Source organism: Vitreimonas sp. (genome assembly GCF_036392335.1).
Lineage (GTDB): Bacteria > Pseudomonadota > Alphaproteobacteria > Caulobacterales > Aquidulcibacteraceae > Vitreimonas.
The window spans coordinates 112,164-169,834 of the sequence record NZ_DASVYD010000074.1 but is presented as its reverse complement, the minus strand read 5'-3'; the positions used below and the strand labels follow the sequence as shown (position 1 = coordinate 169,834).

Annotated in this window: 51 protein-coding genes (2 of these 51 cut by a window edge); 28 read left to right on the top strand and 23 right to left on the bottom strand. The window is 63.8% G+C overall.

The window, feature by feature from the left end; genetic code table 11:
* The 12 genes from VF769_RS18295 to VF769_RS18240 all read left to right on the top strand — a co-directional run.
* Positions 1-1,413, top strand: the 3' portion of a protein-coding gene (locus tag VF769_RS18295) for a chemotaxis protein CheA (protein ID WP_331009873.1). It extends 798 nt beyond the left edge of the window; the window shows 1,413 of its 2,211 coding nt (coding positions 799-2,211); the start codon falls outside the window, past its left edge; the stop codon is at positions 1,411-1,413.
* 1 nt (position 1,414) lies between these two features.
* Positions 1,415-1,885 carry a chemotaxis protein CheW gene (locus VF769_RS18290; RefSeq protein ID WP_331009872.1) on the top strand — a complete coding sequence of 157 codons (471 nt, stop codon included), beginning with the start codon at positions 1,415-1,417 and terminating at the stop codon, positions 1,883-1,885.
* A complete protein-coding gene (locus tag VF769_RS18285) occupies positions 1,882-2,751 on the top strand; it encodes a protein-glutamate O-methyltransferase (protein ID WP_331009871.1) in 870 nt (289 codons plus the stop codon). Before VF769_RS18290 ends, VF769_RS18285 begins: the two co-directional genes overlap by 4 nt.
* Positions 2,751-3,788 (top strand): chemotaxis response regulator protein-glutamate methylesterase, encoded by a 1,038-nt coding sequence (locus VF769_RS18280; RefSeq protein ID WP_331009870.1) that lies wholly within the window; start codon positions 2,751-2,753, stop codon positions 3,786-3,788. The genes VF769_RS18285 and VF769_RS18280 overlap by 1 nt, the downstream gene beginning before the upstream one ends.
* Positions 3,788-4,177, top strand: a complete 390-nt coding sequence (locus VF769_RS18275) for a response regulator (RefSeq protein ID WP_331009869.1) — start codon at positions 3,788-3,790, stop codon at positions 4,175-4,177. Before VF769_RS18280 ends, VF769_RS18275 begins: the two co-directional genes overlap by 1 nt.
* On the top strand, positions 4,174-4,740 hold the full coding sequence (locus tag VF769_RS18270; protein WP_331009868.1) for a chemotaxis protein CheD: 567 nt from the start codon (positions 4,174-4,176) through the stop codon (positions 4,738-4,740). Before VF769_RS18275 ends, VF769_RS18270 begins: the two co-directional genes overlap by 4 nt.
* Positions 4,741-4,748: 8 nt before the next feature.
* Complete coding sequence (locus tag VF769_RS18265; protein WP_331009867.1) at positions 4,749-5,132, top strand: hypothetical protein; 384 nt, start codon at positions 4,749-4,751, stop codon at positions 5,130-5,132.
* A 3-nt stretch (positions 5,133-5,135) separates the two neighbouring features.
* A complete protein-coding gene (locus tag VF769_RS18260; protein WP_331009866.1) occupies positions 5,136-5,744 on the top strand; it encodes a response regulator in 609 nt (202 codons plus the stop codon).
* Positions 5,741-6,223 (top strand): hypothetical protein, encoded by a 483-nt coding sequence (locus VF769_RS18255; RefSeq protein ID WP_331009865.1) that lies wholly within the window; start codon positions 5,741-5,743, stop codon positions 6,221-6,223. The genes VF769_RS18260 and VF769_RS18255 overlap by 4 nt, the downstream gene beginning before the upstream one ends.
* Before the next feature lie 52 nt (positions 6,224-6,275).
* The gene (locus VF769_RS18250; protein ID WP_331009864.1) at positions 6,276-7,934 is read left to right on the top strand and encodes an amidohydrolase; all 1,659 of its coding nucleotides are present in this window, start codon (positions 6,276-6,278) and stop codon (positions 7,932-7,934) included.
* A gap of 223 nt (positions 7,935-8,157) precedes the next feature.
* Positions 8,158-11,001, top strand: coding sequence for a TonB-dependent receptor (locus VF769_RS18245; protein ID WP_331009863.1), 2,844 nt, complete (start codon positions 8,158-8,160; stop codon positions 10,999-11,001).
* A 62-nt stretch (positions 11,002-11,063) separates the two neighbouring features.
* Positions 11,064-12,701 (top strand): family 43 glycosylhydrolase, encoded by a 1,638-nt coding sequence (locus VF769_RS18240; RefSeq protein WP_331009862.1) that lies wholly within the window; start codon positions 11,064-11,066, stop codon positions 12,699-12,701.
* Here the strand turns inward: VF769_RS18240 and VF769_RS18235 are convergent, their stop codons facing one another.
* The 3 genes from VF769_RS18235 to ctrA form a co-directional block, all read right to left on the bottom strand.
* A complete protein-coding gene (locus VF769_RS18235; protein WP_331009861.1) occupies positions 12,702-14,006 on the bottom strand; it encodes a pectate lyase in 1,305 nt (434 codons plus the stop codon).
* 44 nt (positions 14,007-14,050) lie between these two features.
* The gene (locus VF769_RS18230) at positions 14,051-15,532 is read right to left on the bottom strand and encodes a DUF885 domain-containing protein (protein ID WP_331009860.1); all 1,482 of its coding nucleotides are present in this window, start codon (positions 15,530-15,532) and stop codon (positions 14,051-14,053) included.
* A gap of 81 nt (positions 15,533-15,613) precedes the next feature.
* Positions 15,614-16,336 carry a response regulator transcription factor CtrA gene (gene ctrA / locus VF769_RS18225; RefSeq protein WP_331009859.1) on the bottom strand — a complete coding sequence of 241 codons (723 nt, stop codon included), beginning with the start codon at positions 16,334-16,336 and terminating at the stop codon, positions 15,614-15,616.
* Positions 16,337-16,654: 318 nt separating this feature from the next.
* Between ctrA and fliI the strand changes: the two genes are divergently transcribed.
* Positions 16,655-17,974, top strand: a complete 1,320-nt coding sequence (gene fliI, locus VF769_RS18220; protein WP_331009858.1) for a flagellar protein export ATPase FliI — start codon at positions 16,655-16,657, stop codon at positions 17,972-17,974.
* Entirely contained in the window at positions 17,971-18,390 is a 420-nt protein-coding gene (locus VF769_RS18215; protein WP_331009857.1) for a hypothetical protein, read from the top strand. Before fliI ends, VF769_RS18215 begins: the two co-directional genes overlap by 4 nt.
* A gap of 62 nt (positions 18,391-18,452) precedes the next feature.
* On the opposite strand, the gene VF769_RS18210 is transcribed toward VF769_RS18215, so the two are convergent.
* The 11 genes from VF769_RS18210 to VF769_RS18160 form a co-directional block, all read right to left on the bottom strand.
* Positions 18,453-19,262 carry an AAA family ATPase gene (locus VF769_RS18210; protein WP_331009856.1) on the bottom strand — a complete coding sequence of 270 codons (810 nt, stop codon included), beginning with the start codon at positions 19,260-19,262 and terminating at the stop codon, positions 18,453-18,455.
* Between the two features lie 90 nt (positions 19,263-19,352).
* The gene (gene flhA / locus VF769_RS18205) at positions 19,353-21,452 is read right to left on the bottom strand and encodes a flagellar biosynthesis protein FlhA (protein WP_331009855.1); all 2,100 of its coding nucleotides are present in this window, start codon (positions 21,450-21,452) and stop codon (positions 19,353-19,355) included.
* A 16-nt stretch (positions 21,453-21,468) separates the two neighbouring features.
* On the bottom strand, positions 21,469-22,821 hold the full coding sequence (locus VF769_RS18200; protein WP_331009854.1) for a sigma-54 dependent transcriptional regulator: 1,353 nt from the start codon (positions 22,819-22,821) through the stop codon (positions 21,469-21,471).
* Between the two features lie 26 nt (positions 22,822-22,847).
* Positions 22,848-23,183 carry a flagellar motor switch protein FliN gene (gene fliN / locus VF769_RS18195; RefSeq protein WP_349258168.1) on the bottom strand — a complete coding sequence of 112 codons (336 nt, stop codon included), beginning with the start codon at positions 23,181-23,183 and terminating at the stop codon, positions 22,848-22,850.
* Entirely contained in the window at positions 23,176-23,784 is a 609-nt protein-coding gene (locus tag VF769_RS18190; protein ID WP_331009852.1) for a FliH/SctL family protein, read from the bottom strand. The genes fliN and VF769_RS18190 overlap by 8 nt, the downstream gene beginning before the upstream one ends.
* A complete protein-coding gene (gene fliG / locus VF769_RS18185) occupies positions 23,784-24,839 on the bottom strand; it encodes a flagellar motor switch protein FliG (protein WP_331009851.1) in 1,056 nt (351 codons plus the stop codon). The genes VF769_RS18190 and fliG overlap by 1 nt, the downstream gene beginning before the upstream one ends.
* Before the next feature lie 3 nt (positions 24,840-24,842).
* Complete coding sequence (gene fliF, locus VF769_RS18180) at positions 24,843-26,447, bottom strand: flagellar basal-body MS-ring/collar protein FliF (protein WP_331009850.1); 1,605 nt, start codon at positions 26,445-26,447, stop codon at positions 24,843-24,845.
* A 193-nt stretch (positions 26,448-26,640) separates the two neighbouring features.
* Positions 26,641-26,925, bottom strand: coding sequence for a DUF1153 domain-containing protein (locus VF769_RS18175; protein ID WP_331009849.1), 285 nt, complete (start codon positions 26,923-26,925; stop codon positions 26,641-26,643).
* A gap of 146 nt (positions 26,926-27,071) precedes the next feature.
* On the bottom strand, positions 27,072-28,373 hold the full coding sequence (gene flgE, locus VF769_RS18170) for a flagellar hook protein FlgE (RefSeq protein ID WP_331009848.1): 1,302 nt from the start codon (positions 28,371-28,373) through the stop codon (positions 27,072-27,074).
* A 109-nt stretch (positions 28,374-28,482) separates the two neighbouring features.
* Positions 28,483-29,163, bottom strand: coding sequence for a flagellar hook assembly protein FlgD (locus VF769_RS18165; RefSeq protein WP_331009847.1), 681 nt, complete (start codon positions 29,161-29,163; stop codon positions 28,483-28,485).
* 10 nt (positions 29,164-29,173) lie between these two features.
* Entirely contained in the window at positions 29,174-30,730 is a 1,557-nt protein-coding gene (locus VF769_RS18160; RefSeq protein WP_331009846.1) for a flagellar hook-length control protein FliK, read from the bottom strand.
* A 360-nt stretch (positions 30,731-31,090) separates the two neighbouring features.
* Here VF769_RS18160 and flgK point away from each other — a divergent pair, with 360 nt between their 5' ends.
* Genes flgK through VF769_RS18140 form a run of 4 tightly spaced genes read left to right on the top strand, consistent with a single transcriptional unit; the run spans position 31,091 to position 36,283 of the window.
* Positions 31,091-33,247, top strand: a complete 2,157-nt coding sequence (gene flgK / locus VF769_RS18155; protein ID WP_331009845.1) for a flagellar hook-associated protein FlgK — start codon at positions 31,091-31,093, stop codon at positions 33,245-33,247.
* A gap of 15 nt (positions 33,248-33,262) precedes the next feature.
* Complete coding sequence (locus VF769_RS18150) at positions 33,263-34,183, top strand: flagellin (RefSeq protein WP_331009844.1); 921 nt, start codon at positions 33,263-33,265, stop codon at positions 34,181-34,183.
* Between the two features lie 40 nt (positions 34,184-34,223).
* Positions 34,224-35,519: a tRNA 2-thiouridine(34) synthase MnmA gene (gene mnmA / locus VF769_RS18145; protein ID WP_331009843.1), complete on the top strand. Its 1,296-nt coding sequence runs from the start codon at positions 34,224-34,226 to the stop codon at positions 35,517-35,519.
* On the top strand, positions 35,516-36,283 hold the full coding sequence (locus VF769_RS18140; RefSeq protein WP_331009842.1) for an alpha/beta fold hydrolase: 768 nt from the start codon (positions 35,516-35,518) through the stop codon (positions 36,281-36,283). The genes mnmA and VF769_RS18140 overlap by 4 nt, the downstream gene beginning before the upstream one ends.
* Here VF769_RS18140 and VF769_RS18135 read toward each other — a convergent pair.
* The gene (locus VF769_RS18135) at positions 36,280-36,738 is read right to left on the bottom strand and encodes a MarR family winged helix-turn-helix transcriptional regulator (protein ID WP_331009841.1); all 459 of its coding nucleotides are present in this window, start codon (positions 36,736-36,738) and stop codon (positions 36,280-36,282) included. The genes VF769_RS18140 and VF769_RS18135 overlap by 4 nt on opposite strands.
* 65 nt (positions 36,739-36,803) lie before the next feature.
* On the opposite strand from VF769_RS18135, the gene VF769_RS18130 reads away from it, so the two are divergent.
* Positions 36,804-37,292 (top strand): PaaI family thioesterase, encoded by a 489-nt coding sequence (locus tag VF769_RS18130; RefSeq protein ID WP_331009840.1) that lies wholly within the window; start codon positions 36,804-36,806, stop codon positions 37,290-37,292.
* A gap of 26 nt (positions 37,293-37,318) precedes the next feature.
* Entirely contained in the window at positions 37,319-38,479 is a 1,161-nt protein-coding gene (locus VF769_RS18125) for a thiolase family protein (protein ID WP_331009839.1), read from the top strand.
* 23 nt (positions 38,480-38,502) lie between these two features.
* Here the strand turns inward: VF769_RS18125 and VF769_RS18120 are convergent, their stop codons facing one another.
* A complete protein-coding gene (locus VF769_RS18120; protein WP_331009838.1) occupies positions 38,503-38,946 on the bottom strand; it encodes a PaaI family thioesterase in 444 nt (147 codons plus the stop codon).
* An 80-nt stretch (positions 38,947-39,026) separates the two neighbouring features.
* Here VF769_RS18120 and VF769_RS18115 point away from each other — a divergent pair, with 80 nt between their 5' ends.
* The 4 genes from VF769_RS18115 (at position 39,027) to VF769_RS18100 (ending at position 41,578) form a co-directional block, all read left to right on the top strand.
* On the top strand, positions 39,027-39,791 hold the full coding sequence (locus VF769_RS18115; RefSeq protein ID WP_331009837.1) for a hypothetical protein: 765 nt from the start codon (positions 39,027-39,029) through the stop codon (positions 39,789-39,791).
* Positions 39,788-40,846 (top strand): DUF2332 domain-containing protein, encoded by a 1,059-nt coding sequence (locus VF769_RS18110; protein WP_331009836.1) that lies wholly within the window; start codon positions 39,788-39,790, stop codon positions 40,844-40,846. Before VF769_RS18115 ends, VF769_RS18110 begins: the two co-directional genes overlap by 4 nt.
* Positions 40,847-40,969: 123 nt before the next feature.
* On the top strand, positions 40,970-41,293 hold the full coding sequence (locus tag VF769_RS18105) for a hypothetical protein (protein ID WP_331009835.1): 324 nt from the start codon (positions 40,970-40,972) through the stop codon (positions 41,291-41,293).
* 21 nt (positions 41,294-41,314) lie between these two features.
* On the top strand, positions 41,315-41,578 hold the full coding sequence (locus VF769_RS18100) for a hypothetical protein (RefSeq protein ID WP_331009834.1): 264 nt from the start codon (positions 41,315-41,317) through the stop codon (positions 41,576-41,578).
* A gap of 86 nt (positions 41,579-41,664) precedes the next feature.
* Here VF769_RS18100 and VF769_RS18095 read toward each other — a convergent pair whose 3' ends face one another.
* Positions 41,665-42,447 (bottom strand): helix-turn-helix transcriptional regulator, encoded by a 783-nt coding sequence (locus tag VF769_RS18095; RefSeq protein WP_331009833.1) that lies wholly within the window; start codon positions 42,445-42,447, stop codon positions 41,665-41,667.
* A gap of 131 nt (positions 42,448-42,578) precedes the next feature.
* On the opposite strand from VF769_RS18095, the gene VF769_RS18090 reads away from it, so the two are divergent.
* Positions 42,579-43,766, top strand: coding sequence for an acyl-CoA dehydrogenase family protein (locus tag VF769_RS18090; RefSeq protein WP_331009832.1), 1,188 nt, complete (start codon positions 42,579-42,581; stop codon positions 43,764-43,766).
* A 79-nt stretch (positions 43,767-43,845) separates the two neighbouring features.
* Here VF769_RS18090 and VF769_RS18085 read toward each other — a convergent pair whose 3' ends face one another.
* Positions 43,846-46,380 (bottom strand): TonB-dependent receptor, encoded by a 2,535-nt coding sequence (locus VF769_RS18085; RefSeq protein WP_331009831.1) that lies wholly within the window; start codon positions 46,378-46,380, stop codon positions 43,846-43,848.
* A gap of 226 nt (positions 46,381-46,606) precedes the next feature.
* Between VF769_RS18085 and lepA the strand changes: the two genes are divergently transcribed.
* Both lepA and VF769_RS18075 read left to right on the top strand, forming a co-directional pair.
* Positions 46,607-48,412: a translation elongation factor 4 gene (gene lepA, locus VF769_RS18080; RefSeq protein WP_331009830.1), complete on the top strand. Its 1,806-nt coding sequence runs from the start codon at positions 46,607-46,609 to the stop codon at positions 48,410-48,412.
* A gap of 203 nt (positions 48,413-48,615) precedes the next feature.
* A complete protein-coding gene (locus VF769_RS18075) occupies positions 48,616-50,922 on the top strand; it encodes a S8 family peptidase (RefSeq protein WP_331009829.1) in 2,307 nt (768 codons plus the stop codon).
* Here the strand turns inward: VF769_RS18075 and VF769_RS18070 are convergent.
* Positions 50,919-51,986: a mannose-1-phosphate guanylyltransferase gene (locus VF769_RS18070; RefSeq protein ID WP_331009828.1), complete on the bottom strand. Its 1,068-nt coding sequence runs from the start codon at positions 51,984-51,986 to the stop codon at positions 50,919-50,921. The genes VF769_RS18075 and VF769_RS18070 overlap by 4 nt on opposite strands.
* 90 nt (positions 51,987-52,076) lie before the next feature.
* On the opposite strand from VF769_RS18070, the gene VF769_RS18065 reads away from it, so the two are divergent.
* Positions 52,077-53,225 carry an AGE family epimerase/isomerase gene (locus VF769_RS18065; RefSeq protein ID WP_331009827.1) on the top strand — a complete coding sequence of 383 codons (1,149 nt, stop codon included), beginning with the start codon at positions 52,077-52,079 and terminating at the stop codon, positions 53,223-53,225.
* Here the strand turns inward: VF769_RS18065 and cysC are convergent.
* From cysC to VF769_RS18045, 4 genes are all read right to left on the bottom strand, one after another.
* Complete coding sequence (gene cysC / locus VF769_RS18060; protein ID WP_331009826.1) at positions 53,197-55,053, bottom strand: adenylyl-sulfate kinase; 1,857 nt, start codon at positions 55,051-55,053, stop codon at positions 53,197-53,199. The two genes, VF769_RS18065 and cysC, sit on opposite strands and share 29 nt — an antisense overlap.
* Positions 55,053-55,958 carry a sulfate adenylyltransferase subunit CysD gene (gene cysD, locus VF769_RS18055; protein ID WP_349258166.1) on the bottom strand — a complete coding sequence of 302 codons (906 nt, stop codon included), beginning with the start codon at positions 55,956-55,958 and terminating at the stop codon, positions 55,053-55,055. The genes cysC and cysD overlap by 1 nt, the downstream gene beginning before the upstream one ends.
* Positions 55,948-56,958 (bottom strand): NAD-dependent epimerase, encoded by a 1,011-nt coding sequence (locus tag VF769_RS18050; protein WP_331009825.1) that lies wholly within the window; start codon positions 56,956-56,958, stop codon positions 55,948-55,950. Before VF769_RS18050 ends, cysD begins: the two co-directional genes overlap by 11 nt.
* 64 nt (positions 56,959-57,022) lie before the next feature.
* A protein-coding gene (locus VF769_RS18045; RefSeq protein WP_331009824.1) for an O-antigen ligase family protein crosses the window boundary here: on the bottom strand, positions 57,023-57,671 show its 3' portion. Its footprint extends 383 nt past the window's final position; 649 of the gene's 1,032 nt are visible here — the last part of the coding sequence; its start codon lies off the right edge, out of view — the gene reads right to left on this strand; its stop codon occupies positions 57,023-57,025.

Sequence of the window (57,671 nt, the reverse complement as noted above, 5' to 3'; positions counted from 1 at the left end):
GAGCGCGTCAGCGCACAGGCGCCTGCGCCGATCGCGGCCCCCATGCCTGTGATCGAACCTGTCGCGCCTCCGCCCGTCGTTGCGGCGGCGCCTGCACCGGCGCCGACGCCCAAGCCGTCGGCTGCGCCAGCGCCCACGCCCGCCGCCAAGGCCGCGCCCGCCGCCGTAGCGGCTGCGGATGCTGAGTCCAAGGGCGGCGCGCCTGCAGCCAACGCCACGATCCGCGTCGATTTGGAGCGCGTCGATCGCCTCATCGACCTCGTTGGTGAGCTTGTGATCAATCAGGCCATGCTGGCGCAGCGTGTCGCCGAAACCGGCGTCGCGCGCTCATCCAATGTCGCCATGGGTCTCGACGAACTCGAACAGCTCACGCGCGAGCTGCAGGACAGCGTTATGGCGATCCGCGCGCAGCCGGTGAAATCGGTGTTCCAGCGCATGCCGCGTCTGGTGCGCGAGATCGCCACCGCCACCAACAAGCAGGTGCGCCTGGTCATGGACGGCGAGGGTACCGAGGTGGACAAGACCGTCATCGAACGCCTCTCCGATCCGATCACGCACATGCTGCGCAACGCGGTCGATCATGGTCTTGAAACCACCCAAGAGCGGATCGACGCCGGCAAGCCGGCGGAAGGCACGATCCGCCTCGCGGCGCTGCACCGCTCGGGCCGCATCGTCATTGAGGTTGCCGACGACGGACGCGGCATCAATCGTGAGCGGGTCAAAGCCAAGGCGATCGAGAAGGGCCTCATTCCGCCCGACCTCAACATGACCGACGAAGAGATCGACAACATCATCTTCCTGCCGGGCTTCTCTACCGCATCCACCATCTCCGACATTTCCGGCCGTGGCGTCGGCATGGATGTGGTGAAGCGCTCGATCCAAGCGCTCGGCGGCCGCATCTCCATCACATCCAACCCTGGCAAAGGCTCCACCTTCACGCTTTCGCTGCCGCTCACGCTCGCCGTGCTTGACGGCATGGTCGTCAGCGCCGCGCAGCAAACGCTGATCGCGCCGCTCACGACCATCATCGAGACGCTGCAGCCGAAACCCGGGGAAGTGCGCCGCCTTGGCCCCAATCGCACCGTCATCGCCGTGCGCGACGCGTTCGTGCCGCTGGTGGACGTCGGTGTCGCGCTGGGTTTCCGCAAGGAATCCGCGCAACCCGATAGCGGGGTGGTGTTGCTGGTCGAAAGCGAAGGCGGCGGCCGTGCGGCGCTGCTGGTGGACGATATCCAAGGTCAGCGCCAAGTCGTGATCAAGAGCTTGGAAGCGAATTACCAGCGCGTCGAAGGCGTCGCTGCCGCCACCATCCTCGGCGACGGCCGCGTCGCGCTCATCCTCGACGTCGACGGATTGATCGCACAGCGCGTCAGCGAAACGCGCAATGAAACCCAATTGGCAAAGGCAGGCTGATATGACCAACGACGATATCGAATTCGCCCAGAATCGCCTGGAGCTGATCTCCTTCCGGATCGGCGAGCAGGAATATTGCGTGGACATCATGGCCGTCCGCGAAATCCGCGGCTGGGCCGCCGCGACTCCGCTGCCGCAATCGCCGCCTTATGTGCGCGGCGTGATCAACTTGCGCGGCGCGGTGCTGCCGATCATCGATTTGGCGAACCGTTTGGGCTTTGGCGTCACCGAGCCGAACGCGCGCCACGTCATCATCGTCGTGCGTATCGGCAGCCGTGTCGTCGGCCTGCTGGTCGACGCTGTGTCCGAGATCCTCACCACGACGGCTGATGCGATCCAGCCGACGCCGGATGTCGCCTGCGATGCGGTGAAGCGTTTCGTGAAGGGCATCCTCGCCGTCGAAGGGCGCATGATCTCTTGGATCGTGCTCGATCAAATCCTTCCCGACCAATCGCTTGAGGAAGCGGCATGACGAACCCGGCCCGGCGTGCGCGCGAAGACGAAGCGCTCGTACAAGGCGAATACCATTTCACGGAGGCCGACTTCAAAGCGGTCGCCGCGATGCTACACGCGGACGCCGGCATTCACCTGCCGCCGGCGAAGGCGACGCTGGTATATTCGCGCTTGGCCAAGCGCATTCGTGCGTTGCGCCTGCCGGACTTCGCGGCCTACGTCGCGCTCGTGGCGACCCCGGAGGGGGCCGATGAGCGCATCAATATGCTCGCTGCGCTCACCACCAACGTGACGCGCTTCTTTCGCGAGCCGCACCATTTCGATCTGCTTCGCACGCAAATTCTGGAACCGCTGGCCGCATCAGTGAAGGCGGGCGGACGCATGCGCCTGTGGTCGGCCGGCTGCTCAACAGGGCAGGAGCCATACTCGATGGCCATGACGGTGCTCTCCGTCATCCCCGAGGCCACGCGTCTTGATGTTAAGATTCTCGCCACCGACATCGATCCGAACGTAGTCCAGACCGGCCGGCGTGGCGTCTACACAGAAGACCACGTGTCGCCGGTGCCGAGAGAGCTGCGCGATCGCTATCTGAAGCGGGATCGCGACTCTGGCGACTGGATGGTGTCGCCGGAATTGCGGTCCCTCATCACGTTCAATGAACTCAATCTGATCGGCGACTGGCCGATCAAAGGCAAGTTCGACGCCATCTTTTGCCGCAACGTCGTTATCTACTTCGAAGAGCCGACGCAGGAACGCATCTGGGGCCGTTATCGCCAGCACATGCATCCGCACGCACGTCTCTATATCGGCCATTCCGAGCGCGTGAACGATCCGAACTTCGAAACTGACGGCCTCACAACCTACAAATTAAAGCGGGGAGCGTGATGAGCATCCGCGTACTCATCGTCGATGATTCGCCCACGATGCGGGCGATGATCGCGAGCGTCTTGAAGTCCGAGCAGGACATTGAGGTCGTTGGCTCCGCCTGCGATCCGCTCGAGGCGCGCGAAGCGATCAAGGCGCTCAATCCGGATGTCGTCACGCTCGACGTCGAAATGCCGAACATGAACGGCATTGAATTCCTTGAACGCTTGATGCGCCTGCGGCCGACGCCCGTCATTATGATCTCGACGCTGACCCAGGAGGGCGCCGACGCCACGCTGCAGGCGCTGGAGCTTGGCGCCTTTGACTGCATCGGCAAACCACGCGACGGCGACATCCGGGCCGCGTTCCGACCGCTCGCGGACATGATCCGCGCCGCCGCCAATTCTCGGGTTCGCTCGCGCGCCGCCGCCGCGCCGCAAGCTGCGCCCACCTCAAGCTTCAAGCCCAATCGCAACCTTGTCGCCATCGGCTCGTCCACCGGCGGCGTCGAGGCGCTGCAAACGGTGCTGCAAACCTATCCGGCGAATTGCCCACCGACCGTGATCACGCAGCACATGCCGCCCGTGTTCACGCGCAATTTCGCCCAACGCCTGGACCGCACGTGCGCGCCAACAGTGCACGAGGCTGAAGACGGCATGCCGATCCAAATCGGCCACGTCTATCTCGCGCCAGGCGGAGACATGCACTTGAAGGTCGAAGGCAGCGGCTCGAACCTGCGCTGTCGCTTGTTCGAGGCCGCTACCGTCAACGGCCACCGCCCGTCCGTCGATGTCCTGTTCGACAGCGTGGCCGCGAGCGTCGGCGCGCGGTCTGTCGGCGTCATCCTCACCGGCATGGGCCGCGACGGCGCCGCCGGTCTGAAGCGGATGCGCGACGCGGGCGCCCGCACGCTGGGTCAGGATGAAACCAGCTGCGTCGTCTATGGCATGCCGCGCGCCGCGCACGAACTCGGCGCTGTCGAAAGACAATTGCCGCTATCGCGGATTTGCTCGGCGGTGCTTGACCTTTGCACCGATGCTATGAAGGGAGCCGCTTAATGCCCGCCGCGTCCAGCATTCGGGTGCTCGTCGTCGATGATCAATTGACGATGCGCGCCCTTGTCCGGTCCGCGTTGCAGCAGATCGGCTTCACCGACGTCAACGAAGCGCCAGACGGCGAGGAGGGGCTCAAGACCCTCGTCACCAAAGGCGCGCACCTCGTGATCTCGGATTACAATATGCCGAAAATGGACGGGCTGGATTTCCTGCGCGCCATCCGCTCGCACGAGCCGACGAAGAAGACCGCTTTCATCATGCTCACCGGTCGGTCCGACAAAGAGCTGGTGCAGCGCGCCATCCAGTTCGGCGTCAACAATTACCTGACGAAGCCGTTCACCACGGCGTCGCTCAAGCAGAAGATCGAAGCGGTGTTCGGCGCACTGACGTGAACCCAGCCGTCGCCCCCGCAGCAGCGCCGCGCGAGCGTCTGGTTCATGTCGTCCAAGGACAGTTCCAGATCAGCGACGACCCCAACGTGGTTCTCACCACGGTGTTGGGTTCGTGCGTGGCCGCCTGCGTGCGCGATCCCGTATTGGGTCTGGGCGGCATGAACCACTTCCTGCTGCCCGGCAGCACCGACGGCCGCAACGACAGCATGAAGTACGGCGTCTATTCGATGGAATTGTTGATCAACGGCCTGCTGCAGAAGGGCGCGTCCAAAGGGCGCCTAGTCGCAAAATTGTTTGGCGGCGCGCGCGTCGTCGAAGGTCTGTCGGACATCGGCCGCCAAAATGCGGAGTTCGCGGAGAAGTTCCTCGCCGCGGAAGGCATTCCCTGTCTCGGCAAGAGCCTTGGCGGCGACAAGCCGCGGCGCATTCGCTTTTGGCCGAACTCGGGCCGCATGGCCCAACTCATTCTGGATTCCGCCGACACCGAAGTCTTCAAGGCGGAGCGCAAGCGCGCCGTCGTTGCGCCAGCGCCAGCGGAAGCCGGCGCCATCGAATTGTTCTGAGGTCACCCATGCGCGCCACTGCGGAAAACCAAACACCAACCACCGAGGACGAGGGCCAGCAGCCGCTCGGCGAGGTGCTTGCCGCCGCGGCGACGGAGCTGCAACACGCCTATGAGCGTGGACTCCTCCTTGAGACCGCTATCCTGGATCTGATCAAGAACAGCCCGAACGCGGCGCCGGCCACCGGCGAACTTCAACACCTCGATCTCGTGCTGCAGCACGTTCACGCCGTCAGCGATTTCCTGGGCGAACTGGCGCGCGCGGGCGGCAATCTTGGCGCGGTGTCGGTGACGGAGGCGCTTGACCGCGTGAAGCTCGCCGACGTACGCGATCGCTTGGCCGGCACGGCGAGCGAACCGAAGGATATCGACGACGACATCCTTTGGGGCTAGGCCATGAGCGTCGAGTTCGACCTCAGCCCCAGTACACCGATCAATTTGTCCAAAGCCATCGTGCTCGTGGTCGAAACCACCACGCACGCCGCCGACATTCTCGGTCAAATCCTCAAGGGCTTCGGCATCGCGGAATCGCATCGCACGACCTCGATCCGCGAGGCGGCGGAGCTGGTGAAGCATAAAACCTTCGACCTCATCTTGATCGACCCCGACGTCGAAGATGGCGCCGGCTATAATTTCGTACGCACTCTCCGCACCGGGATGGTGGAGCCGAATTGCTTTGCACCGGTCATCCTGATGTCCGGCCACCCGCGCGTGTCGCGGGTGAAGCGCGCACGCGACACCGGCGCCAATTACTTCATCAGCAAGCCACTCGCCCCCAATGTCCTGCTGCAGCGTATTCTCTGGGTGGCGCGAGACAAGCGGCCCTTCGTCGAAGCTGGCGGTTATGTGGGGCCCGATCGCCGTTTCAAGTTCGAGGGGCTCCCGCCCGGGAGTGACGGCCGGCGTTCCTCAGACATCAAGGATCCGCTCGGCGAGGCAAGCGAACCCAACATGTCGCAAGACGACATCGATAATTTCATGAAGCCGCAACGGGTGAGTTTATGAGCGTTGTGCGCCGGTTTCGACCCGAGAACCGCTTGGCCAAGATGCTGCAGGCGCCTGGCGGCGTTAGCATTGGCGTCGCCCTGCACAATGCTTCGGCGGCGCTGGAGAGCATCCGCGAGTCGTGCATGCAGGCGCTTGATCAAAAGCTCGCCGTGCTCGCCAACATGGCGGCGCGTCCCGAAAACGCCAGCCGTGACGAGGCGATGTATCTCATCGCCAACGAGATATTCAGCGAGAGCGGTAGTTTTGGGCTTAGCGAGCTGAGCGCCGCCGCCTATTCGCTCTGCACTCTGCTTGATTCCGGCGACCGCACGCCAACGCGTGCGGCCACCATTCGTGTGCACATCGATTCCATGCGCGCGCTGCGTCACCCCGACATGGCGGGCGATCAATCAGCGCGCGCCGCGGTGCTCGAAGGCCTACGCGACCTTACCGCGCGCCTTGTCGAGCCGCTTTTGACCGAAGAATCGACGACCTGATCTTGCGCGTCGGACGCTGAGGGCTACCCCTGTCAGAAAAGGGGAGATCAGCATGCGCATGTGCAACCGTAGAGAACTCGGCGGCGTTGCGCTTGCTGCGCTAGCGGCCGGCTGCGCCAGCGCCGAGCCGTCGCCAGATCTCATCCTGCATGGCGGTCCGATCTATACCGGCGTGGCCGCGACCCCGCGCGTCGAGGCCGTGCGTATTCGCAACGGCCGCTTCGCAGCGCTCGGCGCGCTGTCGGACGTGAGCGCTCGGGCCCGCGGCGCGCGCCTGATCGACTTGGCCGGTGCGGCGGCGTTTCCAGGCTTCAAGGATGGTCATTGTCACCTTGGCGGCGTCGGCATGGCCGCGATGGTGCTCGATCTCGTTGGCGTTGGCTCAGTCGCTGGCCTACGCGAGCGTTTGCACGCCTATGCCGCCACACATCCGGAGGGCGCCATATATGGCCGCGGCTGGATCGAAACCCATTGGCCCGAGCGGCGCTTCCCCAACCGCGCCGATCTTGACGACATCGTCGGCGATCGTCCGGTGTTTCTGGAGCGCGTCGACGGTCATGCTGCAGTCGTGAACGGCGCGGCCTTGGCGCTCGCTGGCGTCGACAGCACTACGGCCAATCCCGCCGGCGGCAGTATAGAGCGTCACGCTGACGGACGCGCCACCGGCATGTTGATCGACAACGCTATGGGCTTGGTGCAAAGCCGCTTGCCCGCGCCGACGGCTGCGATGCAACGCCAGGCGCTTGCGCAGGCGCTCAGCCTTTACGCCGCGCGTGGCTGGACCGGCGCGACCAATATGAGCACCAGCCTCGCGGAAGCGATGCTGTTGCAGGAATTCGCCGCCGCTGGCGAAGCGCCGATCCACACTGACATCTATCTCACGCCGGAAGATTCCCAGATCGTATTCCGGCGTGGCGCATTTGCGGTGGGCAACGCGCATGTGCGTGGCGTCAAACTCTACATGGACGGCGCGCTTGGCTCACGCGGCGCCGCGCTCCTCGCTCCCTATGCTGACGCGCACGGCGACGGATTGCTCGTCACGCCGCCGGACGAGTTGCGCGCGTTTCTCGCGCGCGCGAGAGCGCAAAATGTCCAGATCGCCACCCACGCGATCGGCGACCGCGGCAATCGCTTGGTGCTCGACGCGTACCGCGACGCGTTCGGCGACGACAGCGGCGCATCTCGGGCCGCGCGCTGGCGCATTGAACACGCGCAAGTCCTCGCCGCTGACGATATTCCCCGTTTCGCCGCACTCGGGATCGTCGCATCGATGCAGCCCTCGCACGCCATCAGCGATCTGCATTTCGCGCCGTCGCGTCTGGGCCGGGAGCGACTCGCCGGCGCTTACGCGTGGCGTTCGCTTCTTGATAGCGGCGCTGTTATCGCCGGCGGGAGCGACGCGCCGGTGGAGAGGGGCGATCCGCTGATCGAGTTCTACGCCGCCGCTTACCGGCACGACCTCACAGGCTTCGCTGGCGCCGATTGGCGGCTTGACCAGGCCGTCACACGCGCCGAGGCGCTGCGCATGCTCACCTGGGCGCCGGCTTATGCCGCGTTCGCGGAGCGCGAGCGCGGGACAATCGAAGTCGGCAAGCGCGCCGACGTCAGTGTGTTCTCCGTCGACCTGATGACCGTCGAACCTTCCGCGATTCCAACGGCCCAAGCCCGCCTTACGCTGGTCGATGGCCGTATCGCCCACGAGGCGAATTAGGGCCTCGTCGCCAAGCCGAGGTGGCGCGAAAACGCAACAGCTGAATGATCGTTCTTGCCGGAAAGGAAGGATAGCGCTTGCCAAGCGGGCATTTCATGTCCTATTCGTGAAATAGACACCGGTGGCAAAGACCAAGAAAGCGGTGTCATGGGATCGAAACGCGACTGGGGGCAGGGGTTTTCAAACAACCCGCCGTCCCCCAGCCTGTCGGGGAGGGAGCGTGATGGCGGTAAAGTCGTCTAAGAAGCATCGTTGGACTCTGTGTGGCGCATCGCTTGCGGCGCTCAGCATGGCCGTGGGCATGGGCGCGGGCAGCATTGCCTTCGCGCAGGATGAGGCCGACGATGAAGAGATCGTCGTCACCGGCTTCCGCGGCTCGCTCGCCGCCTCGATCGACATTAAGCGCGAAGCCACCACGATCGTGGACTCCATCAGCGCCGAGGACATCGGCGATTTTCCAGACCTGAACCTCGCTGAATCGCTCCAGCGCGTCCCGGGCGTGCAAATCGACCGCGACGGCGGCGAAGGTCGCTCCATCAATGTCCGTGGTCTGAGCTCGGATTTCGTCCGCGTGCAGCTGAACGGCATGGAAGCTTTGGCCACCACCGGCGGCCGCGACGGCCGCGCCAACCGCAACCGCCAATTCGATTTCAGCGTCTTCGCCTCTGAACTCTTCAACAACGTCACCGTGTCCAAGTCACAGGAAGCCGCCGCCGACGAAGGTTCGCTCGGCGCGACCGTCGGCCTGCGCACGGCCCGTCCGTTCGATTTCGACGGCTTCGAATTGGCCTTCGGCGGTCAGGCTTCGCACAATGATCTGTCGGAAGAGACCGACCCGCGCGCCACGTTCCTGATCAGCAATCGCTGGATGGATGGTGATCTCGGCGCGCTCTTTTCGGTCGCTTACGCCAATCGCAACACGTTCGAGGAAGGCTCCAGCTCGGGTCGCTTCCGGGTGCCTGCCGACGACGGCTGCGTTGCGCCATATGTGAACCTCACACGCTGCTACCAATCTGTCGGCACCATCACCGACGCGGACGGCAATGTGCTCGTTGGCGCCGCGGCCGCAGAGGCTGCCGCCAACGCCTCGCACCCGCGTATCCCGCGCTATGGCCGCATTGGCTACGACCGTGAGCGCCTCGGTTCGACCCTGTCGCTGCAATGGGATCCCGCGAACTCCACGCGCATCTCACTTGATACGCTCTACGCCATGTTTGAGCAGGAGCGCACCGAAGAATTCCTCGAAGTTATCAGCTTTGCGCGCGAAACCGGCGTGCAAGGTCACCGCGCGGTCGATCTTGTAAGCGGCGTCATCGACGACAATCGCAACTTGGTATCAGGTACGTTCAACGACGTGGACATTCGCTCCGAGCAGCGCATCGATTTGCTCGAGACCGAATTCATCCAGAGCTCGCTTGAGATCGAGCACGATTTCAATGACCGCTTCAGCATGCGTCTGTTGGGCGGCATCTCGCGCGCCATGGGTCGCAACCCGCAGCAGACCACGCTCTCGTTCGAGCGTTATGATGTGGACGGCTATTCCTACGATTATTCGGACCCGAACCTCCCCCAATTCAATTACGGGTTCGACGTCACCGATCCGGCGAGCTGGGTCTACAGCGCCTCGACGGCATTGGGTGACGCGTCTCTCATTCGCTTGCGTCCGAACAAGACGTTGAACACCTACGAAACCTTCCGCGTGGATTTCGACTACGAGATCAACGACGTGTTCTCGCTGCGCTTCGGTGGTTCGACGAAGGAATTCGGATTCGACGTCCAAGAATGGCGGCGCGCCAGCGAAGCGCTGCCCGCCAGCGTGCTGACCGAACTCGCAAACAACGGCTACGTGCTCGCTGACTTTGCGACGACCATCTCCGGCTTTGGCAGCGGCATGGACCTTCCGGCTGGCACGCCGACGACGTGGGTGGTGCCGGATGTCAACGCGCTGATGGATATCATCGACTACGACTGCAATTGCGTGAACGCCTACGGCGACTTCCGACTGCGCCGGCAGGACGGGGAGACCCGCTCGGCCTATGAGCGCTCCAATGGCGTGTTCGCGCAACTCGACTGGAACACCGAACTGGCGGGTATGCCGTTCCGCGGCAATGTCGGCGTGCGCTACGTGGAAACGCAGCTCACCTCCACCGGTATCCTAAGCGGGAGCCCGATCACGGTGGAGCATTCCTATGAGGACACGCTGCCGTCCTTGAACATGGTGCTTGAGCCGATCGACAATCTGCTGGTTCGCTTCGCCGCCGCCGAAGTGATGGCGCGTCCATCGCTCGACGCGCTGACGCCTGGCGGTTCGGTGGACGCAAGTCCGCCCGGTCTCTCGCTGAACACCGGCAACCCGTTCCTTGATCCGATCCGGTCGCAGAATTTCGATCTCAGCATCGAATATTATCCTTACGATGAAGCGCTCTTCTCGATCGCTTTCTTCAGCAAGGAGATCGATACGTTCGTACAGCGTCTGCGCCGTGACGTCCCGTATGCGGATACGGGCTTCCCGCTCGACCTCTTGCCCCCGGGCGTAACCGGCGCGGATATCTTCCAGGTCACGTCCTGGGTGAACACGCCCGGCGGTGATCTGACCGGTTACGAGATCACGTTCCAAACGCCATTCTCGTTCCTGCCGGCGCCGTTCAACGATTTCGGCGGCGTGTTCAACTACACCAGCATCGAGTCTGAGTTCGAATACATCACCAATCCGAACACGGGCGACACAGTGGTCGAATCGCTCGTCGGCCAATCGCCGACCTCGTACTCCGCCACGCTCTATTACGAGCGCGGCCCGTTCGAAGCGCGTGTCTCAGGCACGTATCGCGACGAATATCTCACGCTGGTGCCAGCGCAGAATGGCAATGACGTCGAAGGCAAGGCCGAGCAGCTCAATGTCGACTTCTCGGCGTCCTACGATCTCAATGAGCATCTGACCTTCTCGTTCGAGGCGCTGAACCTCACCGATCAGTATGACGAACGCTGGATCAGCACCGAGCGCCACAACAGTTTGAACTACGAGCATACGGGCCGCGAGTTCGTCGTCGGCTTCCGCTACAATTACTAAGCACGCGAAGGCCGCGTCATCGCCAAGGCGACGCGGCCTTTTCATGTCTGGAGCTTGCCGCCATGACCACACGTCGCGTGTTCATCGCCGGGGCAGGGGCGGGCTCTTTCGGTTTGCTGTCGGGCTGCGCTAGCGCCATCGCCGCGCCAGCCGCCGCGCGTCGTGAAGGCGAACTCACCAGCGCCGGACTCGAGTGGTCACATCTCGAATGGCGCCGCGGCTTTGAAGGCCAACGCCGCGCCGATCTCGGCAATGGTCGCTATCTCAATCCCATCTTCTCCGGCGATCGTCCGGACCCATCCATCATCAAGGATGGCGACACCTATTACATGACCTTCTCGTCGTTCGACGCGTACCCAGGTCTCTTGATCTGGGCGTCGCTGGACCTGGTGAACTGGCGCCCGCTGCAAGCCGCGCTGCGTACACCGATCGGCTCTGTCTGGGCGCCCGATCTCTGCAAGCATAACGGCCGCTATTATCTCTACATCCCCGCGCGCACGCCGCAGCACCGCTCGATCTATGTGATCCACGCGGAGAACATCGAAGGCCCTTGGAGCGAGCCGATCGATCTCGGCCTGCCGCGCCACATCGATCCCTGTCACGCGGTTTCAGAAGACGGCCGCCGTTTCCTTTTCTTAAGCGGCGGCGATCGCGTCGAACTCAGCGCCGATGGTCTCTCGCTCGCCGGCGCTGTCGAGCACGTCTACGATCCATGGCGCTATCCCGAAGATTGGACCGTCGAAAGCTTCTCGCCCGAAGGTCCGAAGATCACCCGCCGCGGCGAGTATTATTACATGATCACCGCCGTCGGCGGCACGGCCGGTCCGCCAACCGGCCACATGGTCATCGCCGCGCGCGCGCGTTCGCTGCATGGGCCATGGGAGGACTGCCCGCACAATCCGATCCTGCGCACCTGGTCGGCGCGCGAGAAATGGTGGTCGCGCGGTCATGCAACTTTGATCGACGGCCCCGATGGCGGCTGGCATCTCGTCTATCACGGCTACGAAAACGGCTTCTGGACACTCGGGCGCCAAACCTTACTCGAGCCGGCGGAATGGACCGACGACAACTGGTTCCGCCCGCTCGGCGGCGATCTCTCGCGCCCGTTGCGCAAACCCTTGCCGCATCTCAGCGCCGATCACGGCGCGCCGCTCAGCGATGATTTCAGCACCGATCGCCTCGGTATTCAGTGGGCCTTCTACGATCCAGGCCCCAACGAATCGCAACGTCTGCGCCGTGGCGATTTCGGCCTTGGCATGCGCGCGAAGGGGACGAACCCCGGCGATTGCTCGCCACTCGCCTTCATCTGCGGCGATCTCGGCTACGAGATCGAAACTGAGATCGAGGTCGATGAGGGCGCTGAAGCCGGCGTACTTCTGTTCTACAATCGTCGCCTCTATGCCGGCCTCGGTTTCGATTCACGCGGCGTCGTCATGCATCGCTACGGTCTACAACGTCGCGGCGCAGCGCCCGTCGGCGACAACCCCCGACGCTTATTCCTGCGCCTACGCAACGACCGCAACATCGTCACCATCCATCATTCACGCGATGGCGTGACTTGGACGCGCCACGGCGTGCAGATGGAAGTCTCCGGCTATCACCACAACACGATGGGCGATTTCCTAAGCTTGCGTCCGGCGATTTACGCCGCTGGCGCCGGAGAAGCGCGCTTCAAGCGCGTCACCTACCGCGCGCTCTAGCTAGCGCGGCACGCCGTTTTCCAAATCCCAACGCGCCGGATCAAAGGGCGCCCGCACCTCGGCGTATGTCGGATAGCCGCCAACGTCGTTCTGGCTATCGATCACACGCCCGCGCCCCGCTTCGACATCCGCGATCAAGCGCGCATCGATCGCATCACGCGCCCAAGGCCGCGCGCCCGCATTGCGCAACACCGATGCCGCCACATCGCGCGCCGTCAGCGCCCGCAAGTCCTGCGGCCACGGCGCTTGGGCCGCGACCTCGATCAATTGCGCCGATCCATCGCCAAAGCGTCCGAACGGGGTAGGGGCCGTCGCGCCCGCCGCTGCGCTGACGAGATTGTCGCGCGCATGCAGCTCAAGCGGCCCTTGCCCGCCCAACGCAATCGCAATCGAGTCCGCCGGCGTTGACGGCCCCGCGCGAAACTCATTGCCGACAATGGCGAGGCTGCCCGTCTGATGCGGCTGACCTTCCCATTCGGTGGCGTGCAGATTGTAGTGCAGAAAGCGCCGACCCGGATTGTAGATCAGATTGTTGACCACCGCGCCCGAGGCGCCGCCCTTGAACAGCGGATTACGCTCACGATTGTTCATGTAAAGATTGCCGGCGATCAGCACGTCCTGAACATTGTCATGGATCAGGCTGCCTTTGGAATGCTCGCCCTTCGAATGCGTCGCGTTCGACAAGCCTTCGGCGACAATGTTGTTGGTGAAGCTGATCCGGTGCGAAGTGGTCTCGCGCCATTCCGCCACCGACGCGCCTTCGAAGCGCGGCCCCGACGCCGAGAGATTCTCATCTGTCGCCCACGTGATCGAGCAATGATCGACGATCACATCATAGGCGCCAGCTTCCGTCACCACGCCATCCACTTCCCAGCCGCTTTGCGGCGCCCGTTCCGCATCGCCCGGGCGCACATGCAGGTGGCGCACCAGCACATTGTGCGTGCGAATGCGCACGCCGCCGCGAATGAGCGTGATGCCCGGTCCCGGTGCGGTCTCGCCGGCAATGGTCACGAACGGCTCGCGCACGCCCAGAATTTCGCCGCCCAGATCGATAACGCCGCCGACCTCAAACACGATGATGCGTGGCCCTTCCTCGCGCAGCGCCGCATCCAATGAGCCCGGCCCTTCGGCTGCAAGCGACGTGACGCGCACGATCCGCCCGCCCGCGCCGCCATAAGGCCGACGCACCCAGCCATGGAGCGCCGACGCTGGCGAGGCCGGTGCGGTCGCGCACGCGGCGCTTGGAAAGGCGGCGACGCTGGCGCTCAGCGCAAGCAAGGTGCGGCGTGAAATCGGGCTGTGCATCCTGGTGTAATGACACCGGTAACAATGCTGAATCAAGTGGGGTTTTAGTGAGCACCCGCAGCACGCGCGGCTTGCGCCAAACCTGGCGGGGAGAGGGGGCCGTGGCGCAGCATCGCCGCATGAAAATCGCGCGCGCTTAAGCGCCGGCGCGTCTCATCGCGCAGCTCCGCGATCCGCATCGCCGCCAACCCCTGCGCCGCCGCCGCCCCCGGCTGCGCGCACATGCGCAGCACGTCTTCCTCGATGCTGACGAACGCGATGCTGTCGCCCTGCAGTTCACGCAGCTCCTGGATCGCGCGTTCGCGACTCCAGCGCATCACATGAATGCCGGTGTCCGCGACGATGCGGCCGAAGCGAAACAGCATCCATTGCAGATAGCCAAGGCGGCTCGCCGGATCGTCGGCATACGCGCCGGTCTCATCCGCCAAGCGCTCTGCATAAATCGCCCAACCTTCGCTGTAGCCGCTGGCGTAACGCGTCTGCAGCGCCGGCGCCTGCGCGGCGCGCTCGAACGGCGCCTGCAAAATATGCCCCGGCACAAGCTCATGATAGGCGACAGTCGCCAGCGTCCACTTTGGCCGCGCGCGGATCGCGCCGAAATCGACGTGATACACGCCGCCCTCGCGCCGCCCCGCCATGCCGCCCGCTTCCGCCTCCGGCGGCACAAGCCGCACTTCGGCTGGCGTGTCGGCGCCGTCCAAAACGTCGCGCAGCAAAGGCCGCACTCGCGCCAGCGCCGCGTTCATGTCGGCCACAGCCTGCGCTTTGCCTTCAGCGCTGTTCGCATAAAGCTGCCGCTCATCTGCCGAGAACGCGCGCAGACGTTCTCCCACCGACCCGCGCGTCAGCCCTTGCGCACGCAACACCACATCCGCTTCGCGCTGCAATGACCGGCAATACCCGAGCGCGCGCCGGTGCGCGTCGCGCGGCGTAACTTCTTCGCCGAGCTGAAACTGCAGCGCCAATGCATAGAAATCCGCGCCGCCCGGTAACGCCCAAACGCCCGCGTCGATCCGAGATCGCGCGCGCAACTCGGCCAATGCAGCGCTTTGCCGCCGCATCGCGTCGGCCGCCGCGCCGCTCGCGCGCGCCGCCGCCGCATCGATTGCCGCGATCGCCGCATCGAGCACAGCTAAAGGCGCTACGATCCCCGCATCCGCGTCGGTGTTGAGCTGCGCAGTCTCCGCATCGATCGCCGCCGCATCCGCATTCGCGCGCCGATACGCGCCGTAACGGTGACTCACTGCGTAGGGCGTGCCGTTGCGTCCCCACGGAAACGACGCGAGCAAACCATCGGCCCCCGAACCTTGCGCAATCCCGTCGTAGAGAATGCGACCGCTGGCGCTCAGCCGGCGCGGATCGAACACGGCAATATCGACCGCGCGCTCGCGCCGATCGGCGGTCGCCCATCCGTCCACCAGCGCGCGGAAATCGCCATCGCTCATCGGTTCGCCAGGGGGCGCGGCCGTCGCACAAGCCGAAAGCGCGCCGGCGCCAGCCAGCAAAAGAGAGCGGCGATCCATCATGCGCCCAAGCCTAAACGAACAACGGCCCACGCGCATCCGCATGAGCCGTTGTGGCGATTCAATTGTAAGCGAAGAGGGGCTTTACGCCGCCGCGACGCCCGACGTCACCGAAGCGGTCGCGCCAGCTTCCTGCGGGTCGCGCAACACGTAACCGCGGCCCCACACCGTCTCGATGTAGTGCTCGCCGCCCGTGGCCGCCGCCAGCTTCTTGCGCAGCTTGCAGATGAACACGTCGATGATCTTGAGTTCCGGCTCGTCCATGCCGCCATAGAGATGGTTCAGGAACATCTCTTTCGTCAGCGTCGTGCCTTTGCGGAGCGAGAGCAGCTCCAGCATTTGGTATTCTTTGCCCGTCAGGTGGACGCGCTGACCGGTGACTTCGACCGTCTTGGCGTCGAGGTTCACGGTGATGTCGCCCGTTCTGATGACGGAATGAGCGTGCCCCTTCGAGCGGCGGACGATCGCGTTGATGCGGGCGATCAGTTCGTCCTTGTTGAAGGGCTTGGTCATGTAATCGTCGGCGCCGTAGCCGAGGCCGCGGACCTTCGTGTCGATGTCGGCCGTGCCCGAAAGGATCAGGATCGGGGTGTTCACCCGCGCCACGCGCAGCTGCTTCAGCACCTCGTACCCGTGCATGTCGGGCAGCGTCAGGTCGAGCACGATGATGTCGTAATCATAGAGCTTGCCGAGGTCGATGCCTTCCTCGCCAAGATCCGTTGAGTAGATGTTGAAGCCTTCGGACTTGAGCATCAGCTCAATGCCCTGCGCCGTCGCGCTATCGTCTTCAATCAACAAGACTCGCATTACATGCTCCCCGTCGGCGCAACATCTCGGCAACGTTAATCCACAGAATCGTTCCGACCCGTGATTAAAGTGTTAACGGCGGTAAGATTTCTTACCTGCGCGCTTGCCTTGTTTGTTTACGCCTGCCCTCAGCGATTTCCGTTAATACGTGTGAATCAGTGTTCGCGCGTGCGAGCAAGAGTCACAAACGGACTAGAACACATTTTTAACCGCGACGTTTTGAATCGGCTCGCGAACGAGCCGCGCCGCGCAAGCGCAGCGCGTTAGGTTTTGGTTCACCATAAAAATGCAGAAGGTGTGAGGAAACTTACGGGCGCGATGCCAACACTTCTCTCTCGCATCACTGCAGACATCGACGCGCTCGATCCGCGCCGCTTCGAAGGGCGCGTGACAGGCTTGTCAGGCTTCCTGGTCGAAGCCACCGGGCCGCAAGAAGCGCTTGCACTCGGCGCGCGCGCGACGATTCACGGATCACAAGTTACGCGCGGCGAAATCGTCGGCTTCCGTGGCGATCGCGCTTTGCTCGCGCCGTACGATTCGATCGAAGCCATTCGCCCGGGCGCGCGCGTCACGCTTGAAGGCTCGGCGCCGATGGTGCGCCCGTCGCGCGCTTGGCTCGGACGCGTCATCGATTGCTTCGGTCAGCCTGTGGATGGGGCGGGGCCATTACCGCAAGGCCTGAAGCCGCGCCTCGTCCGCGCCGCGCCGCCATCCGCCCATGATCGCGCCCGCGTTGGCGACCGGCTCGACGTCGGCGTGCGTGCGCTCAATATGTTCGCCGCCCTTTGCCGGGGGCAGCGCATGGGCGTGTTCGCGGGCTCCGGCGTCGGCAAATCGGTGCTGATGTCGATGCTGGCGCGCGGCGCCAAAGCGGACGTCATCGTCATCGGCCTGGTCGGCGAGCGCGGCCGCGAAGTGAAGGAATTCATCGAGGACACGCTGGGCGAGGAGGGACGCGCGCGCTCCGTCGTCGTTGTTGCGACCTCGGACGAAGCCGCCGCCCGCCGTCGCTTGGCGCCGCACATGGCCTGCGCCGTCGCCGAACATTTCCGCGATGAAGGCCTGGACGTGTTGCTGCTTGTCGATTCCGTGACGCGTCTCGCCATGGCCCAGCGCGAGATTGGCCTCTCCGTCGGCGAGCCGCCGACGACCAAAGGCTACACGCCGTCTGTCTTCGCCGAATTGCCCAAACTGCTCGAACGCGCCGGCCCCGGCCACGAAGGGGAGAGCGGCTCGATCACCGCGCTCTTCACTGTGCTGGTCGATGGCGACGATCACAACGAACCGATCGCTGACGCCGTGCGCGGCATTCTCGATGGCCACATCGTCATGGAGCGCTCGATCGCCGAGCGCGGCCGGTATCCGGCGATCAATGTACTGAAGAGCATCTCGCGCCTCATGCCGATGTGCCACACCGACGAGGAGAACGCGCTGCTGGCGCGCGCGCGCGCCTCGCTGTCGCTCTACGAAGAAATGGAAGAACTGATCCGCATCGGGGCCTACAAGCCCGGCGCGGACGCTGACGTCGATGAAGCGGTGCGCGTGCGCCCGGCGCTGGAGCGTTTGCTTAGCCAAGGCCGTCACGAGCAAACCAGCTTTGACGAGAGTTTCGCGATGCTAGCTGAGGCGCTGCAATGAAGGCTTTCCGCACCCTCCTGAAGCTCGCGCAGCGCGATCTCGACACATTGCAGCGCGCGCTCGCCGATCAGATGTCGCGGCTGCGCGATTGCGAAGAGCGCATGCTTGGTCACGAGCAGACTTTACGCGCCGAACAACAGCTCGCCATGCTCGATTACGATTCCGCGCGCGCTTACAGCGGTTTCGCCGTGCTCGCCGCTCAGCGCCGCCGTGCGCTCGAAGCCGAGCGCGTCGTCATCAACGAAGAAATCGAGCGTCTGCGCACATTGATTGCCGAAGCGCACGTCGAAGCCCGAAAATTCGAACGCCTGATCGAGCTCGAAGAGAAGCGCCAAAAGCTCACGCAGGAGAAGCGCGAGTCCGCGGAGCTGGATGAGTTTGCGACAATGCGGGCGGCGCGCGGTGAACGGCAGTAAGGGAGTAGGGTGGTACGGCGGTAAGCAACCCTATTGCCCTACTGCCTTACTCCCATATTGTCTTACCCAGCGTTCAGCGTCTCAACCACGCGGATCACATCTTCATACGCCTGGCTTTGTGGATGGCGGATCGGCAGCGGCGTTTGAGCGCGGATCGAATCTGGCACGCGCGGATCGCGGGTGATCGCGCCCGCGAATTTCGGCTTGAAGCCCAGATATTCGTTACAAGCCAGAGCGAACTGGTCGAAGACCTTCTTGCCCTTCATCCGGTTCTCGGCCTGGTTCACCACAACCCACGGCACGATCTGCGAGCCTTGCAGGCGCATCACTTTGATCATGGCGTAGGCGTCCGTCAGCGCCGTCGGCTCTTCGTTCGTCACCAGGATCATCTTGTCCGCGGCGCGCGCGAAGCGCAGCACGGTCGGGTCGATGCCGGCGGCGAGATCGAGAATGATGCGGTCATAATGCGCCGAGATATCGTGCAGCTTCAGCGCATTGGCGATGCGCGCGACTTCCTCAATCTTGGTTGCGCCCAATTCGCCTGTGCCCGAGCGGCCGGCGATCAGATCGAAGCCGCCATTGCGGCCCGGCCCGCCCAAAACCGGCGTCACCGCCGCGTTGAGCTCATGGAAACCGCGAATGACGGAAGCGAGGTCGTGCTGCGCGCGAATGCCGAGCTGCACGTCGACATTGGCCAAGCCCAAATCGCAATCGACCAGCAGCGAGCGATGCCCCGCGCGGCCAAAAGCGATCGAGAGCATGGTCGACAGCCACGTCTTGCCGACGCCGCCCTTACCCGAAGCGACGGCGTAAATCGGCGCTGCGCGCGTGCGCGGCAGCGGCGTTTCGGACATGGCGGTTGCGCCGGTCATGCCTCGATATGAGCCGATAAGAGTTCACTTACCGTTAGCGCGGCCAGTCCTTTTGGTTAACGCGCGCTTAATTGCGAGTAATACAGCAGCTCAGACTTGGCCCATCGCCTTCAAGCGCACCTTGGCGTGCACTTCACCTTGGCCGAGCACCGCCGTCGACGGGCGAAAGCGTTCGATCAGCGAGCGCACGAACGGGCGAATGCTGGGGGAGGTGAGCAGCACCGGTGTTTCGCCGGCCTTGGCCGCACGTTCGAACGCCGAGCGCACATCGGCCACGAAATCGTGCAGCTTCGAGGGCGGCAGCGCGAGCTGACGGCTCTGGCCTTCGCCCACCACAGATTCCGAAAAGGTCTGCTCCCAGGTCGGCGACAGTGAAATGATCGGCAACGAGCCGTCCGCATTGCGGTGCTGGTAGCAAATCTGGCGCGCGAGGCGGCCCCGCACGTGCTCGGTGATGAGCACCAGGTCGTGCATCGCCGGCGCCGCCTCGGCGATCGCTTCCACGATGGCGCCGAGATCGCGGATGGAGACGCGCTCCTTCAACAGGTTTTGCAGAATGCGCTGCACGCCCGACCACGAGATGTGCGCCGGCGCGACATCGTCGAGCAATTGCTGGGTGTCTTTCGGCAGGTCCTTGATCAGCTTTTTCACTTCCGAGAAGGTCAGCAGCTCGCTCATGTGCTCCTTGATGATCTCGGTCAGGTGGGTCGCGAGCACGGTCGCTGGATCGACCACGGTGTAGCCGCGGAAGCTGGCTTCCTCCCGCGCGCGCTCATCGATCCATACCGCGTCCAGGCCGAACGCCGGTTCCTTCACCTTGTCGCCAGGAATGGCGATTCCGGCGCCAGTCGGATCCATCGCCAACAAGCCGCCCATCTTGAGCTTGCCTTCGCCCGCGTCCATTTCGCGAATGCGGATCTGATAGCGATCCGCCGCGAGCTGCACATTATCCAAGATGCGCACGCTCGGCATCACGAAGCCGTATTCCTGCGCCAGCGTCTTGCGCAACGCCTTGATCTGATCGGTGAGACGGCGGCCCTGCACGTCATTGATCAGCGGCAGCAGGGAGAATCCGAGCTCGATGCGCACGTCATCCATCGCCAGCGACGCTTGCGGCGTTTCTTCAACCGGCGCGGCGTCCGCCGGCGACGCGGCCGCCACAGCTGCGGCCTCCGCGGTCACCCGACTGGCTTCGCGCAAGCGCCACGCCAACAAGCCAGATGCGAACGCGAGGACCCAGAATGGAATGATGGGCATGCCGGGCAGCACGCCCATCGCGAACGCGCACGCCGAAACTACGCCCAGCACGACCGGGTAGGAGGCGAGTTGCTTCACCAGCGCCTTGTCCGCCGCGCCATCGACGCCGGCCTTGGTCACCAGCAAGCCTGCCGCAACCGAGATGATCAGCGCCGGGATTTGCGACACCAAGCCGTCGCCTACGGTCAACAATGTGTAGGTGCGGCCGGCTTCGGCGAAATCCATGCCATGCGACACGACGCCGATAATGATGCCGCCGATGATGTTGATGAACACGATCAGCAAGCCCGCGATCGCGTCGCCGCGTACGAACTTCGAGGCGCCGTCCATGGCCCCGAAGAATGCGCTTTCGTCTTCCAGCGCCTTGCGTCGTTCGCGCGCCTGCTGATCATTGATCAAGCCGGCGGAGAGGTCGGCGTCGATCGCCATCTGCTTGCCGGGCATCGCGTCCAAGGTGAAGCGCGCCGCAACCTCGGCGATCCGCGTCGAACCCTTGGTGATGACAACGAAGTTTACGATCACGAGGATCGCAAACACGATGACGCCGATCACGAACTCGCCGCCCATGACGAAGCTCGCGAAGGCCGCGATCACTTCGCCCGCCGCGTGCTCACCCGTCTGGCCATTGCCGAGAATGAGACGCGTGGTCGCCACATTGAGCGCAAGTCGCAGCAATGTCGTCAGCAGCAGCACGGCCGGAAAGGCGGTGAACTCAAGCGGCTTCTTGATCATCAGCGCCGTCATCAGCACGAGGATCGACGTCGTAATCGAGATCGCCAACAGGAAGTCGAGCAGGAGCGGCGGCAGCGGCACCAGCATGATCGCCAGAATGCCGAGCACGCCCACGGCAAGCGCGATCTCGCCGCGCAAGACGAAGCCGCGCAGAACGTCGAATGAGAGTGCCTGTCCCTGGGGCTGCGCCGCGTCAGTCATTTAATTGTGTTTCTCTTTAAGCAGCTTGACCGGTCGGCGGCGGCGGGATGCGTACGCCTTCGTCCGAATATTGCTTCAGTTTGTTGCGCAGCGTGCGGATCGAAATCCCCAGGATGTGCGCCGCGTGTGTGCGATTGCCGAGGCAGTGCGTCAGCGTCTCCAGGATCAAATCCTGCTCCACTTCCGCCACCGTGCGGCCCACCAAATGTCGCGCCGCTTCCTGCGCCGCCTCGATTGCCGCGCCGGTCGCATCGCGGGCGCCCACGGGCGCGCCATCCGGGGCGCGGATCGCATCGGCGCCGACATCCTCGCTGTTCGCCAACAGCACGGCGCGGTGCATCGCGTTTTCCAGCTCCCGCACATTGCCAGGCCACGAATGCGCCTGCACCTGCGCGAGCGCCTCCTTGGACAAGCGCCGGGCAGGGCGGCCATTCGCGCGCGCATATTTGTCGATGAAGAATTGCGACAGCGCCGCCGCATCGTCCTTACGCTCGCGGAGCGGTGGAATGCGCAGGTTCACGACGTTTAGGCGATAGAGCAGGTCTTCGCGGAATTCGCCGCTGCGCACCATTTGACCCATGTCGCGGTTCGACGTCGCCAACACACGAATATTCACCGGCACCGGCTTGGAGCCGCCGACGCGGTCAATCACGCGCTCCTGCAGCGCGCGCAGCAGCTTCGATTGCAGCCGCAAATCCATTTCCGAGATTTCGTCCAGCAGCAGCGTCCCGCCATCTGCTTCCTCGAATTTGCCGATGCGCCGGGCCACCGCCCCCGTGAACGCGCCCTTCTCGTGTCCGAACAATTCGCTTTCCAGCAATTGCTCGGGAATCGCGGCGCAATTCACTGCGATGAACGGCTTGTCCTTGCGCTTCGACTTCTTGTGGACGTAACGCGCAATCACTTCCTTGCCGACGCCGCTTTCGCCGGTGATCATGATCGAGGCGTCCGAGCCCGCGATCTGATCGGCAAGCGCAATCACCTGCTTCATCGCCGCGTCTTCGACGATCATCGGCTTATCATCGTCGCACACCGCCGCAAGCACCGCCGCGATCAGCTCCGCGTCGGGCGGAAGCGAGATATATTCGCGCGCGCCTTGGCGAATTGCGCGCGCCGCCATCATCGGATCGACGCCGACGCCTGCCGCCACCACCGGCACAACGATGTGCTCTGCCTCGTTCGCCGCGATCAGTGCCGCAATGTCGAGCCGCGCATCGACCATCAACAGATCGGCGCCTTTGCCCGCGCGCAAGGCATTCGTCGCTTGCTCGATCGTATCGACGTGCGCGACCTTGGCGCCATGCTTCATGGCGATCTGTGTGGCGGCGGAGATTTGTCCTCCGAGCGGGCCAACGATCAGCAAACGCATACTCATTCTCCTCGAGACGCCGCGCTCTAGGCGGCGTCGCCGTCCTTGATGATTTCCGTCATGGTCACGCCGAGGCGATCATCGACGACGACAACTTCGCCGCGCGCCACGAGGCGATTGTTGACGTAAATGTCGATGGCTTCGCCGACCTTGCGGTCGAGTTCGATAACCGAGCCGCGCGCCAGCCGGAGCAGGGAAGCGACTTCCATGTTTGCGCGCCCGAGCACGGCTTGGACATTCACGGGCACGTCATATACGGCGGCCAAATCCGAGGCGGTGCGCTCGCCGCCTTCCACGGCCGTCTCCATCGGCGTCGGCGTGAACTCATCGAGCTTCAGGTCACTCATGTTTTCCTCACGAATGCGTCGTCGGCGCCGCGAGCGCGGCTTCGATCAGATCTTCAATGCGCTTGGCGGCGTCTTCCGGATTCATGCTGATGATGCCGTCGGACCAATCGATGCTCACCTCGCCGGCGCGCATGCCGGGCTGGGCGCGCACCAGGATCACGCCGCCATAGCCGTGCTGATCCGCCATCGCTTCGATCCGCGCCTTCAGCGTTTCGCACGCCTCCGGCGCCAGTTTCACCACGAGCCGGGGATGATGACGCAGCGTGTCCATCACGGCTTCCACCGCCACGGCGGCGCGCTCCACGCCATAGGCGTCCAGCGCTGCGCCGGCGATCTTGCGCGCCGCCGCCAAGGCAACGCGCGCCGCTTCCTCGCGCATCGCGCGGCTTTCGGCTTCGAGCTGGGTGATGAGTGTGCTGGCTTTCTCCGCCAGCGCCTGCAACGCGGCGGCGCTTTGCCGTTCCGCCGCCGCCAAGGCATCGTCGGCGCCGCGCTTATAGGCGGCCTTGCGCTCGGCCTCGACCTCATCGAGTTCGAACTTCTTCGGCGCCGTGTTGACGATGCCGCCGTCCGGCGTGAATTCGGTCTCGAAGGCGTATTTGCGGATGTTGCTCATCAATAGATCAACTCGTCTTCGGCCTTGCCGTCGGACAGGACGATCTCGCCGCGCGCCGCGAGGTCCTTGGCGATCGCCACCATGCGGGTTTGCGCGGCGTCGACGTCCTTCAAGCGCACGGGCCCCATGCCGGCCATTTCTTCTTTCAGAATCTTGCCGCCGCGTTCGGACATGTTCGAGAAGAAGAGGCTCCGTAGCGAGTCCGAGGCGCCCTTCAGCGCAAGCGCCAAATCGCTCTTGTCGACGGTGCGCAGCAGCGTCTGCACGCCGCCCGAATCCAGTTTGCTCAAATCTTCGAACACGAACATCAGCGCGCGGATGCGGTCGGCGGACTCGCGGTTTTTTTCCTCCAGGGAGCCAATGAACCGCGCTTCCGTGGCGCGATCGAAATTGTTGAAAATCTCGGCCATCATCTCGTGGCTGTCGCGCTTGGAGGTGCGCGCCAGGTTCGACATGAATTCTGTTCGCAGCGTGAGTTCGATCTTCTCCAGAATTTCGCGCTGCACCGGCTCCATCGCCAACATGCGCTGCACGCATTCCGAAGCAAAATCCTCCGGCAATTCCGCCAAGACCTTGGCGGCGTGGTCTGGCCGCACCTTCGCCAGGACGACCGCGACCGTTTGCGGATATTCGTTCTTCAAGTACGCAGCCAGAACCGTCTCGTTGACGTTGGCGAGCTTGTCCCAAATGTTGCGGCCGGCGGGGCCGCGAATTTCCTCCATCAGCGCATCGACTTTTTCCTTCGGCAAGAAAGCCTGAAGCATGCGCTGCGTCTGCTCATACGAGCCCATCAGAGCGCCCGAGCCGGACATCTTGGTCACGAACTCGACAACCAGCGCTTCCACTGTCGCAGCCGGCACCAAGCCCAGCGACGACATTGCCTGCGAGACCTCCTTGATCTCGTCCTCTTCGAGCATCTCCCACAGCGGCTTGGCGGCTTCGCCAAGGCACATCAGCACGATCGCGGCCTTCTCCGCGCCACTATAGCGGGAGATGTCCGACTTCTCGGAAGCTTTGGCGGCGTCGGCCGCGCTCGGTTTCGCCACAGCGTTCATCGGTTACAACGCATTGTTCAGCCAGCCGCGGATGATCTGAACGGATTCATCAGGGTGCTTCTCGACCACGTCCGCCACCTTCTTGACGGAGGAAGCGCGGACGCGACCTTGGATTTGCGCGATATCGATAGCGTCGTCGAATTCCTCCGCCGGCGGCGCGGGCAGGGCCGCCGCCGCGCCGGCCGGCCCTGGCAGGGAGGGAATAGCGCCAGCCGGCGCCGCCGCCGCGTTTTGGCCGCCGCGCATCAGCCCGGTGATGAGCGGACGCAACACGAAGAAGACGAAGGCGAGCGAGGCCATCAGAGCCGCGCCGAGCTCGACAATGCGCATCGTGTCGAAATTGTCGAAGAAGCCCGGCTCGGCGTTTTCGCCGCCTATCGGCATGCGCGCAAACTGCGTATTGACGACCTCCACCACGTCGCCGCGCTCGGCGTTGAAGCCCACGGCCGAGCGCACCAAGGCCTGCAAACGTTGCATCTCTTCTTCCGAGCGCGGCGCGTAGGCCGGCTCGGCCCCGTCCGCGCCCGGCGTCGTCACGCCGTCCACCGCCACTGCTACCGAAAGGCGGCGAATGCGGCCGCCTTCGCTCACTTCCGTGCGCGTCGTGCGCGAGATCTCATAGTTGACCGTTTCCTGGCTTGACGAGCTTGTATCCTCGGAGCCGCCGCCATTGCCGGCATTGTTCGGGTCCGGCACGTTGGCGCCTGCGGTCGCGGCTTGGGCACGCGCGCCGTTCGCCGAGGTTTCTTCTGTCGTGGAGGTCGAGCGCACCACCCGGCCTTCCGGGTCGAACCGCTCCGACGTCTCACTGACGCGGTTGAAGTCCATTTCCGCGGTGACCTGCACGCGTGCATTGCCTTGACCGACAACGCCTTCAACGATGTCCGTCACGGTGCGGCGGATGCGCTCTTCCATCGCCGTCTGCCGAGAATCGATGCCTTCGGCGACTGCGCCTTCTTCGGTCTGGGCCGCGGCGAGCAGGCGGCCCGTCTCATCCACAATGGTGACGCGACTGGTCGTCAGGCCAGGCGTTGCGCTCGCCACCAAATTACGGATCGCGCGCACTTGGTTCGGCGTCAGCTCATCGCGACGCAGGCGCAGGACAATCGAAGCCGAAGGCTGCTCAGCATCGCGCGAGAACAATTGGCGCTCGGGCAGCACCAGGTGGACGCGCGCCGAGGCGATGCCGTCGAGCGAGCCAATTGTGCGGGCGAGCTCGCCTTCGAGCGCGCGCAGGCGATTGATGTTTTGCTGGAACTGGGTCTGGCCCAGCGCGTCCGGTTCGTCGAAAATCTCGTACCCGATCGATCCCTGGGAGGGCAGACCCTCGGCCGAGAGCATCATCCGCGCTTCCAGCACGCGCGAGCGCGCCACGAAGATCGATGAGCCGTCGCCGCGCAACTCGTAAGGAATCTCGGCGGCTTCCAGGCGTTGCGTGATCTCGGCCGCTTCGCGCATTTCCACGCCCGAGAACAAGAGCGCCTTTTCCTCGCCGCCCATGCGCACCACGAGCGTGAAGATCAAGGCGGCGGCCACGGCCGTGATGCCGAGCGCCGCGATCAAGCGCGTCGGTCCTGCCTTTAGAATCAGATCGAGTAATCCGTTCACGCCCCAGCCTCGTCCCGCAAACACGCGCGAAATGGCCCCCAAATCAGGTGGGCAAATCTCGCCGGTCGGCAGAAATTGCCCATCGGGACGTGAAGCAATCGTTAACCACGATGTTGACGCGCAAAGGCCCCCGCCGGTGAGGGTGGGGGCCTTGTAAAAGCGTAGCTTTGAGCGGCGCCGAAGGCGCGGCGCGTTATTGAGACGGCGCGCCGCGATAGTGCTGGATGCGCGTCGTCCGCAGGCCAGGCAGGCCGTGCTTCTCGATCGACTTGCGCCAGCCGTCGAACTCTTCTTCCGAAAGGCCGTAGCGCGCGCACGCGTCCTCAAGCGTCAACAGACCGCCGCGCACGGCGGCGACCACTTCAGCCTTGCGACGGATCACCCAACGCGTGGTGCCCGGCGGCGGCAGGTCGTCCAAAGTGAGCGGGTTCCCATCAGGACCCATCACCATCCCATCATAGCGGCGTTGCTTCTGCATAGCGCCTTTCTCCTTGTTTCTTCCGCACCACCATAGATCGGATGGGCTAAGAAACGACTAAGACCAGACGTAAAATCTGATAAGGCGCGTGTCCTAAATTAGTACACGGATTCTCTTACTCGTTTCTTACCTCCAATCCTTCAGTTTTAGCGCTTCACCATCAGGAGTTCTTCAAGCATTTGGTCGGCCGTGGTGATGATGCGCGACGCTGCTGAATAAGCGCGCTGCGTGGTGATCAGGTTCGTGAATTCCTGCGCGAGGTCGACGTTGGACGCCTCCAACGCGCCCGACACGATGCGGCCCGCGCCGCCCGCGTTCGCGGCGTTGATATTGTAAAGACCAGAATCCAGCGTGGTGCGGAACGCGCCGCCTTGATCCGGCGCCAGGCCGTTCGGATTGACGAACGTGGCAAGGGGGATCTGATAGAGCGCGCGCGCCCGCCCGTTCGAGAATTGCGCCGTCAGGAAGCCGTCGCCTTCGAGAATGAGGCCGACCAGATCGCCCGGCGGCACGCCGTCGACGTTCACCGAGGTGATGCCGAAACTCTTGGCGTTTTGCGCTACGCCATCGAGGTCGAGCGTCAGGTCTTGCGGCGCGGCGCCGGTCGTGGCGGCCCAGTTGATGGTAAAGTTCTGCAAGCCGGCCGACACCGTGTTCACCGTGCCGTCGGTATTATAAGTCACGGTGCCGGAGCCGAGCAGACCGCCGGTGGCCGCGCCGCCCGTGATGTTCGTGTCAGGGCGGGCATAAACTTCGCACTGCCACGTATTCGGACCTGTCTTCAGAAAGCCGAACGAAATGGTGCGCGGCGCGCCGAGCGAGTCATAGACTTCAAGCGAGCTTTCAAAATGCGCCGTCACGTTGCCGAGCGCGAGATCGCCCGCAACATAGGCGCCGCCATAAGCAGTCTGATCCGAATTCAAGTTGGCGCTAACGCGCACGTTCGCGGACGCTTCCGCCAATCCGCCAACGCCGGAGATGTTGATCGGCTCGATCGCAGAGAGCGAGGTGGGCGAGGAGACCACGGTGCCGTCGCTATTCACGGGCCAGCCCTGCAGATAGAGGCCCTGCGCGTTGACCATGTAGCCGTCGGCGTCGATCGTGAACGAACCGGCGCGCGTGAACAGCACCGAGCCGCCGTTGGAGAGTTGGCTCGAGTTCGGCGAGACGATGAAAAATCCGTCGCCCGAGATCGCCAAGTCCGTGGTCGAGCGTGATTGTTCGAGCGAACCCTGCAGCGAAATCTGTTGGCGCGTCAGCGGCAGAACGCCGCCGGCGTTGTAGGTGGTGTTCGAGTTTTGCGCGTTCACCAGCGCGGAAAAATCCACGCCTGAACGCTTGTAGCCAACCGTATTCACGTTGGCGATGTTGTCGGAGATCGCGGCGAGCGCGCTTGAATTGGCGGTGAGGCCAGAGACGCCCGCGCGCAAGGCGGTATAGATAGACATAGTCCAGCTCCATCGCCGGGCGTTGCTCGCGCCGCGGCATCAAAGTTGTCGAATGGAGCGCTTCTGCGCGTGTTGTGAGCGCCGGCGTTCGGCTAGCGCTTTGGTTCAATCACCCGAGTACGGATCTGATCTTGTCGAAGGTCCGAATGCCCGATGGTGTGATGATCGAAGGTGATGTGCCCGAGAAATCTACGCCCATGATGGTTTCACGAACGCGAACAAGCGTGTCGACATCTTCGCCATCCATGCGTGCTTCGATGTCGAGCGTGTAGACGCCGTCCGCGGCGGTCTCGCCGTTGGTCTTCACGCCGTTCCAGGTAAACAGGTGTTCGCCTTCGGTGATGGGCAAATCTTCGGTCGTGTAAACAGCGCGCCCGGCGCTATCGCGCACCGTGATCTTCACGCTGTCGGCGCCGCCGTCCGGCAGCACATACGCCCAATTCGCTTCGCCGCCCGCGAGGTAGGTCTCATCGGCTTCGACGATCGCATCCTTGCCCAGATAGGAGAGCGCCGCGCTGGCGGATGCCGCCTGAAATTGTCCGACCAGCGATTCCATTTGCTGGTTGGTGCGGATCTGCTGCTCAACCTGGCTGAACTGCACCAATTGCTGCGTGAATTGCGTCGAATCCATCGGCGCGAGCGGGTCCTGGTTTTGCAGCTGCGCCGTCAACAGCGTCAGGAACGTATCGAAATTGTTCGCAAGCGACGCCGTGTCGGATGCGCTTTGCGAAGCTGTCGTCGTCGCGCCGCCGACGCCGTTATTCGCATTGATCGTGCTGAAGTCGACCATCGCTCAATCCTTACGCCATCACGTCGACGCGGACGCCGCGCCAACGCTCGAGGCCAATGGGCCGCGCCAATGGGGCGGCGGGTTCAAGGGGTTCGTCGTCGCTGCTTGAGTGGCGCGCGCTCTCGCCGTTCGCATCTTGCGCGTCTTCGCGGCTCTGGCGCAGATCGAACGAAAGCCCATTATCGGTCAGTTCGAGCCCGGCCGATTGTAGGCTCTGCTCGAGCTCCCGCGCGTGCCGCGCCAATTCCGTCAACGCCTGCGGACTGTCGGCGGCCACAACCGCCGTGACCTTGTGATCGCGCGTCACCTCAAGCCGCACCTCGACGCGGCCAAGCTCCGGCGGATCAAGCCGCAGTTCAAACTTGGTGCTGCCGCCGTCAAAGCGGCGGATGATTTCCTGCGCCACCTGCGTCGAGGCGGGTGCGGCGCGCGACACGTGATCGGCGTTCATCGCCTGCGTTTGCGCCGCTGCGTGCGCGGTCGCCGCGCTCAGCGCGTTGACCGGCGCTGTCGCGCTCATGCTCTCTGGCGCGGCGCTCGCGGCGAGCGCGGGGGCGACGTCGGCTGCGACGGGCTGCGTCGCCGGCGCGCGCTCCACGTTCGCTTTCGCTTCGCCGCGCGGCGCGGATTTCTCAAGGGCCGCCGCGAATCGTTCTTGCACCGACGCATCGTCTGGCGCCGCGTGCGGCGCCACGCGCTCAACCGGCGCATCCGTTGCGAGCGGGCGCGGTGCGGCGTTCGGTGCGGGTGCGGCCGGCTGCGCCGCCTCGCCATCAATCACGATTGGCGCGACCTCAGCGGCGTCGCTCGTCTCCGTGTTCGCCTTGGCGTGGCTTGGCTGCGGCGCCGCGACTGGCGCCGTGACCACGTTGGGCGGCGGCGTCACACTGGCTGGCGCGGCGCGCGCCACGTCAGTTACCGGCGGCGGCGTCTCGGTCGGCGCCGCGTCAGCCGCTTTCGCCGCCGCTTCCACGGCCATATGCGGCGTGGCGCTCTTGTCCTGTGGCTTCGTCTCGGGCGTCGGCGCGTCCGCCTTCACATGATTTTGCGGCTTGGTGTGCGACGCGGGCGGCGTGTTGGCGTCAGCAACAGACGCATCAGCCTCCGGCGCCGCATTCTGAGCGGGCGGCGTAATCGGCGTCGGCGGCAGCTCCGGCGCCGCGTCAGGCGCCGGAGCTTGCACCGGCGCGGCGCTCTCCGCCGTGTTCTCTACCGGCAGCGCATCGTTCGCGATCAATTGCACCAACACCGGCGACGCAATCGGCGTCGGCGTGGGCGCGGGGTGTTGGACGGGTTGCGGCGCTGCATCGGCGTTTTGCTCGGAGGAGGGCGCGTCCGTCGCCGCCTCTGCCGGCGCCACGTTGCTCTCTTCCGATGGTTCCGCGCCAGCTGTGGGCGCGTTCGACGAGGCGACCGGCGGCGCGACAGGCTCTTCGGTCTCCGCCGCCAGATGATCGCCAAAGCTCGGCTCATCGCCACGCGCGGCTTGTGGTGCGGGTGCGCTCTTCGCGGCCGCCGGTTTCGACGGCGGCGGTGCGCTCACAAGAGCCTCGGCGGCGTAGCTCATAAATCCCCCAAGCCGCACGCAACGCGGCTCGTGGTTCAGAGCAAACCTCGGGCCACAGCGTTTACCATAAGAAAATCCAGCAAAAACAGTTCACTAGGTGACGGCGCGCCGCCTGGCCGCGTCGTCCCTAGGCAGAAACGACCTGGACCAGCCGGCAAGTCCTGCCGGCCCTTAACCCTGGCCCCATCCTTGCGATGAGTCTCTGGAACCACCGCGCACGGGCGCTGCCCGCGCGTCGGCGATGACGGAGAAAAGCGTGTTACATCAACCGCTTGCCAGCGCCTCAGCAGCGCTCTTGGGGCCATCGGCCGGTCGGCAAAATCGACCGGGCGCCGGGCGCTTTCTGCCGGGCGCGCCGTCATGAGCCTGTCCGCCATTCTCACGACCGGCCTTTCCGGTCTGCGCGCCTCGCAAACGGCGATGGGCGTGGTTTCGCAGAACATCGCCAACGTCAACACGCCCGGCTACGTCCGCGCCGAAGTCAATTACACGCCGCTTGTCATTCCTGGCGGCAATGGCGGCGTGCAGGTCGAGTCCGTCACCCGTGCGGCCGATCAGTTTCTTTCAACCGCGAGCTATATCGCCGCCGCCAGTCAGGCGAGCGCAGCCGCGCGCGCTGACCTATTGGGCCGCGCGCAGGAAGCATGGGGCGACCCGAACGGCGAAGCCTCGATGTTCGCGCAGCTCGACAATTTCTGGGCGGCGCTCGACCAGCTCGGTCTCGATTCGTCATCAGCCCTGCGCCGCGGCGACGCCATCTCGTCGCTGCAGGCGATGTTCTCGGAAGTGAACCGCATCGGCGAGACGATTCAGTCGCTTATCGTCGAAGCGGATCAGCGCATCGCCGATGGCGTCGATGAAGCGCAGAATCTGATGAACCGCATCGCCGAACTCAATCAGGAGATCAGGCTCAACAAAACCACCGGCGCCGATGTCACCGCCGCCGAGAACGCGCAATCGTCGCTGATCGACAATTTGTCCAAATTGATGGAAGTCCGGGTCACGCAGCAGGACAATGGCGGCGTTATTGTCCGCACGAGCGGCGGCGCATTGCTGGTCGGCGCGGAGGCCGCGACGCTGCAATATCAACCAAACGACGCCAATTTCGCCACCCACGGCGTCATCATTATCAATCCGCAGCTCGGTTCGAACACCAATCTGGAACCGATGCTGATGGGCGGCGAAATCCGCGGTCTGATCCAAGCGCGCGACATTGATCTGCCGGCGCTCGCCGAAGCGCTTGGCGGTTTCGCCGCCGAGTTGGGGGATGCGCTGAACGAAGCGCATAACGACAACACGTCCGCGCCGGCGCCTTCAAGTCTCGTCGGCCGCCAGACTGGACTGATCGGCACGGATTCGCTCGGCTTTACCGGCAACGCCATCATCGGCATCACCGATCCGCAAGGTTATCTCTCGCAGCGCCTGACGATCGACTTCGACACGGGCATGATCACAGGTGAAAATCCGGCGGCCGGCTACAGTTTCGCCGCTGGCGACGTCAACGCTTTCGCCACGGCGCTGAACAACGCGCTCGCCGCCGCGACCCCTGCCGGGTCGGCCAGCTTCAGCGGCGGCGTGCTGCGCATGAACGTCAACAATGGCGGCGGCGTCTCGATCCAGCAGGACCCTGCCGATCCAGCCGACCGCGCCGGCCGCGGCTTTTCCCACTTCTTCGGCCTGAACGACCTCGTCTCGCGTTCGACGCCAATGTTCTTCGAACATGGCATCCCGGGCGGGGACACGCACGGCTTTGGCGCCGGCGGCGAGATCACTTATCAGGTGCGCGATGCGCTCGGCCGCATCACCGGCACGCGCACGATTGCCATCGCCGGTCCGCTCGCCGCGCCCGGCGCGACGTGGAACGATCTCGTATCCGAACTCAACGCCGCGGGCGCCGCCGGCCTCGGCGACTACGGCGCCTTCAGCCAAGATCCCGCCACGGGAAAAATCTCTTTCTCGTCGAACGAAGGCTACACTGTCGAATTGCTCAACGATTCTACGCAGCGCGGCGACACCGGCATGTCGTTCACGGCGCTGAATGGGCTTTCCGGCGCCTCCACTATGTCGCGTGGCATCGACATCCAGGTGTCGCAGCGCATCGCCACCAACCCGATCTTGCTCGCGGTCGGCAAGCCGGACATGACTGTCGATGTCGGCAACCGTCTCATCGAAGCCAGCGACAATCGCGGCGCCGCGTCTCTGCTGGCTATGCGCGACACGCCGCGCAGCTTCGGCGCCAACGGCGTGCTCACCGCGCAAACCACGACGCTTGCGAACTTCGCTGCGCGCCTGGGCGGTGAGGCTGGACGCATGTCCTCCGACGCGGACCGGGCCTACACGGCCGCCACGGCCGTGTTCAACGCCGCCAACGATCGCCGCGGTCAGGTCGAAGGCGTCAACATGGATGACGAGCTCATGAAGATGACCGTCTATCAGAATTCCTACGCCGCATCCGCGCGCGTGATCCAAGCCGCGACTGAAATGCTCGACGTCTTGATCGCGCTGGGCGCACGCTAACGGAAGAGAAGGCTCATGAGCGCCGTTACTCTCGCATTCATCAACCAGTCCATGTCGGACCTACGTCGCCTGACGGACCAGTTGACTGACTTGAACCGGCAGATGTCGACCGGCGCCAAGCATCACGACCTGAAGGGCTATGGAGGCGCGTCCAGCCGTTTGCTCTCCGCGCGCACCTTGCTCACGCAATCAGATTCCCGCGCCTCCACGCTGGAACAGATGCAAGCGCGCTTCGGCGTGCAGGGCTCAGCGCTCGGCCAAGTCGCCGACGCCGCCACCTTGCTCTCGCAATCGATCCGAGAGGCGATCAGCGCCAATGACGGGCGCGGCATCATCACCGAGCTCGAACTATCCTTCGCCAGTGTCGTGCAGGCGTTGAATGAAACCTGGAACGGCCAGCCCATGTTCGCTGGCGAACGCCAAGGCCTTGGCCCGATTAAGATCCAAACCCTTGAGCAATTGAAGACGGCGATTACGCCTGCGGCGCTGTTCGACGAAGCCGCCCGACATCAGGTCATTGATCTCGGCACCGGTTCGCCGATCATCGTCTCGGCCAAGGCGTCGGAGCTCTCTCAGCCCTTGTTCGACACGCTGCGCGAGCTGAAAAACCTGCTCGACGATCACGGCGGCACGATCGGCCAGCCGATTTCCCTGGAGCAGCAAAACGCGTTGCAGCAGATTGCCGAAGGCCTCACCGCCCACGCCTCGCAATTCACCAACGAGCAAGCGCGCAACGGCCAAATCCAGAAGCGCTTCGAAGTGGAGACCATCCGCCTTCAAGAGCGCTCCGATCTCATCAAAAAGGAGATTGGCGAGCAGGCCGACGCCGATGGCGGCGAGGTCGCGATGCGGCTCTCGACCCTCAGTCTACAATACGAAGCTGCAGCAAAAACCTTCGCGGAGCTTTCAAGGCTCTCGCTCTTGGATTATCTCTAAGCCTTCGCTCCGGGCCTTGAACCCGGTGGGGAAGGGTAAAATGAATAACACCGTATCGGACCGCCGGCTTCCAGCCGGCCCAACGCCTGCTGGCGTCCCTCTGAATTCCCTGGGCTTCGCCAAGCCGCCGTCGCAAACCCGCGTCGTCGCCGCCATGTCCGGCGGCGTGGACTCGTCCGTGGTTGCAGCAATGCTGAAGCGTGAAGGCTACGACGTCATCGGCGTCACGCTCCAGCTCTACGATCATGGCGCCGCCATCAACAAAGCCGGCTCCTGCTGCGCAGGGCAGGACATCCACGACGCCCGCCGCGTCGCAGATGCCATCGGCATCCCGCATTACGTGCTCGATTATGAAAGCCGTTTCCGCAATGCGGTGATGGAAGATTTCGCCGACACCTATCTCGCGGGCGCCACCCCGATCCCCTGCGTGCGCTGCAATCAAACCGTGAAGTTCGCGGACTTAAAGCGCGTCGCCGAAGACCTCGGCGCCGATTGCTTGGCCACCGGCCATTATGTGCAACGCATTGACGGCCAAGCCGGCCCAGAACTGCATCGCGCCGCCGACGCCAGCCGCGATCAAACCTATTTCCTGTTCGCCACCACGCGCGCGCAGCTCGATTATCTGCGCTTTCCGCTCGGCGGCCTGCCGAAAACACAAGTACGCGAACTCGCCGCCGAGCTTGGGCTCCGCGTTGCCGAAAAGCCGGACAGTCAAGACATCTGCTTCGTGCCCAACGGCAAGTACCAAGCCGTGGTCGAAAAGCTGCGTCCTGGCGCGATCGAACCCGGCGAGATCGTCCACGTCGACGGGCGCGTGATGGGCACGCATAACGGCGTGATCAATTTCACTGTCGGCCAACGCCGAGGCCTGGGCGTCGCCACTGGCGAGCCGCTCTTCGTCGTCAAGCTCGACGCGCCCAACAAGCGCGTCATCGTCGGCCCACGCGAAGCGCTCGGCGTCACCCGCATCGCGTTGAAAGAAGTGAATTGGATCGGCGAGCATGTCGCGTCCGATGAAGAATTGAACGGTCGCGAAATCCTAGTCCGTGTCCGCTCCACCCGCGAACCCATGCCAGCAACGCTCCGCATATCTTCCCGCGCGCGCGGGGGAAGTGTCATGACCCCGGACTCGATCCGGGGGATTGACGAAGGGGGGCCCCGCAAAACGACTTTGATCTCAACCGTGGCGCCGCAAGAAACCTCCGCGCCGCGTTGGCACGTTGACCTAGCGACGCCCGAAGAGGGCGTTGCGCCGGGCCAAGCCGCCGTGTTCTATGATCCACAAACCTCGCGCGTCCTCGGCGGCGGCTGGATCATGGCGACGGAGACCAAGTGAGCCTCGACGACGAAGCCCGTGCGCTCCTCACCGAAGTGATGACGCCCAAACGCCGCGCGCGCGTGCGTCTCGCTGAACCACTGCGCGAGGCGCAAAGCTTTGAGATCGATACGCCCGCCGGCAAGATCGCCGCGTGGCGCCTGGGCGAGGGACCGGCTGTGCTCTGCGTGCATGGCTGGCAAGACGACAACGCGCTCTGGTCGCCGCTCATTCAAGCGCTCAACGAACTCGGCATCGCCACGGTCGCGCTCGATCTCCCCGGTCACGGTCATTCGCAAGGCGATCAATGCACGCCGATCGGCGCCGCCGCCGCGATCCAAGCCATCGCCGCGCAACTCGGCCCCATCGATAGCGTGGTCACGCATTCGTTCGGCGGCCCCGCCACCTCGATCGCCATCAGCAACGGTCTCAACGTGCGTCGCGCCGTGCTGATCGCTTCGCCGCGCGGGCGTAACAAGCGCTGGTTTCACATCGCCGAAGAGCGCGGCATCTCCGAAGACGTGGTCGAACGCGCGCGCGAACTCTACGCCGCCGATGTCGGCGAAGCCCAAGCCAAATTCGATCTCGCCGAAATCGCCAAAGGCTTCAAAGCCGAAGCGCTCATCCTGCACTCGCTCGATGACGACGCCGTCGAATGGGACAACGCCCAAGCCATCGCCGATGCCTGGCCCGGCTCCGAACTCGTCCTCTGCGACGGCCTAGGCCACCGCATGATCGCCCAAGACCGCGCCATCATCGACCGCGTCGTTCAGTTCGTGGCCTAAACTGGCAGCGTCTCCGTCGCCCGCAACACCCGCTCCACATCGCGCGGCGACACAATCTCCGCCGCCTCCGCCTGCGCGCGTTTCCAGCACGCAAACGCAGCCTTCACCTTCGCGCGGCCCTCACGCGTCAAGCGCACGCGCTTTACGCGGCCATTCTCCGCGTCCGGAAAAATCTCCAACCAGCCCAGCTCTTCCAGCGGCCGCAACGTGCGCGACAACGTCGACAGCGAAAGCTCACGCTTCTCCGCCAGCCGCGACATCGTCAGTTCCGGCTCTTCCGCGCTCGCCACCAGCATGCCGAATTGCGACATGGTCACGCCACTCTCGGCCATGCGCGCCTCGTAGAGCGCCAACAGCCGCTTCGTCGCCATACGCATGCGCAGATAAAGGCATGGCGCGGCCTCATCAGCGCTGATGCGTGGTGTCAGCAATGGTTCGGCCTGTCGTTTCGGCATCTTGACGATCGCGTGTCCCGGTTCTAAGTCCACAATACTTGTATATACAACCAAGGCAAGTCCAGATGGCCGATACGGAACAATTCGACCCGCAGGCCGCCGCTCAGCGGCTCATGAGCATGACCGGCCTTGAGGCCATGCAGCTCCTCGTCAAAGGCCAACACGGCGCGCCCTCCATCGCCAAGACGCTCGGTTTCACGCTCGCAGAAGTGGAAGAGGGCAAGGCCGTTTTCATCGGCGAACCGAGCGACCGCGTCTTGAACCCGCTCGGCATCGTCCACGGCGGCTTCGCGCTCACCTTGATCGATAGCTGCACCGGCTGCGCCGCGCACACGACGCTGCCGGCGGGCGTCGGCTACACCACGATCGAAACCAAAGTGAATTTCGTCCGGGCCATCACGCCTGCCACCGGTCCCGTTCGCGCCGAAGGTCGCGTTGTGGCGCGTGGTCGCACCATTATCACCGCCGAGGGAACGCTGACGGATTCCAAAGGCAAATTGTTGGCGCACGGCACCTCGACGCTTATGGTGCTGCGTCCAGAAGCGCGCGGCTGAACGCCCGCGACGGAAAAGAGGAAATCATGAGCGAAGATATCGTCATCGTTGGTATGGCCCGCACGCCGATGGGCGGGCTCTTGGGCGATCTCGCCAATCTCGCCGCACCCGACCTAGGCGCGATCGCCGTGAAAGCCGCCATCGCCGAAGCCGGCACGAACGGCGCCGATCAAATCTTCATGGGCAATGTGCTCAGCGCAGGCCTTGGCCAAGCGCCGGCGCGCCAAGCCGCGCTCAAAGCCGGTCTCGCGCAAAGCACCGAAGCCGTCACGCTCAACAAGATGTGCGGCTCGGGCCTGCAAGCTGTCGCCATGGCGCGCCAAGCGCTGCTCGCGGGTGAAGCCAATTCCGTCATCGCTGGCGGTATGGAAAGTATGACGCGCGCGCCGTTCCTGATGGCCAAACACCGCGGCGGCCAAAAGTATGGCCACGACAAACTCTTCGACCACATGGCGCTCGACGGCCTCGAGGACGCGTACGAAGGCCTCGCCATGGGCGTCTATGCCGACGCGACCGCCAAGGACTACCAATTTTCCCGTGAATCGCAGGATGCCTACGCGCTCGAAACGCTGCGTCGCGCGCAAAGCGCCACCGCCGAGGGCCGCTTCAAGCGCGAAATCGCGCCGATCGAATTGAAGAGCGGCAATATCGATGCCGACGAACTCCCGCGCAAAGCCCGCCCGGATAAAATCCCGTCGCTCAAACCCGCCTTCACGCCGGACGGCACCGTCACGGCCGCCAACGCCTCGGCCATCTCCGACGGCGCCGCGGCCCTCGTGCTGATGCGCAAATCCGACGCCGAGAAGCAGGGTAAGAAAATCATCGCTCGCATCGTCGCGCAAAGCTCGCACGCGCACGAGCCGGCCAAGTTCACCACCGCGCCTGTGCCCGCGATCCAAAAAGCACTCGCCCGCGCCGGCTGGAAAACCAGCGACGTCGATCTCTGGGAAATCAACGAAGCCTTCGCCATCGTGCCTATGATCGCGATGAAAGAGCTCGGCATCAGCCACGACATTATCAACGTCAACGGCGGCGCCTGCGCCTTGGGCCACCCGATCGGCGCGTCCGGCGCGCGCATCCTCGTCACCCTGCTCGCCGCGATGGAAGCGCAAAACGCCAAACGTGGCGTCGCCTCGCTCTGCATCGGCGGCGGCGAAGGCATCGCCCTCGCGGTGGAGCGTAACTAAGCCGAACGCGGCGCGGGCAGGGCTTACGAAGCCAGAGTCCGCGCCGCGATCACGGCCATGGACGCCAGCCCAATCGCGCAAAGTTTCTCCGCGCCGTCCTTGACGACAAAACAGCGCGCCTCGACCACCGTGATCGTCGAGCCCGCCTTCACCACTTCGGCGCGGCACAGCAAGCGCGCGCCCAAAGCCGGCGCCACGAAATTCACTTTATACTCCGCCGTCAGCAGCGATTGCCCTTCACGCAACGTCGTGCCCGCCGCGGCCGCCGTCGCATTGTCGATCAGAAATCCAACCGAGCCGCCGTGAAAGAAGCCATGCTGCTGCGCGACTTCCTTGCGAAAATCCATCGCCAACGTCACGCGCCCGGCCTCGACCTCAAGGATTTCACACCCCATATGCGCAAAGAGTCCTTGCGCATGGAGTTCGCGCGTAATCAGCGTGCGCGCGAGTTCAGGCAGCTCCGCCATGTTCGTCTCCTAAAATGCGGCGACGAGGTCTGGCGAAGCGCCGCCGCGTAAGTCAATATTGCCGCTAGGAGGGGCCGATCATGCCTCAATGGTTTGCGGTGGTTTTTGTCTGTGCTCTGGCGTTCGCCAATCCCTACGCCGTAGCGGAGGCGCAAACGCCGGAACAGCAGATTGAACTGAGCCGTGTCGAACGCGTCGGCCACGACATCTACGAACACGATCGCGCCGCTTGGCTCGGCACTGACGCGTTGCGGGAGGAATTGGGCGACGAAGTCGGTCTCAGATTGCGCGGGTGGATCACAGAGCGCGACGGCGACGCGGTGATTGTTACGTTCGTGAGTGGGCCCGATTCGGGGCCCCGCGCCCTCTATCGCGCCACGCTGCGCGGCGACGTCTTGACTGCCAGCGGAGTTGCTGACGCACCACTCACCGACGCTCAAACGCGACTTTTTCACGCCAGGCAAACGGCTATGGCGTCTCCATTCGCGCCCTGCTCGCCAAACTACAATACCGTGGTCATCCCCGCCGTCGGCGGTGAGTTCGCCGACGTCTACTTACTCCCTGGTACAACGGATGCGAATGTTGTCCCCGTCGGGGGCGCCTATAGAGTGCGCGTGAACCTGGCGACAACGGAGATCATCGAGACGCAAGCGTTCAGCCGCTCGTGCCTCGTTTTGCCGTTCGAGCGCGCCGCCGTCGGCATGTTCATGACACACCTCGCGACCCCGCTGCCGACCGAAACGCATGTGTTCATAAATCTCTCTTTCGGGAAGGCGCTCTTTATTGGTATTGGCGCTGAAGTGTGGAGCATTGAAAACGGGCGAATTCGGCTGGTGCGGCCATGAACGACGAACGCGTCCCCGCTCACTTCCGCGAACAAGCTGGCTTCTGCCTCGAATATGGCTCGCCGTTCACCAGCGATCTCATCCATCGCATGGCCGATGATTACGAAGCCAACGGCCCGACCGCACGCATCATCGGCGAGTGGCCCACCAACCCGCGCGCCGATGCGCTCGCACTGCGTCTCACCGGTGCGCTACACTCAGTCTCGCTCACCCAGCGCGATCCCGCGCTCCACGCACTCTACCCCGCGCAAAACCCCGCTTGGCGCATGGACGAGATTTGGCCTGTCGCGCGCACGTTCTTCGAACGCGAACGCGCCTGGGTGCAGGATTTTATAAAATCGGCGCCGCAGACCAACGAAACCCGCCGCGCCATCGCGCTGCTCGCCGGCTTCCTCGCCTTCGCGCAACATTGGAAAGGCCCGATCGACACGCTCGAAATCGGCGCCAGCGCCGGCCTCAATCTCAATTGGGATCGCTTCGCCTATCGCACGCAATCCTGGTCCTGGGGGCAGGGCAGCCCGGTCGTCATCGACACCGATTGGAACGGCGCCCCGCCGCCGCTCTCGCCAATCACAATACGCAATCGCGCCGCCTGCGATCTCAATCCGCTCGACATTCGCGATGAAGCCGCGCGGCTCCAACTCAAATCCTACATCTGGCCCGATCAAGCCGATCGCCTCGCGCGCTTCGATGGCGCTGTTGCACTCGCGCTCGAACACGACACGCGCGTCGATCGCGCCGACGCCGCCCAATGGCTCGCGCAAAAGCTCGCCACGCGCGCGCACGACGCCGCCACGATCGTCTATCATTCCGTCTTTCTACAATACCCGCCGCGCGAGGCGCGCGAAGCCATCATCAACGCCATCACCGAAGCCGGCGCGCGCGCCACATCGTCGGCGCCCATCGCCTGGGTCCGCCTCGAACCCGAAGCCGTCACCGACGGCGTGCATAACGGCCTCCGCTTCGTCGTCGACCTGCACACGTGGCCGGGCGGCCAACGCCAAATCCTCGCTTACACCGACGGCCACGTCCGCAACATCTGGAGCGCCAACTAAAGAACCCTCTCCCCGAGAGGGGAGAGGGCAGGGTGAGGGGGGAGCGCAGGTGGTCCGAAGGATTTCCGCTCTTGGCCCACAAGCGACATTGACGACGTTCACACGAGAGCCGATTTTCCAGCTATGCGACCACCGAAGACGCGCATCATGTATGTCGAGAGCAAGTCGGGCACGTTGAACGGCCCGGCGCGGATCGGTCGCGTCACATTCTCAAAGACGGGAAAGTCCATCACCTACCGGGGCCGCACGTTCCAAAGCCTCAAAGGTCGTGGGTTCAAGGCCAACTATTTCGACGTGGAGACAGGCGAAGAGTTTTGGATTTCGGGGCCGCGCAAAGACGGCCAAGATCGACTTTACCCGGAGAGCACGCAGGCGGTGGAAGTGGACGCCGACGTCGCGGAAGAATACTGGCAGGACATTCGCGGTCTGCAGCGCGCTCCCGCCTAAGGTCATGTTCTGGAGAAGCTGATGTGGTGGAAGCTCGCAGCATTGACCCTGCTTGCGGTCGGGTTCGTTGTGCTCTTGGTGATGCCAATCGGCCCGGTTGACATAGTCGTTGAAATGCCCCGCGCTCGCGCCAACGGCTCCCTCAGCACCACAGAGGTAGAGGGCGGCATCGCATTAGTGGCGACGGTCATCACTTATGGGTTGGTGGCTGCGGTGCTCGCGCTGATCGGTTGGCTCATGTGGCGTGTTATCCGTCACCATCGCAGCTTGAAGGACCGCGTTTGATGACCGTTGTCGGCGAATAGCAGACGATGCCGGCTCCGCGCAAAACCGTGCCGAGCGCAACTCCGCACGGCACAGCGCCGCGCCCCTCAATTATGCGTCGGCCCCATGCCGACATAGCCCAAGGTCGCCGCGCGATAGATTGCTTGCGAGCGGCCGACGACATCAAGTTTGCGCGCCGCGTTGGTCATGTGAAAGCGCACCGTCGGCACTGAGATGCTCATGATCGTGCTGATCTCGGAATCGGTCTTGCCCGCCGCCGCCCACTTCAAGCACTGGATTTCGCGGCGCGTCAGTTGCGGCGGCGCGATCGCCGCGCCGTGCATCGCGCGTTCGTGCTCCGTCGCGACGAATTGCAGCGCCAACACGTGCAACTCGCCCGCATGCGCGTTGAACACGCGCTCGACATCGAACTCAGGATCGGCCGTCGCCCACACCACCGCGCCGATCACGCCAGCCGGCAAATAGGCCGGCACGATGATCGCCGCGCCAACGCCAAAACGTTCGGTCGGTCCTTGCGCGTTCACGCCGTCCAGAGCGTGCGTCGACCGCCACGTGCCCAGCTTGCCGTGATGATAGAAGATCGGCTCCGAGCACACCCGCACCGCGTGAATGAAATAGGAGCGCAACGCGAAGCCGCGGTCTTCCCAATAGCGCAAGCCGGGATCGACCCATTTGAACAACGTGCCGGCGAAGGGTTTGCCGTTAGAATCGCGGATCGGCGCGGGGCTGCCGATGTCGGCGCTTGCTGCGATGCAAGGTAAGCCGATCTCACGCCCTTTCGCTTCCACGCGCAGCGCAAGCGCATCTACCGCGAGCGCAATTTTGCGCTCATTTTCGTCCCTCTCAGTTCCGCTAGCTTGTTGTATCATGCCATAATTGGAAATCTGCTTAAGTGGATCAGCCCCGCGCGAACTTGACTCGTGCGTCGTCTTTTACACGAAAGCATGAGTGTGGCTGCAAGGACAGTTGAAAAGTCTGACAGTCGAAGGGCGGGGCAGGCATGAACCTCGAGCTTGAAGACGACGAAATTCAGTTTCGGGACGAGGTACGCGCTTTCCTTAGGGACAATCTAACGCCGGAGCTCGCCGCCGGCGGCCGTTCGGCGACGAGCGTGTTCTGCGATCCGCAATATTCCTTGCCATGGCAACGCATCCTGCATGCGCGCGGTTGGGCGGCGCCCACTTGGCCAAAGGAATTCGGCGGCCCCGGCTGGAGCGAAATGCAGCGCTACATCTTCGCCGAAGAATGCGCCCGCGCTGGCGCGCCGAATCTGGCGCCGATGGGGCTGCGCATGGTCGGCCCCTGCATCATGCATCACGGCACGCCTGAACAGCGCGCCTATTATCTGCCGCGTATTCTCTCGGGCGAAGATTATTGGTGCCAAGGCTATTCCGAGCCCGGCGCCGGCTCGGATCTCGCCAATCTGCGCACCCGCGCGGACTCCGACGGCGATCATTACGTCATCAACGGCTCCAAGATTTGGACCACGCACGCGCATTTCGCCAACATGATGTTCGGCCTCGTGCGCACCGATCCGGACGCCAAGCCGCAAAAGGGCATCACCTTCCTCTTGATCGATATGAAAGCGCCGGGCGTGACCATCCGGCCGATCATCAATCTCGCCGGCGAGCACGAACTCAACGAGGTGTTCTTCGACAATGTCCGCGTGCCGAAAGCCAATCGCATCGGCGCCGAGAATGACGGCTGGACCGTCGCCAAATATCTGCTCGAATTCGAGCGCGGCGGCTCGTTCGCGCCGGCTTTGCGGGTGTGTCTGAAGCGCATCCGCGCCGCTGCCAGCGCCGAGAGCGAATTGGGCCCGCCACTCTTGGACGATTCCGCCTTCGCAGCGCGGCTTGCCAGCGCCGAGATCAAGGTCGAAGCGATCCAGATCACCGAACATCGCGTCGCCAGCGCGTTAAGCTCCGGCCAAAACCCTGGCCCGCTCTCGTCCATGCTGAAAACGCAGGGCACGGAGATGTTGCAGAAGATCGAAGAGCTCGGCCTCGATCTCGCCGCGCATTACGCGCCGGTCGCGCGCGCCCACGCCAATGGCCACGGCGCCAACGAGCCGCCCATCGGCAATGACGCCGCCGCGCGCTATTTCAACAGCCGCGCCGCCTCCATCTATGGCGGCTCCAACGAAATCCAGCGCAACATCATGGCGCGCCTCGTCCTCGGCCTCTAACGCCACTGGGCGCCACAAAGAAAAGCCGCCGCCTGCGAAGCAGACGGCGGCAAAGGGCGCGCTCTGGGAGAACGCGGGATCAATAATTGAAGGTGAGGGAAGCGCCGTAGGTCGGGGCCATGCCGGGGAAGCGCACGACCACGTTCGCGTTCGAGGCCACCGACGTCCAATAATAGGTGTCGGTGATGTTGCGGCCCCAAACCTGGAGCGCCCAGCGATCGTTCAGCGCATGCACGCCAACGCTCGCGTTCAACACGCCGTAGGAATCGATGGCGAAGGTCGGTGAATCGCCCAGGTCGGCGGCCGATTCATCTTGCCAGCGGCCGTTGAGCGCGGCCTGGAAGCCCAGCGTGTCGCTCAGCTCGCGCTCATAGAGCACGGTGCCGCTCACTTGCCATTCCGCGCTGTAGGGGAACGCCACATCGTCATAGAAGCGTGGCGTGCCGGCGGGGCCGGTGCCTGAATACTCGATCACGGCCGTATCGAGATAGGTCGCCGAACCGATCAGGGTCAGATTGTCGGTGGCGCGCCAGGTCACGTCCAGGTCCACGCCATAGGCCCGCGATTCCGGGATGTTCTGCAGGCGCGCGAGCGCGGTGTAGATCGGGTCCGCGAAATACGTGCTGATCTGCTTGTCTTCGTAATCGTAATAGAAGGCCGACACGTTGAACTGCACGGCGCGATCGAACAGGCCGAGCTTGGCGCCGACTTCATAGGCCAGCAGCGATTCTTGCGTGGCCGGCGCTTGCTGGGTCGAGGTGCTGGCCGCGTTCACGGGCGTGACGCCCGCCTTATAGCCCTGCGACACAGACGCGTAGAGCAAGGTTTTGCTGTTCATTTGCCAATCAAGGCCCAAGCGCCAGGAGACATTGTCTTCCTCAAGCGTGTGCGCCACTTGGCCGAACTGGCCAGTGATCGGATTGAACGTGTTGCACTGGTTCATGGTGATCGGCGTCGGCGTCGGCAACGCGTAGATCACCGTGTAGAGATACCGGTTCACGGCGTTGACGTTGGCCAGCATCGAGCCGTTGAAGTCCGCGGAGCAGCCCTCATAGGAATGCTCGTCTTCGGTGTAACGCACGGCCGTGGTCAGAGAGAGCGCATCGCTCAACGCCCATTCTGCGTTGGCGAACACGCTGCGGGTTTCCGCTTCCATGCTCGCCAAGTCGCGATAGGTGCGGAACGCTTGCGCCATGTCCAGCGGCGTGTAAGCGCCGGGACTGTAGAAGCCCGGCAGTGGGTTGATTGTGCCCGGCGGGTTGTAGGTCAGCGGCTCGATGCCGGCGAGGATCAATTGGCCGACCGTACGGATACGGGCGACGTTGTAATTCTGGCCGAGCAGGGTGCGGTTGTTGTCCTGGATTTCGTCCGCGCCGTAATAGGCGCCGATCAACCAACGCACGCGTTCGTTTTCGCCTTCGATGCGCACTTCCTGCGAGAAGGTTTCGACTTCGCCGTCGAGTTGCTGCAGCAGCACTTCATAGGGCGCGCCGCTCCAATCCGAGAGCGCGTCGCGCTCAAGGTGGTTGTAGCCGGTCAATGACACCAAGCGCATGTCATTGGGGAGCTCCCAGCTCAGACGCAAAGCGCCCGCCCAGAAGAAATTGTCCTCCGCCAGATCGCCCGGCAGACCCGCGCCGGCGCCGATATCGGCGCTGCGCACGCTCTCCGGCGCCCAATCGGCTTGGGTGGAATCGGTCGGGAAATTGTTCTGGATGTAATTGACCAAGCCCGCGCCGGCGGCCGGGTTGTACAAGCCGCCGGCGTTGAACAGCGCCGCCGCCGGATTGAGCGCGGGGTCGGTCGCCGGCGTGAAGCCAATGCCCTGGCCGACGATCGTGTCGGAACGGTTTTCCCAGGCCGAGAGCGTCAGTTCAGCGAGGAAATCGTTGGTGACGTCCCATTCAAACCGCGCGCGCCCTCCCAAGCGATGAATTTCGCCCTGAGTTTCGTCGCGCGTATTGCTCTCTTGCCAACCTTCATCGCTGTCTTCGGAGCGGAAGGCGACGCGGAAGCGGAAATTGTCGCTCAGCGGGGCGCTGAAATAGCCTTCCAGATTGTGCGTCTGATAATTGCCCCATTCGCCGGTGAGCGACGCTTGAATATCGTCGGTCGGGCGATTGGTGATGAAGTCAACAAGGCCCGCCGTCGTATTGCGGCCGTAAAGCGTGCCTTGCGGGCCCTTCAGCACTTCGACGCGCTGGATGTCGAAAATCGGCCCCGTCATCATGAACGGGAAGGGGTACGCCACTTCATCGACATACGAGCCGACCGTCGAGGTGGCCGACAAATTGATCGTGTTGAAGCCGATGCCGCGCAGCGTATAGATCGGCACGCCCTGATAGGATTGCTGCACCGAAAAGCTCGGCGCCACCGACGAGAGATCGCGCACATCGGTGACATGCAGCTGATCGAGCTGTTCGCCGCTGAAGGCTTGAATGCCCATGCCGACCGTGTTGGCCGTCTCCTCGCGCCGATTGGCCGTCACGACGATCTCGGAGCCGTCCGCGACCAGCGGATCGGACGATTGGGCGAAGGCCGCCGGCGCGCTGACGAGCGCTGCGGCGGACGTGCTCACGCACAGGATGGCGCGCAGCAGGTGCGTGCGGTTCATATATTCCCTCCCAACGCGGCTTATTGATTTTTTCCCCGCCGCGACTGTGCCGGATGCTCAGTGAGGGGGGTGGGCGGCGCCAAGCTGTTGGAATTGATAGGCGCTAGGGAATGCCCGCCGAAAACGGCCCAGGGCGTAAGGTAAACCCGGTAAAAACCGCTCAAAGCTCCCCTACGGCAGCGCCCGACCTTGGCGGCGCGGGCGGGCTGATATAGGCACCCGCCCCATGACTCCCCGGGACAGAATCCGCAACTTCTCCATCGTGGCCCATATCGACCACGGCAAATCCACGCTCTCCGACCGTTTGATTCAGCAGACGGGCGGCCTCACCGCGCGCGAGATGACCGAGCAGGTGCTCGACAACATGGAGATTGAGAAGGAACGCGGCATCACCATCAAGGCCCAGACCGTGCGTCTGGATTACCGGGCCAAGGACGGCAAGGATTACGTCCTCAATCTGATGGACACGCCCGGCCACGTCGACTTCGCCTACGAAGTCTCGCGAAGCCTAGCGGCGTGCGAAGGCGCGCTGCTGATCGTGGACGCCTCCCAGGGCGTCGAAGCGCAGACGCTGGCCAACGTCTATCAGGCGCTCGAACTCGATCTCGAAATCGTGCCCGTGCTCAACAAGATCGATCTCCCGGCCGCCGAGCCGGATCGCGTCAAGCAGCAGATCGAGGACGTGATCGGCCTCGACGCCAGCGACGCCATCCTCGCGTCCGGCAAAACCGGCGAGGGCATCGATGAGCTGTTAGAGGCCATCGTCACCCGCCTGCCGCCGCCCAAGACCGGCGACCGCGACGCGCCGCTCAAAGCCATGCTGGTCGACGCCTGGTACGACGCCTATCTCGGCGTCGTCGTGCTCTTCCGCGTCATTGATGGCGTGGTGAAGAAGGGCATGCGCGTGAAGCTCATGCAGACCGGCGCCGATTACAACGTCGATACGCTGGGCGTGCTGCGGCCCAAGCGCGAAGAGGTGGCCGAGCTTGGCCCCGGCGAGATCGGCGTCTTCACCGGCAGCATCAAGGAAGTCGGCGACGCCCGCGTCGGCGACACCATCACCGAAATGCGCCGCGAAACCGCGCAAGCGCTGCCAGGCTTCAAGCCGGCGCAGCCGGTCGTGTTCTGCGGTCTCTTCCCCACCGACGCCGCCAATTTCGAAGACCTCCGCGCGGCCATGTCGAAGCTCAGGCTGAACGACGCTAGCTTCTCCTACGAAATGGAAACCAGTGCGGCGCTCGGCTTCGGCTTCCGCTGCGGCTTCCTCGGCCTCTTGCACTTGGAAATCATCCAGGAGCGCTTGAGCCGCGAATTCAATCTCGATCTCATCGCCACCGCGCCCAGCGTCGTCTATCGCGTGCATCTCAACAATGGCGAGGTGAAGGAGCTGCACAATCCGGCCGATCTGCCGGACGTGGTCTATATCAAGGAAATAGAAGAGCCGTGGATCAAAGCCACGTTGCTCACGCCCGACGAATATCTCGGCGCCATCATGAAGCTCTGCCAGGATCGGCGCGGCATTCAGAAGGAGCTGAATTATGTCGGCTCGCGCGCCATGCTGGTCTATGAGCTGCCGCTCAACGAAGTCGTGTTCGATTTCTATGATCGGCTGAAGAGCATCTCAAAAGGCTACGCCAGCTTCGATTATTCCATCATCGATCATCGCGAAGGCAATCTGGTGAAGATGTCGATCCTGGTGAATGACGAGCCGGTTGATGCGCTCTCGATGCTGGTGCATGCCGCGCGCGCGGAATCGCGCGGCCGCGCCATGGTGGAAAAGCTGAAAGAACTGATCCCGCAGCACATGTTCAAAATACCGATCCAAGCCGCCATCGGCGGCCGCATCATCGCCCGCGAAACCATCAGCGCGCTCAGGAAGGACGTGACCGCCAAATGCTATGGCGGCGACGCCAGCCGCAAGCGCAAGCTCTTGGACAAGCAAAAGGCGGGTAAGAAAAAGATGCGCCAATTCGGCAAAGTCGACATCCCGCAAGAAGCGTTCATCGCGGCGTTGAAGATGGATGGGGATTGAGGACGAAATCGAGCGAGTTGCAGAAGGCTGAGGCTGAGCGCGTGCAGCGGCGCATGAAACGGCGCGCGGGCTTCCATCGTAAACGCAGGGCCGCGCAGGAGCGCTTGCAGCGTCGATGGGCGCACGCAAACTGGCGCTCCCCCTGTTTGCACTTCCCCCAAAACAGGCCAATGATTGGGGCTTAAGATGCTTCCGGGGGGAACATGGCGCCGATCCAGATCAGCCGCTTGGTTTTGAACGCTTTTGTCGTCGCTTTGCTCGGCGCGTGCGCCGGCGGCGGTGGTGGCGGCGGCGGAGGCGGCGGGTCGATCGTATCGCCGCCGCCTCCACCGCCGCCGCCGCCCTTGTTTCCACCGCTCGCGCCGCCGCATGCGCCCGGCGACATTCCCAATCTCGCGGGCGCGGAATTCACCAACAATTGGGGTCCAGCCGGCTCAAACGCGCAAATCGCCTGGCAAAACGGCGCAACGGGCGCAGGCGTGTTGGTCGGCGTGATCGATGACGGCATCGATCCCGATCATCCTGAACTGATCGGCCGCATTTCGCCGGCGTCGGTTGATATCGTCGCCGGGCGCGACGCGTTGGTGACGACGCAATCGCATGGCAGCGAAATTTCGTCGCTGATCGCCGGCAATTACAACGATGCGCAAACCGTTGGCGTCGCCTACGACGCGACCATCCTGGCGATCCGCGCCGACACCGCCGGCGGTTTCACCTATAGCGATCTGGCGAACGCGCTCGATTACGCGGTGGCGCAAAATGTCGACGTGATCAATCTGTCGCTCGGCGGTTCGGCGTTGCCGCCGCAATCCTTTATCGACGCGATCGAACGCGCGACCGACGCCGGTGTGATCCTGGTCGTCTCCGCCGGCAATGACGGCGATTCCGGCGCGACGCAGGCGAATTATCCAGGCTTGCTGGCCGCGAACCCCACCGTCTCGAACGGGCTCATCATGGTGGCGGGCGGACTCAATCCGAACGGCACGCTGAACACCGTGTCGAATCCGCCGGGCTCGACCCTAAATTATTATCTGACCGCCCCAGGCTGGCAGATCATCGTGCCGGATCACGGACCAGTGGGGCCAGTCGTGGGTTTTCAAACCTGCGGGCTGGGGCCCAACGGCGATCTCTGCCGCATTCAAGGCACGTCCTATGCGTCGCCGCATGTCGCGGGCGCGGTGGCGCTGGTGATGGATGCGTTTCCATCGCTGACGCCGTCGCAAGTCGTCGATCTGTTGCTGACCACGACGGATGATACGGGCGCCGCCGGCACGGATTCGCTGCATGGGCGCGGGCGCTTGAACATTGGTCGCGCCTTCCAACCTGTCGGGCCATTGGCGGCGCCTTTGGTGGCGGGCATGGCTTCAGTGACAGATACGACGCCGCTCGGCGTGTCGGGGCCGGCGTTCGGCGACGGCATTTACCAGAATAGGTCGCTGTGGTCGGTGGCGGCGTTCGATTCCTATGGGCGCACCTTCCAGCTCGATCTGGCCGACAATTGGCTGAGCGCGGGCGCGGGGCCGGGGCGGGTCGCCTACGCACCACGTCTGTGGCGCAGCGCGCACGATGAAAACGGGCTACGGGTGCAGATGTCGTTCGCCGACGACATCGCGCCGGATTCCTATCGTGTCGCGATCGATCGCGCCGATCTGCAACAAGCGCCGACGCGCATCGATGCGGAACTGGGCGCGGGGCTGAGCGTCGCGTTCGCCGCCCATGGCGGGCGCGCGCATTATGAAGAGGGCGATGCGGTCGGCCATCTGGCGGCGATGAACGCGGATATGTCATTGAGCTTGACCAGCCGCTTGGGCGAGCACGCGCGGCTCTCCTTGATCACTGAGACGGCGCAGGCCGAGCAAGGGCTGGGCTTTGTCGCCGATACGCGTACGGCGCATGCGCTGCGCGCAAGCTTCGACGCGGCGGCGCATGGTTTTGACGTGACTTTGGGCGCGATCCGGGAGGAGGGTGCGCTGCTCGGCCTATCGTGGACCGAGAGCCTAGGCGATACGCCGACGGGGGAGACGAATTTCACCGGCGTGGCGTGGTCCTATGCGGCCTCGCCCGATTTGCGCTTCAACGTGGCCGGCGAATATGGCGTCTCGGACGCGGCGCAAATGGGCTGGCTGCGTGTCGTCTCGCCGCTGCGCACGACGGCGTTCTCGCTGCAGGCGGAACACGATTTCACGCCGGAATTTTTGCAGGCGTTGCGCGAGGATGGCGTGGGCTTTGTGCGCGTGTCGCTGTCGCAGCCGATGCGCGTGGAAGATGGCGAGCTGAGTTTCATGGCGCCGACGGCGAACAAGTACGGCCGCCGTTCGCTGCGCTACGAGGAACGCAGCTTCGCGCCGACGCCCAGCGGCCGCGAGCTTCGCTTCGGCGTAGGCTACAATTACTTCGCCGGCGAGACGCTGTCGGCGTTTGGCGAGACGCTCTACGTGCTGGAGCCGGGGCATATTGCCAGCGCAGAGCCGGAGACGCTGCTGCGTTTCGGTATTCGCGTCGCGAATTAGAGCTTGTCGGCCAGCGCGCGCAGGTCCTTCACCTCCTGCGCCCGCTCACGCGGCAGGATCACGATCGCATCGCCGCTGGCGACGATGACGAGGTCGCTGATTCCAGCCGCGAGGATTTTCACACCGTCGCTGCGGATGAGATTGTTCTGGGCGTCGCGGGCGAGTACGGGGCCGTGCAGCGCGTTGCCGGCTTCGTCCTTGGCGGCGAGCCGCCAAATCTCATCCCACGACCCCACATCGGCCCAGCCCATCTCACACGGCACGACGGCGGCCTGCGCGGTTTTCTCCATCACCGCGATGTCGAGCGGCAGCGACGGCACGGCGGCGAAGGCCTCGGCGTCCAGATGAATGTTCACGCCCTCACGCCGCGCACGCTTCAGGGCTTCGAGCGCTTGGTCTCGGATGGCTGCACTCGCCGCGAACTCGCGCAGCAGCACGGCAGGGCTGAACAGGAACATGCCGCTGTTCCAAGCGTACTCGCCCGTGGCCAAGTACGCGCGCGCGGTCGCTTCGTCAGGCTTCTCGCGGAAGCCATCGATGGCGAATACGCCGTCGCCAAGCGCTGGCCCGCGGCGAATGTAGCCATAGCCCGTGGCGGGGCGGTCGGGCGCGATGCCGAACGTTACGATGCGTTCGCGCGCGAACGGCGCTGCTTGCGCGATGGCGCGATGAAACGCAGCGACATCGCTGATGATGTGGTCGGCCGGCAGGAGCAGCACGAGCGCATTTGGATCGAGTTCAGCGCCCAAGGCTGCGGCGATGGCGCCGACGGCTGCGGTGTTGCGCGGCGCGGGCTCGAACACGATGGCGGCGGGCGCGGCAATGCTTTCGCGGACGAGATCGGCGTGGCGCTCATTGCAGAGCACGAGCGGGGGGGCGAACGAAAGCGCGCCCGCTTCGCCGCTGACGCGGGCCGCAGTTGCCGCGATCATGGTCTCGGCGCCGCCCAGGGCGTGGAATTGCTTCGGCCGCGCCTCGGTCGAAGCCGGCCAGAGCCGGGTCCCCGCGCCGCCGGACATGATGGCGGGAATGATACGATAGGTTTGCATTGTCCCGGTACTCATGGCTCGTTCTTGCAATGGCGTACCGACGCCTGCAAGAACGCGCGCGCTGGTTGCGCAAATTAATGCGAGTAAGGTTTGGAACGTCTCTGAATGAGCCAAATTCCGTTCGACGCCGTCCGATCCTGGTTATTCCGGGACGCGCTGCCCTTCTGGGCGGCGCACGGGGTCGATCGCGTCCATGGCGGCTTTCTTGAGGAGGTAGCGCTGAACGGCGCGCCGACTGCCTGCGGCTACAAGCGCGTGCGGGTGCTGTGCCGGCAGACCTATGCGTTCGCCCATGCGGCCCATTTGGGCTGGGCCGAGGGCGATGCGCTGTCGCGGCTCGGTGTGGATTATTTGAAGGCGCATGCGCGCCTGCCGGATGGGGGTTGGGCCAAGACGCTTGCGGTCGACGGCAAGATCATCGACGCGACGCCCGATCTCTATGATTTGTCGTTCGTGATGTTCGCGATGGCGTGGCGCTATCGAATCTCAGGTGATGCGGATGCGCTCGCGCTCACGCATGCGACGTTCGATTACATTCAAACGCACATGCGCGGACCGATCGCGGGCTTCTGGAGCAAATTGCCGGCGGGTACGCCGCGGCTTCAAAACCCGCACATGCATTTGACCGAGGCCTGCCTCGCGGCGTTCGAAGCCACCGGCGAGCAGCGCTTTCTCGATCAGGCGGCGGAGCTGATCGACCTCTTGCGCACGCGCCTCTTCGACGGCCACACGCTCGGCGAACGGTTCGACGAGGATTGGAAGCGCTTGGGCTGCGAGGAGGGACGTGCGGTCGAGCCGGGGCACCATTTCGAATGGGCGTGGATCCTGGCGCAATATCAGCGCCTCACCGGCGTTGATCGCTCGGCCGAAGCTCAGGCGCTCGCGGAATTCGCCGAGCAATATGGCGTGGATTCCATTTCGCACGCGGTGTTCGATCTGGTACGCGACGACGGCGCTCCCTTACGCAAAAGTTCGCGCGCTTGGACCAATACCGAGCGTATCAAGGCGTGGCTGGCGATCTTTGAGCTGACCGGCCGTGATCCAAGCGCGGAAGTCAGCTCAGCGCTCTGGCTTTTGTTTGACCGCTATTTCGCGGTGCCGAAGGCGGGGGCGTGGATCGATCAGTTTGACGGCAATGGCGAACCCATGGTCCAAGCTGTGCCGGCCTCGATCGTCTATCATCTGCTGTTGGCGTTTTCCGAAGTGCTGCGTCTGGAACCCCGGCTCAAACCCGCACCGCAATCGCGCTCGTGATCCGCGCGACAATCACCTCGGTCGCCTCGGTGGGACTCAGTTTGGTGGTATCGATGTGGATCTCCGGCGCCAAAGGCGCCTCATAGGGCGAGTCGATGCCGGTGAAGTTCTTAAGCTCTCCCGCCCGCGCCTTCTTATAGAGACCCTTGGGATCGCGTTCCTCGGCGACGCCCAGCGGCGCGTCGATGAAGATCTCGAAGAACTCATCCTTGGCCGCGAGTGCGCGCGCCATGTCGCGCTCGTGGCGGAAGGGGGAGATGAACGCCACCAGCACAATGAGCCCAGCGTCCGACATAAGCCGCGCCACTTCCGCGACGCGGCGAATATTCTCAACCCGGTCCGCCAGAGTGAAGCCCAGATCGCGGTTCAGCCCATGTCGGATGTTGTCGCCGTCCAACAGCACTGTGTGTCGCCCCAGCGAGACCAGACGTTTTTCAACGAGATTAGCGATCGTCGACTTGCCCGCGCCCGAAAGCCCGGTGAACCAAAGGATCGCGGGACGCTGCCCCTTGATCGCGGCGCGGGTCTTGCGATCCACTTCGAGCGCCTGCCAATGCACATTGTGCGATCGGCGCAATGCAAAATGGATGAGGCCCGCGCCCGCCGTCTCGTGCGTCTCTGAATCGATCAGGATGAAGCCGCCAAGCTCGCGGTTTTGCTCGAAGGCGTCGAACGCGATCATCCGGTCGAGGCTCACATTGCAGACGCCGATCGCATTGGCGTCGAGCTGGCGCGTCGGCTGCTTCTGAAACGTCTCGACATCGACGCGGTGGCGGATTTCCGTGATCGTCGCGTTGGCGTTGGTCGTTCCCAACTTGAAAGCATAGCGTCGGCCCGGGAATAATGGCGTCTCGCTCATCCAGATGATCGTCGCCTGGAATTGGTCGGCGATCTCGCAAGGCGCCTCGGCCGAAGCGATCACATCGCCGCGCGAGCAATCGACGTCGTGATCCAATGTGAGCGTCACCGATTGCCCTGCGATCGCCTCGCCCAAATCGCCATCGGCGGTGACGATGCGTTCGATCCTGGCTCCATGTCCGGACGGCAGAATTCGAACTGCATCGCCTCGTGTGACCGCGCCGGAGGAGAGCCGTCCGGCAAATCCCCGGAAATTCTGATCCGGGCGGATGACGCTTTGCACGGGCATCCGCCATGGCGCACTCGCGCGATGCACGTCGTTGGGTTCGGCCGATTCCAATAGTTCCAACAGAGTTGGCCCATCGTACCAGGGCGTGCCGGACCCGCGTTTGACAACGTTCTCGCCCGTGACCCCCGAAACCGGGATCGCCGCCAAACGCGCAAGATTGAGCGTCTCCGCGATCGGTACGAACGCTTGAACCGCAGCATCAAAACGCTCGCGCGCGAAGCCGACCATGTCCATCTTGGTCACGGCCAACAAGATTTGGCGCACGCCCATGAGTGAGGCGATGAAGGCATGACGCCGAGTCTGGGTCAGCACGCTCTTGCGGGCGTCAACGAGCAGGATCGCGACATCCGCGCTTGACGCAGCCGTCACCATATTGCGGGTATATTGGGTGTGGCCTGGCGCGTCGGCGACGATGAATTTGCGCGTCGCCGTAGTGAAATAGCGATAGGCGACGTCGATGGTTATGCCTTGCTCCCGCTCAGCCATCAGCCCGTCGACCAACAATGCGAAATCTAATTCGCCCGCACGCGTGCCGATGGCTTTTGAATCCGCTTCGAGCGCCGCTAATTGGTCGCTCGTGACATTGCCGGTGTCGTAGAGCATGCGGCCAATCAGAGTGGACTTGCCGTCGTCAACGGAGCCGCATGTCACCAGACGCAGGAGGGAGGTCTCAACAGCCATCAGAAATAGCCGTCCTGCTTCTTCTTCTCCATCGAAGACGGCGTGTCGCTATCGATTAGGCGGCCCTGACGTTCACTCGATTGGGAGCGCAGAAGCTCGACGATAATGTCACGAACCGAAGTCGCCTCACTCTCGATCGCGCCCGAGAGCGGATAACAGCCCAGCGTCCGGAAGCGCACGCGCTTCACAACCGGCGTTTCGCCCGGTTCCAGCCGCATACGTTCGTCGTCGACCATGATCCACGCGCCCGAGCGCTGCACAACTGGCCGCTCGGCTGCGAAATAAAGGGGTACGACCGGGATGCTCTCGGCTTCGATATATTGCCAGACGTCCAATTCAGTCCAATTCGAGAGCGGGAATATACGGAAGCTCTGCTCGGCATGCTTGCGGGCATTGTAGAGGCTCCACAATTCCGGGCGTTGATGTTTGGGGTCCCAACGTTGATGCGCTGAGCGCAGCGAGAATATGCGTTCCTTCGCACGGCTCTTCTCTTCATCGCGTCTCGCGCCGCCAATGGCGCCGTCAAAGCCATGCGCTGCAAGCGCTTGACGCAGCCCCTCCGTCTTCCACGCGTGCGTATGCGCCTCCGAGCCGTGCTCGAACGGATTGATGCCTTTCGCCTCGGCGTCCGGGTTGCGGTATATGATGAGTTTGTGCTGGGCCGCGGTGGCGTCGCGCACCGCGTACATGTCGCGAAACTTCCATGTCGTGTCGACGTGGAGCAGCGGGAACGGCAGTCTGCCGGGGTAGAACGCTTTGGCCGCAAGGTGCAGCAGGACGGCGCTATCCTTGCCCATCGAATAAAGCATCACCAGCCGTGACAGCTCCGCCGCCGCTTCCCGCAGGATATGGATGCTCTCCGCTTCGAGCGCCTTAAGGTGGGAAAGTCGCTGTCTAGAGCCCACAATAGTCTCTGTACCATCTAACGAAGCGCTGCACGCCCATTTCGATGGAGGTGCGCGGCGCAAAATCGACGGCCCGAGCCAAATCTTCGACATCCGCGAACGTCGCTGGCACATCGCCCGGCTGCATTGGCAGCATGCGCAGAAGCGCCTTCTTGCCGACCGCCTCTTCGATCAGCTTGATGAGATGCATGAGCTTCACCGGCTGGCTATTGCCGATATTGTACAGACGGTATGGCGCGGTTGAGGTCGCTGGGTCCGGCGTTTGCCCGCTCCAGTTCGGGTTGGGTGTCGCAGCTTGGTCGCCCACGCGCACCAGCGCCTCCACCACGTCGTCGACGTAGGTGAAATCGCGTTCCATATCGCCATTGTTGAAAACGTCGATCGGCTCGCCAGCGAAGATTGCGCGGGTGAAGAGATACATCGCCATGTCCGGCCGGCCCCAGGGGCCATACACGGTGAAGAAGCGGAGGCCCGTCATGGGAATACGGAAGAGGTGCGCATAGGAATGCGCCAAGAGCTCGTTCGACTTCTTCGTCGCCGCGTAGAGGCTGAGCGGATGATCGACGTTCTGATGCACGTTGAAGGGCATCTTCGTCACCGCGCCATAGACGGAGCTGGATGACGCGAACACCAGATGCTTCACGCTATGATGGCGGCAGCATTCGAGCAGGTTCACGAACCCGTCGAGGTTGGATTTCACATAAGCCTGGGGGTTCGAGAGCGAATAGCGCACGCCGGCTTGAGCCGCCATATTGAACACAATCTCGAAGCGATGGCGTTCAAACAATTGCTTCAGCGCTGTTTCGTCGGCGAGGTCGATCTCGGCGAAGGTGAAGCCGGGCGCCGTCTGCAATTGCGCCAGCCGGTCGCGTTTCAGCGCCACATCGTAATAGGCGCTCATATTGTCGAGGCCGACCACCGGGCGGCCTTGCGCCAACAGTCGTTGCGACAAGTGAAAGCCGATGAAGCCCGCGGCGCCGGTGACGAGAATGGGTGTCATCGCGTGGGTTCGATAGGTGGGGGCAGGCGCAAAAGCAACCAAACAGGGCGCGAAGCGTAAGGTTTCAAGTGCGCCGAACCGCGCCCGCCAGCGCCCCGGCAAGAAGCAGGGTCGCCAGCCACCATTCCTGCCACAGACTATAGCTTAGATTGGCGCTAAGGCCCAAAGCCGCAAAGCTTGCCGCCACCCCCGCCGCCGCCGCGCGCTGGTTTCGCAGCGACTGAGCCAGCCTCCAGCCGCCTAGAAAAAGCGCCGAGGCTGCGAGCAACGCCCCAACAAGGCCGGTCTCGAACCAGATCTGGAGGCTGGCGCTGTGGGGGTGCACGGGCACGGCGCTCATGTCTTCGCCTTGGATGACGAGGCGGTCGCTGACCATGCGCGCCGCTTCCAGTCCATGGCCGAAGAAGGGCTGCTCCCATATGCGGGCGCAGACATAATCCCAGATGCCCACCCGAGCGGCCCAGGAGAAGGGCAGCGCGTTCAGAAAAGCCTGATCGGTTGGGAGAAGCTGGGTCACGAAGGGCGCAGCGAGCACCCAGGCGCCCAATACGCCCGTTACCGCGAGCAGCATCAAGCGCGGCGCCGCGAAGGTCAGAACGAAAACTATCAGCCCAGCTGCGACCGCAAGGAAATTAGCGGTCTGCCCAGGTTGAAGGGCGGCGATGGCCGCAGTGGCGCAAAGGCCCAGGCCAGCAAACACCAAGCGCCAGCGC

Coding starts and splice junctions, on each gene's coding strand:
- mnmA (WP_331009843.1), top strand. CDS start 34,224: ATGAATAACACCGTATCGGACCGCCGGCTTCCAGCCGGCCCAACGCCT.
- VF769_RS18115 (WP_331009837.1), top strand. CDS start 39,027: ATGCCTCAATGGTTTGCGGTGGTTTTTGTCTGTGCTCTGGCGTTCGCC.
- VF769_RS18100 (WP_331009834.1), top strand. CDS start 41,315: ATGTGGTGGAAGCTCGCAGCATTGACCCTGCTTGCGGTCGGGTTCGTT.
- VF769_RS18105 (WP_331009835.1), top strand. CDS start 40,970: ATGCGACCACCGAAGACGCGCATCATGTATGTCGAGAGCAAGTCGGGC.
- fliI (WP_331009858.1), top strand. CDS start 16,655: ATGCCAACACTTCTCTCTCGCATCACTGCAGACATCGACGCGCTCGAT.
- VF769_RS18125 (WP_331009839.1), top strand. CDS start 37,319: ATGAGCGAAGATATCGTCATCGTTGGTATGGCCCGCACGCCGATGGGC.
- VF769_RS18120 (WP_331009838.1), bottom strand. CDS start 38,946: ATGGCGGAGCTGCCTGAACTCGCGCGCACGCTGATTACGCGCGAACTC.
- VF769_RS18075 (WP_331009829.1), top strand. CDS start 48,616: ATGGCGCCGATCCAGATCAGCCGCTTGGTTTTGAACGCTTTTGTCGTC.
- VF769_RS18085 (WP_331009831.1), bottom strand. CDS start 46,380: ATGAACCGCACGCACCTGCTGCGCGCCATCCTGTGCGTGAGCACGTCC.
- VF769_RS18240 (WP_331009862.1), top strand. CDS start 11,064: ATGACCACACGTCGCGTGTTCATCGCCGGGGCAGGGGCGGGCTCTTTC.
- VF769_RS18090 (WP_331009832.1), top strand. CDS start 42,579: ATGAACCTCGAGCTTGAAGACGACGAAATTCAGTTTCGGGACGAGGTA.
- VF769_RS18210 (WP_331009856.1), bottom strand. CDS start 19,262: ATGACCGGCGCAACCGCCATGTCCGAAACGCCGCTGCCGCGCACGCGC.
- VF769_RS18200 (WP_331009854.1), bottom strand. CDS start 22,821: ATGCGTTTGCTGATCGTTGGCCCGCTCGGAGGACAAATCTCCGCCGCC.
- VF769_RS18255 (WP_331009865.1), top strand. CDS start 5,741: ATGAGCGTTGTGCGCCGGTTTCGACCCGAGAACCGCTTGGCCAAGATG.
- cysC (WP_331009826.1), bottom strand. CDS start 55,053: ATGGCTGTTGAGACCTCCCTCCTGCGTCTGGTGACATGCGGCTCCGTT.
- VF769_RS18235 (WP_331009861.1), bottom strand. CDS start 14,006: ATGCACAGCCCGATTTCACGCCGCACCTTGCTTGCGCTGAGCGCCAGC.
- VF769_RS18150 (WP_331009844.1), top strand. CDS start 33,263: ATGAGCGCCGTTACTCTCGCATTCATCAACCAGTCCATGTCGGACCTA.
- VF769_RS18130 (WP_331009840.1), top strand. CDS start 36,804: ATGGCCGATACGGAACAATTCGACCCGCAGGCCGCCGCTCAGCGGCTC.
- VF769_RS18260 (WP_331009866.1), top strand. CDS start 5,136: ATGAGCGTCGAGTTCGACCTCAGCCCCAGTACACCGATCAATTTGTCC.
- VF769_RS18275 (WP_331009869.1), top strand. CDS start 3,788: ATGCCCGCCGCGTCCAGCATTCGGGTGCTCGTCGTCGATGATCAATTG.
- VF769_RS18065 (WP_331009827.1), top strand. CDS start 52,077: ATGAGCCAAATTCCGTTCGACGCCGTCCGATCCTGGTTATTCCGGGAC.
- VF769_RS18285 (WP_331009871.1), top strand. CDS start 1,882: ATGACGAACCCGGCCCGGCGTGCGCGCGAAGACGAAGCGCTCGTACAA.
- VF769_RS18190 (WP_331009852.1), bottom strand. CDS start 23,784: ATGAGCAACATCCGCAAATACGCCTTCGAGACCGAATTCACGCCGGAC.
- VF769_RS18110 (WP_331009836.1), top strand. CDS start 39,788: ATGAACGACGAACGCGTCCCCGCTCACTTCCGCGAACAAGCTGGCTTC.
- VF769_RS18165 (WP_331009847.1), bottom strand. CDS start 29,163: ATGGTCGACTTCAGCACGATCAATGCGAATAACGGCGTCGGCGGCGCG.
- VF769_RS18135 (WP_331009841.1), bottom strand. CDS start 36,738: ATGCCGAAACGACAGGCCGAACCATTGCTGACACCACGCATCAGCGCT.
- VF769_RS18245 (WP_331009863.1), top strand. CDS start 8,158: ATGGCGGTAAAGTCGTCTAAGAAGCATCGTTGGACTCTGTGTGGCGCA.
- VF769_RS18280 (WP_331009870.1), top strand. CDS start 2,751: ATGAGCATCCGCGTACTCATCGTCGATGATTCGCCCACGATGCGGGCG.
- VF769_RS18290 (WP_331009872.1), top strand. CDS start 1,415: ATGACCAACGACGATATCGAATTCGCCCAGAATCGCCTGGAGCTGATC.
- ctrA (WP_331009859.1), bottom strand. CDS start 16,336: ATGCGAGTCTTGTTGATTGAAGACGATAGCGCGACGGCGCAGGGCATT.
- flgE (WP_331009848.1), bottom strand. CDS start 28,373: ATGTCTATCTATACCGCCTTGCGCGCGGGCGTCTCTGGCCTCACCGCC.
- VF769_RS18095 (WP_331009833.1), bottom strand. CDS start 42,447: ATGATACAACAAGCTAGCGGAACTGAGAGGGACGAAAATGAGCGCAAA.
- VF769_RS18050 (WP_331009825.1), bottom strand. CDS start 56,958: ATGACACCCATTCTCGTCACCGGCGCCGCGGGCTTCATCGGCTTTCAC.
- fliG (WP_331009851.1), bottom strand. CDS start 24,839: ATGAACGCTGTGGCGAAACCGAGCGCGGCCGACGCCGCCAAAGCTTCC.
- VF769_RS18265 (WP_331009867.1), top strand. CDS start 4,749: ATGCGCGCCACTGCGGAAAACCAAACACCAACCACCGAGGACGAGGGC.
- VF769_RS18250 (WP_331009864.1), top strand. CDS start 6,276: ATGCGCATGTGCAACCGTAGAGAACTCGGCGGCGTTGCGCTTGCTGCG.
- VF769_RS18175 (WP_331009849.1), bottom strand. CDS start 26,925: ATGCAGAAGCAACGCCGCTATGATGGGATGGTGATGGGTCCTGATGGG.
- flgK (WP_331009845.1), top strand. CDS start 31,091: ATGAGCCTGTCCGCCATTCTCACGACCGGCCTTTCCGGTCTGCGCGCC.
- flhA (WP_331009855.1), bottom strand. CDS start 21,452: ATGACTGACGCGGCGCAGCCCCAGGGACAGGCACTCTCATTCGACGTT.
- lepA (WP_331009830.1), top strand. CDS start 46,607: ATGACTCCCCGGGACAGAATCCGCAACTTCTCCATCGTGGCCCATATC.
- VF769_RS18215 (WP_331009857.1), top strand. CDS start 17,971: ATGAAGGCTTTCCGCACCCTCCTGAAGCTCGCGCAGCGCGATCTCGAC.
- VF769_RS18160 (WP_331009846.1), bottom strand. CDS start 30,730: ATGAGCTACGCCGCCGAGGCTCTTGTGAGCGCACCGCCGCCGTCGAAA.
- VF769_RS18070 (WP_331009828.1), bottom strand. CDS start 51,986: ATGAGTACCGGGACAATGCAAACCTATCGTATCATTCCCGCCATCATG.
- VF769_RS18230 (WP_331009860.1), bottom strand. CDS start 15,532: ATGATGGATCGCCGCTCTCTTTTGCTGGCTGGCGCCGGCGCGCTTTCG.